Source organism: Enhygromyxa salina, from assembly GCF_002994615.1.
GTDB classification, from domain to species: Bacteria; Myxococcota_A; Polyangia; order Nannocystales; family Nannocystaceae; genus Plesiocystis; species Plesiocystis salina_A.
Window position 1 is genome coordinate 57,356 of sequence record NZ_PVNK01000005.1, and the last position, 56,498, is coordinate 113,853.

A 56,498-nucleotide genomic window follows, 5' to 3' on the forward strand; every position below is an offset into this window, starting at 1 on the left:
CCGCGATCGCCCGCGCCGAGTTGCTCGCCGCGATCAATAGATCGGCCTTGTCTTTGGGCGGGACCGTCCACGGGTCGACGCGGTGGGGCGAGACCCAGCGCCCGGCGATCGGGCTGACCGAGGCCAGCTCGACCGGCTCGCGGCGCAGCTTCGCGTTGATCTTGGCCGCCGCGACCGCGCGCTTGGCCAGCTTGTCGATCGATTTGGCGTCGAGGCGCGGGCTCGCCGCGAAGCCCCACGCGCCGTCGGCGATGACCCGCAGCCCGATCCCGTACTCGCTCGAGCGCCGGACCCCGCGGATGTGGTCGTCGCGGACCGAGACCCGCTCGCGCCGCCACGCGACCAGGCGCGCGTCGGCGTAGCTCGCGCCCGCCTTCTTGGCTGCGTCGAGAGCCCGGGCCGCGAGGAGCTCGTCGGCCAAAAGCGGGCTCGCGGCCAGGAGCGAGAGGTCGCCGCTCGACGGCGGCTTGACCGGCGCAGGCTCGCGGGCCCCGGGCGGATCGGCCCGCGCCCAACCGGGCCACAGCACGCCCGCGCCCGCGGCCACGCCCGTGGCGCGCAAGAAGCTCCGTCGGGAGGTCGACATCGGGCCATCATAGGAATTTATCCACGCCCACAGAAATCGCGCGCATCACGCACGCCTCGCACGCCGCTCACACAATCGTCTGAAACAGCGAGCTGACGACGGCGTATGGGAACCGCCATGAATCGCAAGTCCACGATCCTGCTCGCCACCCTCCTGCTCGGCACCACCGCCTGCGACAGCGCCGAGAAGACCGACAACCAGGCCAAGACCGAGGCCGCGAAGCCCGCCGACGAGGCCAAGCCCGCCGACGAGGCCAAGCCCGCCGACGAAGCCAAGCCCGAGACGCGCACCGTCGCCAGCGGCCTCGATCTCGACCAGCGCTTCGCCGCGTTCGACATCATCAACTGCGAGTCCGGCGACCAGTACTGCCAGGTCTGCAAGTTCGGCCCGAACCCCAAGATCATGGCCGTCGGTACGATCGACGACGAGGCGTTCAAGAAAGATCTCAAAGATCTCGACGCCATGGTCGCCAAATACGGCGAAGACAAGGTCAAGGCCTTCGCGGTCATCGCCGACGCCAAAGACGGCGCGCTCGTGACCCCGATCGGCAACAAGGACGATCTCCAGAGCAAGGCCAAGGCGCTCAAGGCCGAGCTGGGCATCAGCATGCCCGTGGTGATCCCGGCCCCCAAGGACGCGGGCCCAAACGGGACCTTCGAGGACCACTACCAGATCAGTCAGAGCCGGACGATCATGTTCGCGGACGGCCGCAACAACGTGAAGTACAGCGAGGTCGCGCCGAGCGACTACAGCAAGCTCGACGCAGCGATCAAGGCAGTGGTCGGAGCTTAGTCGCTCGCTGGGGCCCGGGCGCAAGAGGCGTACGGGCCGCGATCCCGCACCTGAACAGCGCTCGCCGGCCGGCTTTTGCCGCGCTCGACGCCGGGTGCTAACCCCGGGACCATGCCCGACCGCCCGGTCCCGGAGCCTCACTGTCCGCGCTGCAGGGGCCTGACGCCGCTTGGGCCCCGTCGTTCGCGCCTCGCCGAGCTCCTCGGCGTCCGCGAGCTGATGCTCGGCGCCGCCGCGCTCGGGCTGATGCTCGGGGTCACCTGGGTCGACGAGCGCTACACCTGCGAGCAGCTCGAGGATCACGCGGGCGAGCTCGCCAGCCGCGACGCCGCGCTCGACGAGTTCGTGGACGCGCGCTGCGGCGAGCTCGGCTGCGAGCAGATCGAGGTGGTCTCGGGCAAGGGCTGCCTGGCCAAGATCCGCGTCCGGGCTCCGCGCGTCGACGACTACGGCGACGAGATCGGGACCTTCGTGACGACCGAGGGCCTCGCCTACAGCCCGCTGTTTGGGCGCTGGCGCGTGCGCGAGACCCTCGACGACAAGCAGATCCTGGGCATGCCCGCGGGCTAATCGCGCGCCTGAACAAAGTCGCCGTCGCAGGCCCGGATCGCCGCGCGGATGACCTCGGGGATCGGCGCGCTGCGCTGCCCTTCGTAGTCGAGCATCACGACCACGACCTCGCCCTCGGCGACGATCGCCTGCTGCTGCTCCGACCAGACCCGACTGCGCAGCGTCAAGCTGCTGCGACCGAGCTTGGCACAGCGCGCGTTGGCCAGGATCGTGTCGGGGAAGCCGACCGGGGCCCGGTAGTCGACGCTGATCCGCGCGAGGATCGGCCCCATCGCGCCCTGGCTCTCGCGCATCAGCGCGGCGATCCCGACCCGCTCGAACCACGCGAAGCGCACGTTCTCGAGCCAGCGCAGGAACACCGTGTGGTTGACGTGGCCAAGCGCGTCGAGCTCGCCCCACGCGACCGGCTGGCGGATCGTCACGGGGCCCGCGGCGCCCTCGGGATCGGCGAAGCCCTCGGGGAATGAGTTGGGTTGGTTCATGGCGCGGCTGCTATCGGATCGGGTAAGGCGCGTAGCTCTCGATCTCGGGGGCGGGCATGAACGGGAGGCGGTAGTACTCGAGCAGCCCGCGGCCGATCATGATCGAGGCGAACAGCACCGCCGGGAGGCCCGCGACCAGCAGCCCGCGGATCAGCGAGGTCGAGTGGGTCCGCGCGAGCGCGAGCGCGAGCAGGACCGCGCCGAGCAGCGCGGCGACGCCGAGCAGCACGATCCAGATCTCCGGCTCCACCCCGACCCCCACGACCAGCAGATCGCTGATCGCGACCAGCGTCAGCGAGGGCGCCAGGGCCAGCCCGACCGCGCGCATCGTCGCGCCGATCGACCTCCGCGCGCCCCCGGTCAGCGCCATCCCCATGTGGGCCAGGACGCCGCCGAAGAAGTAGAGCATCGGCAGCCCGACCGGCACGAGCAGCAACAACCACAGGCGCAGGACGTCGGCCGTCTGAGCGCCGAGCGGAGCGTCGCCGGGGCCCGGGCTGGCCGCCGCGAGCAGCTCGACGAGGATGCTCGGTCGCTTGAGCGGACCCGGGCCGTCGGCGAGCAACCCCGCGATCCCGGCCCAGCCCAGCGCCAGCAGCCACAGCGGCAGGCGCAGCGTCGCGAGGAAGGCCAGGATCCGGGCGTGCGAGACCGGCTCCTCGACCACGCGGAAGCACGCGCTCGGCGAAGTGATCAGCCGGAGCAAGGTCTTGGCGCAGCGGATCACCCAGCTCTTGCCGATCTCGGTCTCGAGCGGCAGCGAGCGCGCGCGCGGATCGAGATGGCACGCGCGACACAGATCCGGGGCCCGCAGCTGGGCGCGGCGATCCTCGGGCCCCGCGAAGGGTTCGCCGCAGCGAGCACAAGTTGCCGGCGGCGCGGTGGCGGAGTTGCCGGGCGCTGCCCTAGACGCCGTCGCAGCCAAGGTCCGCGGAGTGTAGCCCTTCGCCCCGCGTCCGTACACGCATCCCCCTTTCCCGCGGCCCCGGGGCTGACTATGGTCGCACCGTGAGCACTGCGTCCCACCGGACCTGCGCCCCCCTCGCCCGCTTTGGGCGCGCGCAGCTGATCCTGATCGTGCTGACGGTGCTCGGGGTCAGCGCGTGCACCCGCGTCGATGGCGAGTCCGACAAGCCAGGCGACCACCACTACGACAACAAGGCCGCCGCCCTCGCCAGCTTCGAGGAGCCCGAGCGCGACGCGTGGGCGATGCCGGGTCGCGTCGTCGAGGCCCTCGGCATCAGCGCGCGGATGGACGTCGCCGACATCGGCGCGGGCTCGGGCTACTTCACCCGCCGATTCGCGACCGCCGCGGACCAGGGCACGACCTACGCCGTCGACGTCGACGCCGACTTCAAGGGCTACATCGAGCGCCACCGGGACCTGTGGGGCACGCCCAACATCGTCACGCGGCTGGCCGTCTACGAGCACCCCCTGCTCCCGAGCGACACCGTCGACCTGGTCTTCATCTCCAACACCTTCTCGTTCCTCCAGGACCGCCAGACCTACTTCACCGCCGTCTACAAGGCCCTGCGCAGCGGCGGGCGCCTCGCCGTGATCGACTGGCGCGCGGCCGCCGAGTGTCCTCGCTTCGTCGGCTGCCCCAAGCCCAACCAGCGGATCTCGAGCACGGCCGCGCTGGCCGAGCTCGAGCGCGTGGGCTTCGTGCTCCTCGAGCAGCACGAGTTTCTGCCCTACCAGTACTTCATGATCCTCGGCCGCAAGGTCGATCGCGCCGAGCCCGTGCAAGACGAGGCCGGGGCACCACCCGAAGAGGGCGCGATCGACGAAGCCCCGGCCGCCGAAGCCCCGGCCGACGAAGCCCCAGCCGACGAAGCCACGGCCGACGACGCCCCGGCCGACGCCCCCGAGGACGCCCCATGAGCAGCGCGACCGCGGCAGCCCACGCCGACTCCGAGGCGATCCCGCTCGAGCGCGAGGAGATCCTGGCCGCCTACCGCCGCGCCACCGCGGCCCTCGAAGCCGCGCAGCAGCCGAGCGGGGCGTGGGCCGGCGAGGTCGTCTGGAACCCGATGCTGATCTGCCAGTACGTGATCTGCTGCCGAATCGTCGGCCGTGAGATCCCGCCGCAGCGGGCCGCGAGGATCCGCCGCAGCCTCGAGCTGCAGCGCAAGCGCGACGGAGGCTGGGGCATGCACCCCGATCTCCCGCCGCCCGAGCTCGCCACCGATCAGCCCGAGCCCAAGCAGCCCGGCGCCGCGCCGGGTCTCGCCGGGAAGCACGACTCGTGGATGTTCCACACCGTGCTCGGCTACGTCGCCCTGCGCCTGCTGGGCGAGGACGCCGACGCCCCCCTCCCCCGCGACGCGCTGGCCTGGATCCACGCCCACGGCGGCCCCGCCCGGGCGCCGACCTGGGGCCGGATCTGGCTGGCCCTGCTCGGCCTGTACCCGTGGTCCGAGGTCCAGCCGCTGCTGCCCGAGCTGTGGCTGCTGCCCGAGAGCTCCCCGCTGCACCCGCGCCGGCTCTACTGCCACATGCGGCTGATCTACCTGGGCCTGTCGTACCTCTACGGCGCCCGGGCCCAAGCTGACGCCGCGCCGCTGATCGAGTCGCTGCGCCACGAGCTCTACCCCGACGGCTGGGATCTGGATCAGTTTCGCGCGACCCGCGACGACATCGCGCCCACCGACCTCTACGAGCCGATCGGAGCGGCGCTGTCGTGGGTGTTCTCGACCGCCCGGGTCGGCGCCCGCGCCATCCCCCGCGCCATCCGACGGCGGGCGCTCGAGCGGGCCTGGGAGCACATCGAATTCGAGTTCGACAGCACCGACTGGGTCTGCCTCAGCCCCGTCAACGGCATGCTCTTTTGCCTCGCGATGTGGGCCCGCGACCGCCGCGACCCGCGGCTCGACCGAGCCCTCGACGGCATCGAGTACTGGATGTGGGAGGACGAGGACGAGGGCCTGCGCATCTGCGGCGCGCGCTCGAACATCTGGGACACGAGCTTCGCGCTCCAGGCCCTGTCCGAGGGCCCCGAGCTCGACGAGACCGCGACGCTGGTCGAGCGCGCGGGCGCCTGGCTGAGCCGGGCCCAGATCCGCGCCGACATCCCCGGCGGCCTCGCCCACTTTCGCAGCCCCGCCCGGGGCGGGTGGGGCTTCGCCGACGAGCGCCACCCCTGGCCGGTCAGCGACTGCACGGCCGAGGCCCTCGAGGCCCTGCTCCACGCCTCCCGCCGCGGCTTCGCCCCGCCCCTGCGCACCGACCTCGCCCTCGCGGCCGTCGAGTTCGTGCTCCTGCGCCAAAACGACGACGGCGGGTTCGGCTCCTACGAGGCGCGCCGAGGCTCGATGGCCCTGCGCCGCTTCAACCCGGCCGAGATGTACGGCAACTGCATGCTCGAGTACTCCTACACGGAGTGCACGGCGAGCTGCGTGCGGGGCCTCGCGGTCGCGCGTGAGGCCCTCGGCGCGCGGATGCCCGGCGAGCTTCACGAGCGGGTCCACGACGCGATCCAAGCTGGGGTTCGCTGTCTCCTCGACGGCCAGGAGTCGAGCGGCGCGTGGCCGGGCTTTTGGGGCGTCAACTACACCTACGGGACCTTCTTCGCCGTCACCGGGCTGCTCGCGGCGGGCCTCGATCGCGAGCACGTCGCCGTGCGCCGGGCGGTCCGTTACCTGGTCCAGCAACAGCGCGCGGACGGTGGCTGGGGCGAGCGCTACGAGGGCGTGCTCGAGGGCCGCGAGCGGCCGCTCGAGCGCGAAGAGCCGAGCCGCGTGGTCCAGACCGCGTGGGCCGTGTTGACCCTCGAGGCGGCCGCGCCCGAGCGCGGGCGCCCGGCGATCGAGCGCGGGCTTCGATTCCTCCTGTCTCGCCAGCAACCCGACGGAAGCTGGCCCCACGACGCCTCGGTCGGCGTGTTTTTCAACACCGCCGTCCTCGACTATCGGCTCTATCGGCTCGTGTTTCCGACCTGGGCGCTGGCCCGCTCACTTGGCGCGGAATCGCTCGGTTCGGAGTAGCGCCTAGGCGCGATTCCGCGCCACTTTACTGCCCAGGACCGGGCCGGCTGACCTGGGTCAACCGCGCGCACGAGGCATGCTGACCCACTGGGCATTCCGGCCCCAGGGCCCGATGGACCCACGCCCGCTCAGGGTGCGCTCGAAACGCTGATCTTTGGATCACGACATTGCGATTCCGAGCCCTGGTGAGTGACTGAAGAATTTGCGTTCACAAGCGGCGATCCCGGCATGAATGTTGCTCCGGGTGCCAGCATGATTCTCGGGAGCCACGCCACTTCGTTTCCCGCCATCCAGCCCGCCGCGCGTCACGAGCTGGTCTGGAGGCAGGTCGATGGGCTCAACATCGCCAAGATCTCCGGCGGGGTGCCCCGAGGCCGCGAGTGGCGCCGGCTGCTCGACAACCTGCGCCCGACCGTTCGCCCCGTCGTGTTGTGGATGCGCGGGCGCATCTGGATCGGCTCCGAGGGGCGCGCGGAGCTGGCCGCCGCGATCGGCTCGTGTCGCGTCGCGCTGATCGTCGACGACAACATCGGCCGCGGCCTCGCAACCGCGCTGCGCTGGCTGGACGTCAAGGTCGACGCCTACTCGATGGCCGAGCTCGACCAGCTCGAGACCGACCTCGAGCTCGAGCCGGGGGCCGTCGCGGGCATGCTCGATCGGCTCGATTGAGCGTACCATGCGCGAGTGCGCTGCCGGCCGCCACTGCTCCCCTCGCTGACCCTGAGCTCGCTGCTGATCGCCTGCACCTCGACCGAGCCAGGCGCGCCCGAGAGGACCGAGGCGCCTGGCTTGGGCCCGGTCTCGGTCGAGGCCGAGCCCAACCCCGTGGAGCACCGAGACGGCCCCGAGTACTTCTTCGCCGTCGTCGGTCAGACCGGGTACGAGCGCTGCCCCGACGCCCACGGCTCGCCGACCTGGCTCGACCTCCAGACCACGCTCGGCTGGGTCCCGACCAGCGGCACGCCAAATTTCGAGCCGCTGATGGAGCAGCCCGTGCTCGCCCGCGGCCAGGCTGGCTCCGCGCCCGAGCGCCCAGCCCTCGACGTCAAGGGCGAGCCCTGTCCGGTCAGGCAGATGCGCTCCGACTGGGTCAACACCCCACGCGGGATCCGGAGCTATCGGACCGACGTCCCCGACATCGAGCACTTCCACGCGACGAGCGTGCGCCGCCTCGACGAGCTCACGGTCACGCGCGAAGACGACGAGATCGTCGTCAGCTTCACCAACCCCCTGCCCTTCGCGCTGACCGAGGTCCAGCTCGAGCTCTACTACGAGGGCTGCTACGGCAAACCTGGCTCGACGAGCCGCGCGAGCGCGGTTGTCACCCTCGCGCCCAGCCAGACGCTGAGCTGGCGCTTTTGGCTGATCGCCGAGCACGAGGACGCCGCCACCCCCAAGGCCGAGCCGAGCCGCCGTCAGCACGCCGCCTCGGCGATCGTGCTCTCGCTCGGCGAACAGGCCGGCCCCGACGGCGCGACCGTCCACGCCGACCTCGACGTCGCCCTCCGCGACCTGGGGATCGACTTCGAGTGTCCCTCGTCCTAGCAGCGACCGGCCGCTCGCGGCCCTGCGTGGCAAGGTCGCTGACGCCTGCGCGGGCCGAAGGTCACTTCGGGCAGCCCGCCACGCACTTGTTGGCCAGGGCCTCGCACTGCTTGCGACAGGTCGCCTGGTCGTCCGCGCCGCTCTTGTCTTCGCACGGCCCCAGACAGCCGCCGAGGGTCTCGACGCACGCCCGCGGACACACCGCCATGCCCGGCTCCCCGCTGCCCGCCGTCACGCTCGCCGCGCAGTTCATGTGACAGGTCGCCCGATCGGTCGGGGGCTTGGCGGCGCAGCTGTCGTAGCAGCCGAAGTAGGCGCCGACGACCGGCTGCTCGGGGCCCGCATCCGCCCCGTGCGTGGTCTTGCACTGCAGCCGACAGGTCGCGCGATTGTCGTCGGACAAAATTGCGCTCTCACACTCGGCCAGGCACCCATCGAGCGTCGTCGCCCCGGCGCTGGCCTCGCCCTCGCCCTCGCCCTCGCCCTCGCCCTCCGCGCCCTGCTTCGCAGCTGCCCCTTGCTTGGCGACCTCCCCCTTCTCCGCGCCAGCCTTCCCTGCTTCGGCGTTCGCCCCCGGATCGCAAGCGCCAACCAGCGCCAGCACAACCCAGCCCGACAACCCCAGCGCCATCCTCGTGGACCTTCGCATCCGCGCAGTCTACCCCCATCGGGCAAGTCCGACGAGGTGGCGGTCTAGCCCTCGCCGACCAGGACGTCGGAGAAGTCCTCCTAGCAGCCCGTGGTGCAATGCATCGTGTCGCCTCGCGCCGGAATGTTCGCCGAGGGCGCGAAGCCAAAACGCCGCTGTACCGGGCGTACTGCAAGTTTTGGCGACAAAGCCCTCGGCGAAAAGGCCAAGCGAGGCGGCGCGAGGCATTGCTCCACGGGCTGCTAGGGATCCGTGCAGACTCCGTCCTCGCAGGTGAAGCTCACGCCGTTGCCGTAGAAGCCGTAGCTCTCCGTCATCAGATCGAACAGCGTGAACACGTCATCGGGTTGGTTCTCCTCGCCGAAGCCAAACCCGAAGTCCGAGTTGGTCACGGTCACAGCCGCGCCCTGCTTACCGTTGAGGTAGAAGTCTCCGAGCCACATTCCGCCGCCGTTGGCGTACATGCCGGCCGCCGCGGTGTTGTTCTGGACGACCGAGTTCGTGATCGAGCAGTCGTCGACCGTCCGGCAGCCGTAGTTGATATTGAGCGCGCCACCGCCGTCCTGCTCGGCGACGTTGTCCGTGACCACGGTGTTGACGAGGTGGAACTGGCCGGCTACGTAGATCGCGCCGCCTTCGACCTCGGCCGTGTTGCCCGTGATGACCGAGTCCTCGATCGTCACGACAGGCACCGAGCCGTTGGAGCCTCCGGCGATGCACAAGGCTCCGCCGATCCAGGCCATGTTGTCGGTGAGCTCGAGGTTCGAGAGCAGCACGGATCGGGGCGTGTTGAACACAGCCTCGACAAAGATCGCGCCGCCGCAGGCGCCGTTGTAGCCCGGCGCGTCCACGCCGGTGCCGCCCGTGATGGTCAGATCGCGGACGGTCACGTCCGCGGCGTCGATGAACAGGGCGCCGCCCGTCGGCTCCCAGATGGTCTGGCCGGGCCCGGCGCCCTGAATCTCGATGTTGTCATCGACGACCACGAACTCGTCGTAGTTGCCCGGACAGATCTGGACCAGCCCGCCGTCGGGCGCGGCGAACACCGCGTCGGCGATCGTCGGGTAGCGGGCCGAGTCGTTGTTTTGCAGGGTCAGGATGACGGGATCGAGGTTCTCGCCACACTCGAAGGCCAGGTCGCCGTCGCCGTCGCCGTCGCCGTCTCCGTCGCCATCGCCGTCGCCGTCCCCGGTGGTGTCGCCGTCGCCATCGCCGTCCCCGGTGGTGTCGCCGTCGCCATCTCCGTCCCCGGTGGTGTCGCCGTCCCCATCTCCGTCCCCGGTAGTGTCGCCGTCGCCATCCCCGTCGCCGGTAGTGTCGCCGTCACCTGGGTCGCCGTCACCGTCGCCGTCACCATCGCCGGTGGTGTCGCCGTCCCCATCACCATCTCCTCCGCTGGTGTCCGTCGAGTCGGCTTCGCCCCCGCTCGAGTCACTGCACGCGAGCGGTCCGAGGGATACCAAGCAACAGGCGATGATCGGCCAGGTCCGGTTCATGAGCGGTCTATACCACCTCGCTACCCCTGCGTCGTCAGCGGGTCAGGCCTTGGCCTCCGCCTCGCTGCCCCCCGCCGCGCCCGGCTCGAGGCGATGCTCCATCTCCGCCCCAGACCCGAGCAAGACCGCGATCCACTTTAGATCATCGCTGTTCTCGAGCAGGATCTTCACCACCATCGTCAGCGGCACCGATAAGAACATCCCCAGCGGCCCCCAGATCCAGCCCCAGAACACCAACGACAAGAACACGACCAGGCTCGACAGCCCGAGCCGCTTGCCCATGACCTTGGGCTCGACGACGTTGCCCATGATCGTGTTGATGGCCAGGAACCCGATCAGGACCACGACCGAGCGCTCCCACCCGAACTGCACGAAGCTGAGCAGGACCGGCGGCAACGCGGCGATGATCGACCCGAGCGTCGGGATGTAGTTGAGGAAGAAGGCGAGCACCCCCCACAGCACCGGGTAGTCGACGCCGACGGCGAAGCACAGCAGCCAGGCCATGAGCCCGGTCACGACGCTGATCTTGGTCTTGATCGACAGGTACTCCTGGATGTCGTTGATGATCCCGCTGAAGCGCTCGATGTCGGCGTCGGGGCCACCGAGCGCGGCCTGGAGCTTGCGCGGGAGCCCCGCGGCCTCGGCCAGGATGAAGGCCGTGGTCAGGAGCACGAAGGCCGTGTCCGAGAGGAGCGAGCCGACGCTCGCGACCATGGTCCCGGCGAAGTCGGCCGCCCTGCCCGCGTCGATCTGCGCGAGCAAGGCATCCGTCGAGATGTCGATGCCCTGGCCCGCGAACCACGCCATCCAGTCGGCGGTCATCGCGACCAGCCGGGCCTCGTACTCGGGGATGTTCTCGGAGAAGCTCGCTACCGAGTTGCCGATCAGCATCGAGACGACCGTGAACCCGCCGATCACGCCGAGGAACACGATCGTGACCGCGAGCCAGTCGGGCAGACGCTTCTTTTGCAACCAGGTGACCGGCGGAATCGCGAGCACGGCCAAGAACGCCGAGAACAAGACCGGCACGATGATCGGCCCCGCCGCCCGCAGACCGGCCACGACCACACACACCGACGCGCCAGTGACCAACACCCGCAGCCCGATCGCCCGCTTCTCGACGGCCATGACCGAGATAGTAGCGTCTCTTTGTCGTCTCCCATACTCGGGCCTGGGCGGCTGTCACTGCCCCCGCATCGGCCCTTCGAGCTGGCCGAGATCGACGAAGGCGCGGTCCTTCATGACCACGAAGGGGCGCTCGTCAAAGGCGACACCGCCGCGGCCGTCGTGCTCGACGATCTGAACCTTGCCCATGCCGTAGCCGTTGGGCCCGCGGGCATAGTAGTGGACCTGGAGGTTGTAGGGGTAGCCGCTGGGCTCGCCGAGGATCGTGAAGACCTCGGGCCCGTAGCCATCGGTGACGTCGTAGTAGAGCACCCCGCCGGTCCGGAGGCCGCGGTCCTCGTAGTAGGCGTGGCTGCCGAGCACGTCGCGGACGTGGAGGTCGACGTCGTTGGCGCCCGTCTCCCAGGTCAGCACGAAGCGCAGCGAGGGCTCGGCCTCGAGCTCGGCGCCGAGCTGCTCGAGCCGACCTCGGATCTCGGCCTCGCGGTCGGGCTCGTGGGCGAGCCAGGCCGCGGCGATCAGGCCGAGGTCCTCGCGCAAGACCTTCTCGACCCCGACGAAGGCGCCCGAGAACGCGGCGCTCCAGTCCCGGCGAAGGCCGGCCTCGAGCACGTCGAAGGCCCGCTCTTCTCGGCCCGCGCGCAGCAGCGCGAAGGCCAGGAGGCGGTGGCTCGAGGGGTGGTCCGGGCGCTGCTGCCTCGCGCGGCGGTAGGTGTCGATCGCGAGCCGAGCGCCGACGCTGCCGAGGTGCTCGAGGCGCGAGCCCGCGAAGCGACGCATGTCGGCGCGGTCGGGGTACAGGTCGATGATCGAGCCGTAGGCCCGCGCCGCGGCCTCGACCTCGGCGCCGGCCTCGAGCGCCTCGCCGAGCGCGACCACGGCCATGACCTCGGTCGGCTCGGCCTCGCGCCAGCGCCACGCGACCTCCTTGGCCGCGGCCACGTCGCCCCACTCGAGCAGGTTCATGATCGTGAGCAGGTTGCCCTGGTAGGCGTCCTCGGGCGCGCGCGTCGGCGGCTGGGTGCGCGGCCGGTTGCGCTTGCGGCCCTCGAGCGGCTTGGCCCGACGCATGCGCGCGAGCTCGGCGGCCGGCGAGTCGGGCGGCGGCTCGAGCACCGGCAAGGGCGTGGGCATCGGGGTGTCGCGCTCGACGAGCTCGCCGACAGCCATGACCGCGTCGGCCTCGGCCGAGCTCAGCCCGCTCGGGCCCGACGACACGTCCTCTTGAGCCAGGAGCACCAGCTGATCGACGCCGAGGGTCGCGCGCGGGAACTCGGGCAGCCGCGCCCGCGCGAGCGGGACGTCGTCTTCGACGAGGGCGTTGGGGACCCCGCGCCGCCGGACCTGGACGCCCTCGGGCCCGGCGACCAGCACCTCGGGCAAGCGCGCGGGGTCGAGGCGCGCGCGCGCGTACTCGTCGCGGTCGCCGAGCATCGTCAGCCGGGTGTAGTCGTTGACGACCCGGTTGAGCTTCGAGTTCTGGACGATCCGGCGCCACAGCTGCTTGCGCGCGACGAGGGACTGGCCCTCGGCCTTGTCCTCGAGCGTGGTGACGAGGAACTCGACCCGCGCGTGCTCGAGCGCGAGGCCGACGAGCGGCTCTTCGACCTCGACCAGGGGCACGACCCAGCTCTGCTTGCCGTGGCTCTCGACGGTCACGCGCATGCCAGCCTCGAGGGTCTCGACGTCGGCGAACACGAGGATCTCGTCGTCGGACTGCACGCCGTCGACGACCTCGGGGTAGTACCAGCGCGCGCCCGGGACCGAGATCTTGACGTCGTCGTGGACCGTCCGCAGCAGCCGGCGGACGAGCGCTCGCGGGTTGTCGGAGGCGTCGAGGACGAGGCCGGACTCGGGCAGCTCGCGGACCAGCGCGCGCAGGGTCCAGGCGTCGCGGCGGCCGTGATCGGCGATCACGTCGATCCGATCGATGTCGGCGTCGGCGAGCTCGGCGACGGCCTCGAGCAGCCGCCCCCGCTCCGAGACGCCCGCGGTCGCCATGCCGTCGCTGATCAGGATCACGCGGTTGACGTCGGCCCGGCTCGGCGGCGGCCGGTCGAGGTCGATGTCGTTGGCCTTCGCGGTGCCGACCTTCGCGGGCTCGTGGGTCTTCGACGCCCGGACCCCCGCGTGGCGCAGGACGCTGACCAGGTTCGACGCCCCGAGCGCGTTGCGGGCCAGGAGCCGATCGAAGGCGCCGCGATCGATGTCGCCGAGCGGGCCCTCGTAGACCGTCTCGAACCCCTGGTCGAAGGCGATCAGGCGCAGCCACAGCTCGTTCCCGGTCCACGGATGGAGCGCCTCGACGAGCCCGGCGAGCTGCTCGACGCGGTGGCGGTAGCCGACCGCCCGCGAGGCGCTGGTGTCGAACAGGATCGTCAGGCCCTCGATCGGCGCGGCGTGGTCGTGGGTCAGGGGGTTGATGCGAACCGCGACCTTGCGTCCGTTGCGAACCCCGGTCCGGCGCAGGCCCGAGGTCGGGACCACGAAGTCCTCGGTCGCGGTCCAGTCGCGGCGGCGCAGCTCGAGCACCCGGCGGCCCTGCTCGTCCATGCCGAGCTGCTCGGGCAAGCGGTTGCCAGCCCAGACCTCGAGCAGCGGATCGGGCTGGCTGTGGACGACCACCCGCGCGACGAAGCGCGGGATGTCGTGGAGCCCGGCGACGCGCACCCGGTAGGGCATGTCGACATCCTCGAAGGTCTCGGTGTAGGACAAGATCAGCCGCTGGACCGAGCGCCCGGGCACGTCCGGGAGCGTGACGACGAAGTGCTGGTCGCCGTCGGGGCTTGGATCGACGGCGGGCTCGGCCGGCTCGTAGAGTGAAGGGCGCAGGGCGCCAGGCTTGCGCTCGACGACCTCGGCCTCGCGCCACGAGTCCTCGATCAGCGCGGCGAAGCGGGTCACCCGAGCCTTGGGCGGCAGGCGGACCTCGAGGGTCGCGTCGAGGGCCCGGGGCTCGGTGTTTTCGAACTCGAGGCGCAGCTCCGTGAACGCCAGCGGATCTTCGACGGTGCCGCGGACCTCGAGCGAGACCAGCGGCAGATCCGTGCCGTCGCGGCTCTGCACGCGGATCGGCCGGCGATCGAGGGCGTCGGTGTCGTCGAGCTCGAGCGCGTGGCTGAGCCGGATGTCGGGCTGCTCGACCGGCGCGGTGATGCAGGTCGCGCCCGGCAACACCATCAACAAGACGAGGGCGAGCAGCCACACCGAGGCCCCCGCCCGCGGTCGTAGCCCGGAGCCGTAGCGGGTGAGACTCGAGCGCTCACGACCTGACATGGGGATCCAACCGGCCACCCCGTGGGCAGCTTCTCACCTTGGCATCGCAAGGCGCAAGGCTCACGCCTCGCCTCACCGCGCTCACAGGCGCGCGCCGATACTCAGCGTGGCCCGACCGCTCGCGGATCGCCAACCCAAATGAGCACACGCGACCGATCGGCGCGGGGCTTCGCCGCGCGTCCAGACCAGGCGACTCGTTTCGTGGTTTTGGCCGACCAGGAATCACAGCTATTGCGAGCAGCCGACGCTGGGTCAAGCGGGGCAACGCTGGCAGCCCGGGGTGCAATGCCTCGTGCCGCCTCGCTTGGCCTTTTCGCCGAGGGCTTTGTCGCCAAAACTTGCAGTACGCCCAGTACAGCGGCGTTTTGGCTTCGCGCCCTCGGCGAAGATTCCGGCGCGAGGCGACACGAGGCATTGCACACCGGGCTGCTAGGTCAACGCCGCCAAATGGGATCCGATGCACGGGCTCAACCAATCGGCATCGTGGGCAGCAAGCGCGCGAGCACCCGATCGAGGACCGCGAGGTCGATCGGCTTGCTCAGGATCAGGTTTGTCATCTCGACCAGCCCGGGCTCCGCGTCAGCCACGAGCCCCGTCATCAGGATCCGCGGGAGGTCCGGCCAGCGGCGGCTGCACTCCTTCAGGAGCCCGGCGCCGTCGAGCACGGGCATGGCGAGGTCGGTGATCATCAAGTCGATGTCGCGGCGTTCGTCGAGACGGATCAGGGCCTCCTTGCCGTGCTCCGCGCTCACGACCTCATGGCCAAGCTGCTCGAGCATCTGCCCGAGCGAGCGGCGCACGACCGGATCGTCGTCGACCAGGAGGATCACCGACGGCCGCGCGCCGTCCATTTGGGTTACCTCGGACTCGCCGAGGTGCTCGCCGAGCGGCAGCCAGACCGTGAATTTACTGCCCTGGCCGGGTTCGCTGATGACCGAGATCTCGCCGGCGTGGCGCCCGACGATGCCGTGGCTGACCGACAGGCCCAGGCCCAAGCCCTGCCGGCCCTTGGTCGAGAAGAAGGGATCGAAGAGCCGACGCTGGCTGCTCGCGTCGATCCCCTGGCCTGTGTCTGCGACCTCGACCCACACGCGATCACCCTCGAGCCCGGTCGAGACCGAGAGCGTGCCGCCCTCGGGCATCGCGTCGAGGCCGTTGAGGATCAGGTTGACGATGACCTCGCACAGCTCGGCGCCGTTGCCGACGATCGGCAGCCGGACCTCGGACGGCGTCCAGTCGAGCTCCCACTTGCCCGCGCCGCCTGGCGGGTTCCAGCGCGGGCGGGTGAGCGCGACGGCGTTGGCGACGACGTCGGCGAGGTCGGCGGGCTCGACCGCGTCGGGATCGCGGGTCCGGGCGAAGCTCTGGATCCGGCGCACGGTCACCGCCGCGCCTCGCGAGACCCGCTCGATGACGAGCAGATCTTCGCGGGCCCAGTCGGGCAGCTCGTCGCTGCGGGCGAGGACCTGGGTGTGGGCGAGGATCGAGGTCAGCGCGTTGTTGAAGTTGTGCGCGACCCCGGCCGCGAGCTCGCCCAGCGCGCGGAGCCGCTCGGCCACGCGCTCGCGCTGCTCGAGGGTGCGCAGGGCCTCGGACGAGCGCTTCTTCTCGGTGTAGTCATGGATGCTGACCAGCAGCCGCGAGCGGCCGCCGGAGCCCGCGGACTCGAGCGGCGAGAACCCGAGGTCGACCCAGCGCAGCTCCCCACCGGCCCCGCGCAGCGACCACTTGCTGAGCGTGGTCGGGGTCGAGGCGTCTGCGATCGCGGCGGCGAGCTCGGCCGCGCGCGCGGCTGCCCCCTCGCCCGTCGGCGCGAGCAGCTCGACGAGGGCCTGGTCACGCAGATCTTCGCGGGCGCCGCCAAAGAGCTCGGCCGCGCGGCGGTTGGCGTCGAGGATCAGCCCCGAGTCGCCGTCGGCGATCAGCATCCCGTCGCTCGCGAGCTCGAACACCGCGCGGTAGCGGGCCTCGGACGCGACGACCGCGGCCTCGCTGTCGATCCGAGCCCGCAGATCTCGCACGATCGCGAGCGCCACGTCCTGGCCAAAGTAGTGGCCCTTGGTGACCGTGACCTCCTTGGGAAACTCGGTCCCGTCCTTGTGGCGGCTCCACCACGCGAACACCTGCGGCTCGCCGGCGAAGGCCTTGCGCACGTGCTCGAGGGTCGCCGCGACGTCGACGCGACCCGGCGCGCCGAGCAGCTCGGGCCCGGCGCCGATCAGCTCCTCGCGGGTGTAGCCGTGCATCTCGACCGCCGCGCGGTTGACCTCGAGGAAGCGCCCGGCGCGATCTTGGACGTAGATCGGCTCGGGCAGCGCGTCGAACAGCCCGCGCCAGGTCTCGACCGCGAGCGCCGGGTCTCGCGTCGCGGCCTCGAGTTGTCCTTCGCGTGGGTCCACGACCATCTGCGCAAGAGTAGCGCAAGAGCGGACCCCGCGGCTTCGCCCGAGTTCTCGCGCCTTGATCGCAGGATCAGCGCGGGGCACCATCCGCCCGATGACCGGCACGCCCGAAGCGCCACCACCGGGGACGGCGCTGCTGAGCACGCGCGCGCCGGCCAGCCCACTCACGCCGATGGTGACCGCGCCGATGACGGTCGAGCGCGCGCCTGTGGCCAGCGGCGGGCCGGCAGCGATGGCCGTGGGTGTCAACGACACCCTGCGCAAGGCAGGGCTGGTCCGGGGGCTGCGGCTGCTGCGACGCGCCAACCAAGACGGCGGCTTCGACTGTCCGGGCTGCGCGTGGCCCAACAGCGACCGTCCCGACACCTTCGCGGTGTGCGAGAGCGGCGTGCGAGCGATCGTCGACGGCCTCGGCCAGCGCCGGGCCGGTCCCCAGCTGTTCTCGACCTACACCATCCCCGAGCTGGCCCGGCGCAGCGACCACTGGCTCAACGCCCAGGGCCGCCTGACCCACCCGCTGATCCGCCGGCCCGACGCCAACGGCTACGTCGAGATCGGCTGGGACGAGGCGATCGAGACGATCGCGGCCGCTTTGCGCCCGGACCGGCTGAGCGATCCCGCCCGGGCCCTGTTCTACAGCTCCGCGCGGATCAGCAACGAGGCCGCGTTTTGCTGGCAGCTGCTGGCCCGCGAGACCGGGACCAACAACCTCCCGAGCAGCTCGCACCTGTGCCACGAGGCCAGCCGCGTGGCCCTGACGGAGGTCCTCGGCACGCGGCGCAGCCCCGTGACGCTCGCCGACTTCGAGGCCGCCGAGGCGATCTTCGTGTTCGGCCAAAACCCCGGCAGCAACCACCCGCGGATGCTCGAGGCCCTGCGCGCGGCCAAGCTGCGGGGCGCCAAGATCGTCGCGGTCAACCCTCTGCGCGAAGTCGGGCTGCTGCGCTACTCCGATCCCAAGCGCGTGCGCGAGTGGCTCGGCGACGGGATCGAGCTCGCCGATCTGCTCCTGCCCGTCCAGGTCGGGGGTGACCTCGCGCTGATCGAGGGGCTGACCAAGGCCGTGCTCGAGGCCGACGCCGTCGATCGGGCCTTCGTCGACGCGCACACCGAGGGCTTCGCCGCGCTCGCGGCCCAGATCCAGGCTCGCAGCTGGGCGGACATCGTCGCCCAAAGCGGCGTCGAGGAGGACCAGCTCCGCGCCGCCGCCGAGATCTACGCCCGCTCGAAGGCAACGATCGCCTGCTGGGGCGTGGGCCTGACCCAGCACCGGGCGGGGGTCGACACGATCGAGCAGCTGCTGAGCTTGTTGCTCCTGCGCGGCAACGTCGGCAAGCCCGGCGCGGGGCCGCTCGCGGTCCTCGGACACAGCAACAGCGCGGGCTGCTGGACCATGGCGGTGGATCCACGGCCCTCCGAAGCCGTGCTCGCCGGGCTCGCCCAGGCGACCGGGGTTCAGATGCCGTCCGCGCCCGGTCACGACGTCAGCGCCGCGCTCGCGGCCATGCGCGCCGGTCAGGTCGACGTGCTGCTCGGGCTCGGCGGCAACCTGCTCTCGGCCGGGCCCGACACCGAGGCGATCGCCGAGGGCCTGCGCCGCTGTCGACTGAGCGTGCACATTGCGACCAAGCTCAACCGCTCGCACCTGATCACGGGCGAGACCGGGCTGCTCTTGCCGTGCCTGACCCGACCCGAGCGCCACCTCGGCGCCGACGACCGGCCCCAGTGGTCGAGCTTCGAGGACGCGTGCGGCGGCGTTCGGGCCTCGCAGGGCACCGAGCCTCCGATCGGCGCGGGCGTGCTCGCGGAGCCCGACATCATCGCGCGGATCGCCGCCGCCGCGCGCCCGGACTCGCCGATCGCCTGGCCCTCGCTCGCCCGGGATCACGGGCGCATTCGCGCGCTGATCGCCGCGGCGCTGCCCGACTGCGAGCGGGTGTTCGCCGAGCTCGGCCCAGGCCGCGCGCAGACCGTCGACAGCCCCGCCCGCGCGCGTCGCTTCAACACCGCCACCGGCCGGGCCAGGCTGACGACCTCCGCCACGGCGAGCGCGCCCTCGCTGCCCGAGGGCGCGCTGCTGCTGACCACCGTCCGGGCCCACGACCAACACAACACCAGCGTCTACTGGCTCGGCGATCGCGAGCGCGGCGTCCACGGCTATCGGCGGCTGGTCCTGATGAACCTCGACGACATGCAGCGGCTGGAGATCGAGCCCTACGAGCAGGTCGATCTGATCAGCCACTACGAGGGCGTCGAGCGGCGGGCGCCCAAGTGGGTCGCCATCCCCCACCACGTCCGCCCGGGCTGCCTCGCGGCCTACTTCCCCGAGGCCAACGTGCTGGTCCCGGGCGACTGCGTCGATCCACGCTCGGGCACGCCGAGCTTCAAGTCGGTGGTCGTGACGATCGAGCGGACCGGGTCCATCGCGCGCGAGCGCGAGGTCAAGGAGGAGGGCCAGTGACGCTCCGGTTGGCGCTTTGTCCCCTGCTCGCGCCGCTCGGCCTCGCGCTCGCGCTCGGGTGCCAGCGCCCGCCCTCGCAGTCGGACTCGGACACCAACTCGGCCACGGCGCCTCGCTCGACGACCGACGCGACCGCGGCGAGCCAGGCCGAGAGCTGCGAGGCCGCGACGCTCCACGCCGAGCTGCGGGGCTACTGCGAGTTCGATCTGGGCATCCCCCCGATCGAGCTGGCCAAGGTCGCGTGGAACGCCGACACCTACCACCCCCTCGCTACCCGCGTGATCACCCTCGACGCAGGCGGCCTCTCGGATCCCGAGGGCGAGGGCAAGGTCTCGATCCAAGACTGGCTGCGGGATCCTCCCCGGCCGATCGCCGAGCCCGGCGCCCTGGTCCTGGCGATCGCCCACGACGTCCCGGCCTCGACCGTCGCCGAGCTCCAGCGCGGGCTGTTCGCGGCCGGGCGCCAGGAGGTCCGCGTGCTCGTGCACGTCGCTGACGAGCGACCGATCCCCCAGCCCCGCAGCGCCAAGATGCTCGCCGACATGCGCGCCGCGCTGCCCGACGACGACAACGAGCGCGTGATGTTCGTGGCCCAGGGCGTGCGCGGCTACGCCGAGACCTGCCCGGCCCTGACCGAGGCCTTCGGCCAGCTCGCCAGCGTCGCGCCCGGCGAGCGGTGTGGGAAGCTCGCCGAGCTCGCGTCCGCAGCCCTCGTCGAGTGCGAGTGCGCGCGCCTCACCGACATCATGACCCTGCTCTACGCCCTGACGATGGGCTTTGAGCCGCCGAGCGGGCGCGCGACCGCGGTCCCGATTCGGCTCGACACCTCGCGCAAGATCAACCCGCCTGCGGGCGCGACCTGGGGTGAGATCGTGGCGGCGAACTTGACCAACACCGAGCTGCATCAGCTGTGGATCGACGCCGTCGCCCCGCCCGCCCCGGCGACCGACTGAGTTCGGCTCCCGGCAGTTCCGTACGGGGCGGCTTTGCTGATGCGACCGGATCTCGCAGCGCGACCGGGCACGCGAGTCCAATCGGCCGTGGGCGCGCCATGGTCGCCCTGCTATAGTCCGCGCCATGGACCTCGGTCCCTTCCTTCGCGGACGCAGAGAGCGCTTTGGGTTCTCGACCCAGCAGGTCGCCGCGTTGGCGGGTCTCTCGCTCGAGCAGGTGGAAACGGCCGAACAACCCGGAGCGTCGCTCGGGCTGGTCATCGTTCATGCGCTCGGCGACGCGCTCGCCTTTGATCCGGCCGCCCTGCTCCGCGGTGAAGCGATCGACGATCCGCGCCGACTACCGGGGTGGTTTCGCTCGCACGAGCCCATGGATGACGAGGCCGTCTCGCCGAAAGACGCGCGCCTGTTCGCGCGCGCCGCCGAGCTCGGCCACGTCGGCGAGTTCTTGTGGCAGGAGCTCAATCGCGGCCGATCGATCCTCGAGCGACTCCGAGCGCCGAAGTCCGTGGTCGACTTCGAAGATCCCTGGCGTGAGGGCTATGGCCTGGGCGAAACGGCGAGGCTGAGCTCGAGCGCCGTCGACGGGCCGGTGGTGTCCATGCAGGCGTTCATCGAAGGCCTGGGCGTCCACGTGGCGCGCGTCGAGTTCGACTCGACCACGCGAGAAGCGGTCAGCGTCTACCGGCCTGGCGCCCTGCCGATCATCTTGCTCAACACCAACACCGCCCGCGTCCGCCACTCACTCTCGCGACGCGCGGTCCTGGGCCACGAGCTATGCCACCTCCTCCATGACAGCGGTGAGCAGCCGCTGCGCAGCAGCGACGGCACGACGACGCCCGTGCGCGAGGTCATCGAGCAGCGGGCGAACGGCTTCGCGCCGGCCTTCCTGGCGCCCCCGGGCTGGCTGCGTCGAGACTTCGAGCCAGTGACCAGCGACGACCTGGAGGCGGTCCACGAGTTGGTCCTGACGCTCGCCAGCACCTGGGGCTTCACCGGTGTCGGCGCGGTCTGGCACGCCAAGAACTGCGAGCTCATCCCCAAGTCCAGCGCTGAGCGCCTGGCCCACGATCCCCTCGTTGCCGAGCTCAACCCGCGGGGCCATGGCTTCGAACCGGAGCGCCCGAGCGCGCTGACCCGCCGGGCCGATGCCGACGAGATCGGCGTCACGAGCCTGTGCGCCGGGCTGATCGAGGATCTCGTGGTCGAGGCCCTCGACGGGGGCGCGATCACTGCCAACCGAGCGCGTGAAATCCTGAGTTGGTCGTGATCTGGCTGTTGGACTCCGGCCCCCTGGATCGGCTCGCCCAGATCGCGGAGCCGACGTGGCCGTGGCCGGGATCGCTGCTGCACGTGGCAGAGATGGTCGCCTGGGAGCAGCGCGACAACACGCGGGTCCATCGGCTCCTCTCGCATCAGACCCCCGCCAACGAGGCCTGGATCGCCAGGCACGAGCTGCCGATCGGCAGCCCGGCCGAGCGGATGTACAGCACCTATCTGCGTCCTCGGCGGGAGCGGGCGACCCGGGACGCGGGCGAGGACGCGTCCATCGCCCTGTGCGCTCTGGCGCTGACCGACGCGTGCTTCGTGGTCGCAGACGGCCGCGCCGCGCTGTGGGCGATGATTGAGCTGGGGGTCGGTCGGGTCGCGAGCGAGTTCGATTGCTGGAAGTGGCTACACGATCAGGGGCATGTCTCGCGCGACGACTTTCGCCGACTGTGCACCCGGACCCAGCGGGCGCTGAGCAGCGATCCCGAGCACCGCGCTCGCATCCCCGCTCGCTTCGTCGAGGACTGAGCTCCACCGATTGTTGATCGTCGCGCCTGTCTGGTGTGCCGCGGAGGCGACCTGGCCTCCGTACAGCGTAGCGAGCGTGTCTGCGGGCGTTTGCCGACTCGCTCCGACCACTCGCACGGCGCTAGCGACCGCTCTTCAGGCTCTGACTCGCCCGAAGACCCGCTCACGCCAGGCGCAGGCGGATCTCGAAGCGCGCCCCTCCGAGCGCCTCGCTCTCGCCGACCGAGACCTCGCCGCCGTGGTCGAGCACGATCTTCTTCACGATCGCCAGCCCCAGCCCGGTCCCGTGGGCGCGGGTGGTCTCGTAGGGCTCGAACACCAGCTCGCGGCGCTCGGCCGTGATCCCGGGGCCGTTGTCCTCGACGACCACGCACGCGAGCGGACGATCGCCGACCCGCGCCGCCGACACGTGGATCTCGGGCTCCTCGACCCCAGCCTCACGAGCCGAGAGCGCCGCGTTCTCGGCCAGGTTGACCAGGACCTGCTTGAGCAGCTGACGATCACCGAGGACCTCGATCGGCTCGGCGAGGGCCTCGACCTCGAGCGCGGCGTCGACGTGGGCGTAGGCCCGCTCGAACTCGCCGAGCACCCGGCCGAGATCGACGGGCTCGAGCTCGACCTCGGGGACCTTGGCGAACTGCGAGAAGCTCGTGACCATCCGCCGCAGGGCCTCGACCTCGTCCTCGACGATCTCGACCGAGTCACGCAGCAGGGCCGAGAAGCGCGCGTCGGTGCCGGGGTCCTTCTCGCGCAGCTGCTGGACCGCGAGCTGGATCGGCGTGAGCGGGTTTTTGATCTCGTGGGCGATGCGCCGGGCCATCTCTTGCCACGCGCCGACGCGCTGGAGGTAGGCGATGCGTCGGCGCGTGTGCTCGAGCTCGTCGAGCATGATGTTGAAGGCCGCCGCGAGCTGCCCGAGCTCGTCGGCGCCGAGCCGCGGCGCCCGGACCGAGAGCTCGCCCGAGGCGACCTGGCGCATGACCGAAGACAGATCCGAGACCTTGCGGGTGGTCCTGCGCGCGATCAGGATCCCGGCGAGGATCGCGACGAACAAGACCAGCGAGCTAGCGATGCCGAGGGCCGCGATCACGGCCTGACGGACCTCGTCGCGCTCGGCCATGCTCTGCTCGCCGCCCGCGTCCTTGACCTCGACGGCCCCGAGGCCCCGGGCGAGCTCGCCGAGGCGCCGGTGGCGAGTGCGGATCGTTGGATCGACCGCCCAGGTCACGCGGACCAGCCCGCCGGCCTCGCTCAGCGGCCACTCGATCGGGACGTGGATCCACCCGTCGAGGCTGACGCGGGCGCGCTCGTCGATGAAGGTTGCGGGATCGGGTCGCCCGACGATCACGGCCTCGACGCCCGGCCGCTCGACCACGACCTCGACGACGTTGGCCCGCGCGCGGATCCAGCGATCCAAGAAGGCCTCGAGCTCGGCGTCATCGATCGCGCCGAGCTCGTGGGGCAAGAGCTCGGTCCGGGCCAAGAAGGCGTCACGCTGGGCCGAGGCCAGCTCCTCGTAGTAGGGCTCGGCCAGGCTCAGGGTCTCGTCTTGGAGCTCGACCTGGCGCTCGCTGACCTGATCGTAGTAGCCGACGCTCAGGGCCACGAGGTAGCTCGACGCGCCGACGCAGAGGATCCCGATCGCGACCAGGGAGATCGTGATCCGGGCCTCGAGCCGGCCCCACCACGGCGGCCGCTCCTGGAGCTCGCGGCGGCGCTCGACCGCGCGAAAGCCCGCGGTCCCCCGGCGGCTCCGTCCGCCGCCTCGGCGAGAGCTGCCGCGCTCAGCCATGGGGCACATAGAAGGGGTGAGTGCGAAATTCGATGACCTTCTCGGCCTTGGGCCTGGTCCGCACGAACATCCCGACCCAGCGCGAGAACACCTCGAGGTCGCGATCTTGACCTCGCGCCGCGCCGCCGGCCCCGGAGCTCTTGGCCTCGATCGGGTTGCGCTGGGCGATGACCTGGACGAAGTGGATCTGATCTTCGCCGCGCGGGATGTCGGAGGTCTTGGCGACCGCGACCGAGAGCGTCGTCGAGGCCTTGATCGCGTCGGCCCGGAGGGCGTAGCGCCGGACCGTCGGCGACCCGGCGCCGATCGTCGTCTGGACGATGTAGTCCTGATTCCACGGATCCCACTGCACGCTGACCTCGACGTGGACCGCGGCGCTCGGCGTCCGCGAGCCCTTGGCGTAGACGGCCATGTCGTAGACCAGGCGGGTCGGGTAGCCGCCGTCGAGCATCTTCATGGCCTGCTTGTCGGTCGTGCGCAGGAGGTCGGGCACCGCCACGCGGATCTTGAGCTCGCGGCTGGTGTAGGAGAACTTGGCCTTGCGCCGCGGCAGGGCCTCGGGCACGGCCCCGAGCAGCACGACCAGCGCCGGGCTCGCGAGCGCGAGCCCGAGCATCCGCCGCCGGCCGAGCGCGCCTGGACCGGTCATAGCGGCACCCGCCGCAACACGTTGCCGACCGAGAAGTCGAAGGTCCCGATGCTGGTGTCGAGCTTGAGCCCGAAGTCGGCGTTGAGGCCGACCGGGGCGACGGGCTCACCGAGCGCCCGTCGCTCGCTGCGCTCGGCCCGGGTGCCCGTCAGCGTGAACAGCCCAGCCGAGAAGAACAGGTAGCCGCCGTAGACGAAGGAGGTCCGGGGCCGACGAAAGAGCGGGATGCCGTACTCGAGATCCACGCGCCCGCCGAGGTGAGCGAGGGCGTAGGCGTTGACCCCGGTCTTGAACGTGTCGACGGGCCAGCGGGTCGAGTACTGGAGGCCCATCGTCCGCCCGGGCGTCCAGTCGGCGAGGTCGCCGGGCAAGATCAGCTCGAAGCGCGGCGCGTCGCCGGCGATCTGCCCGCCCCACAGCGAGGGCGTCAGCCAGTGGCCCCAGGGCAGGCGGAACGAGTAGCCGCCGCCGATCAGCACGCGCAGGTACTCGTAGCTCGAGCCGATCGCCGGAGACGAGAGCTGGACGTCGAGGCGGATGTGACCGCCCTTGCCGAGCATCGCGGCCCGGTTGCGCTCGTCCCAGACCAGCGAGAATTCCGCCGAGCTCAAGTAGTGGAGCCCGTCTTGGAGGTGAAGATCGAGCTCGCGCTCCTCGCCCCCGGGCAGGGTCTGGGTTGGCGCGCCTGCGGGCTCGGCCTCGATCGCCTCGAAGCGAAAGTCGATGCCGAGGCGCAAGTCGGCGCGAAAGGGGATCGTGACGCCGACGACGCTGCCGAAGCGGTTGTAGCGGAGCGTGTCGAAGTTGCTCGGATCCGGATCGTAGTTTTGACCCGCGACGCGGTAGGGCTCGTTGGCCAGGATCGCGTAGGCGCTGCCGACGACGCCGACCGGGGTGCCGGCGATGACCGGCAGCTCCGTGTAGATCTTGTAGGCCTGCTGGCGGCGGTCGTCGGGCACGCCGCGGCCTTTGGTCCCGACCACGAACGCGGCCCCGAGGTGCACGCGGCTGCCCGCGAGGTTGCGCTCCATCAGATCGAAGCCGCCCGCGAAGGGCGTCAGCAGCGAGCTCGCCGCGCTGAGATCGCGCACGACCAACGAGCCGCGCTCGTGGAGGTCGACGACCAGCGAGGCGCGGTCGCTGTCGCGCGAGACCGGGACCAGCCGGATCGCAACCTGATCGAAGTAGCCGGTCGCCGCGAGCCGCTGGACCGCGCGATCGATCCGCGCGTCCTCGGGCCAAAACACCTGCTCGCCCTCGACGAGACCCTCGGCCTCGAGCGCCTCCGTGACCTGCTTGGCCGTGACCTGCTTGCGCCCGCGGATCTGGAGGGCGACGATCTCGACCGCCCGCTCGATCGGGCCCTCGACGAGCTCACCCTCGACGAGATCCTCCTCGTCCGGATCATCTTCGTGCTCGCTCGCCCGCGCGGGCTGAGCCGTCCGGCCTCGAACCAGCGCCGAGCCGTCGGCGTCCGGAGGCCCGGCCGCGCGCACGCCCGGAGCCGCCAGCGACAGCATGAGCGCGAGCACGGATCCGGGGCTCGCACGAAGGAGCATCTGTCGGCGACGCGCAGACCGCCACACCCGGCCAGTGTACTCGCCCTCAGGGCTCGAGTCCGAAGCCAGAGCGCGACTCGGATCGCGCATTCAACGCAGCCTCAGACGGCTAATGAACGATGTTCATGGGCGTTGCAGCGCCCGCGCGCGAGCTCCGAGCGCCCGAGCTGGGCCAATCGAGCGTCGATGTGTGCGCGAACACCCAGTACGCGGCGACTTGGTCTGCGTACACCGCGGACCCCGACGAATCTCTACAATCAGCCCGTGGACGAGCCCCGCCCGGTCCTGTGCGTCGAGGACAACGACGCAAACTTCGCCTTGATCCAGCTCGTGCTCGAGAGCACGAGCCTGTGGAAGGTGGCCCGGGCGATCGACGTCGACGACGCTCGCCTCGCCCTCGAGGAGCGCCGCCCGGACGTCATCCTGCTCGATCTCGATCTACCCGGGATCAGCGGCCTCGAGCTCGCGCGGGAGCTCAAGTCGTCACAGCGCTGGCGCGAGATTCCGATCGTGGTCGTCAGCGCCAGCGTGATGCAGCAAGAGCACGCCCAGGCCCGCGAGGCCGGCTGCGAGTTCTTCATCGAGAAGCCCTTCGACATCGAGGCCCTGCGGGCTCTGGTCGCGCGCGCGGTCGAGGCGCCGCGCTAGCAGCCCGGGCTGCTAGCCGCGAGCCCGGGCGCGAGCCTCGAGTTGGGCGAGCTGCTCGGGCGTGTTGACCCCCGCGACCTCGTCGGCGTCGACCTCGACCACCCCGACGACGCCAGCGCGAGCCCGGAGCGCGATGAGGTCGGTCAGATAGATCTCGCCCGCGGCGTTGTCGGCCCCGAGGGTCGGCAGCTCGCGGCGCAAGTGCTCGGCCCGCACGCAGTAGACGCCCGCGTTGCACTCGTCGATCGCTAGCTCGTCCGCGCTCGCGTCGCGCTGCTCGCTAATCTGGACGCAGCGCCCCTCGGCGTCGCGGATGATCCGGCCGTAGCCGGTTGGATCGGCGGCCCGAAAGCTCGCGAGGCTGAGCCCCGCCGAGCTCAAGGCGCAGGCCTCGGCCAGGGCCTCGAGCGTCGGGGCGCGCAGGAGCGGGACGTCACCGCTGAGGATCAACACGGCGCCGTCGAAGTCCTCCCCGAGCACCGGGAGCGCGCAGGCGACCGCGTGGCCCGTGCCGCGCTGCTCGGCCTGCACGGCGAAGTCGACCGCCCAGCCCTCGCTCGCGGGCAGCCGCTCACGAACCAGCGCGCGCACGTCCTCGCGCTGGTGGCCGACGACCACGATCGAGCGCTCGACGCCGAACTCGCGGGCGGCCCGGAGGGGATGAAGCAGCAGCGGCTGCCCGGCGAAGGGGTGCAAGACCTTGGCGAGCTCCGAGCGCATGCGCGTGCCCTTGCCGGCGGCGAGCAGGACGGCGACAGCGTTCTTGGTCGACTCCCGGGAGACTGTCACGAGCGCCAAGCTACGAAATTGCGCCGCCGCCACCAAGCTCGCTATTGTGAACCTGCCCATGTCCGACGCGCGCTTCTCGAGCTTCGCCGAGTTCTTCCCCTACTACCTCGGCGAGCACCGCGACCCGAGGTGTCGGGCCCTGCACTTCGTCGGCACGGCTGGGTTCTTCTCGATGATCGGGTGGGCGGCGTGGCTCGAGCCCGCGCGCTTCGGCCCGGCCCTGGCCGGAATCCTCGCGCTCGGCGTCATCGGCAACGTCGTCGAGCGCCGCCGCAACGCCGCGCCCGTGATGTTCGCGATGATCGCGCTCGGGGTCTGGGCTCAGCCGTGGTTGCTCGCGGGCGTGGTCTGGGCCTACGCCTTCGCCTGGATCGCCCACTTCAAGATCGAGCACAACAAGCCCGCAACCTTCATTTATCCGCTGTGGTCGCTGCTCGGTGACTTCAAGATGTGGAGCATGATGGTGAGCGGCAAGCTGTGGACCGGCGATCCGATTCAGGAGCTCGAGCTCAGCGTGTCGGCTCCCGACGCGTGAGCGCTCGCTGCTGGGCTCGCCATTGGGCGGGCGTGTTGCACTCGGCGAGGGCGCCTGGCGAGGGCAGCTGATCGACGGCGATCGAGCGCACGCCGGGGTCGTCGAACAAGCTCTGGAGGCGCCGGTCACCGCGGGCGAGCTGGGCCCTCGCGCGCGCGTGCATGGGGCCGACGACGACGGCCGAGGCCAGCGGGTGCGCGCGGCCGCTCGGGTCTCGGGCCACGCACGCGAGCGCCGACGGATGCGCGCGCAGCGACGCGAGCATGAACGCGACGTGCTCGGCGCTGACCGCCGCGGCGTCGCACGAGCCGAGGTAGGCCCGCTCGACGCCGCGCTCGCCGAGGCGCTCGAGGCCCGCGGCGACGCCAGCGAGCGGACCGCCGTCGTCGACCGCGTCGTCGACCCGCTCGCTCGCGTAGCCCGCGAGCTCGGGCAGCACCTGGCCCCGTCGGGCCGCGATCACGATCGGCTGACAGCAGGTGGCGAGGATCCCGACCACGTGCTCGAGCAGCGGACGCCCGTCGAGCTCCAGCCAGGCCTTGTCGCGACCCATGCGGGCCGACGACCCGCCGCTGAGGACCACAGCTCCGTCCACGGGCTCAGCTTGCCAGAGCTGCCCGGGCGCGCAAGCGCCGACGTCGACGCGCCCGAGGCTCGCTTCGTCGACGATCGGATCGAAGTCGCGCTGCCCCGCGCCGCCGCCCGGGCGTGGGCCGAGGGTGACGAGGTCGGGATCGAGGCCGAGCAAGGCGCGCTGCGGCTGTTGATCGAGAAGGACTTCCGCTACCTGAGCCCGCGCGAGGGCGAAGACGACGACGACGCGTTTCCCCATCCTGGCGCCGAGTCGGGCGCGAGCTGCTAGCAAGTGCGTGCCTGGGCCCTGGTCGGCGCTACTTGCGTCGCCTTGGGCTGTCGGCCGCGATCGAGCTCGACGCCCGCGGAGGCCGTCGCGGCCCCAGCCGTCGACCACGGCGAGCCCCTGCCCTACCACGGCACCTGGGTCGGGCCCGAGCTGACCTTCGCCGGGCCGTGGGTGCTGGTGCGGCCGACGGTCGCCGACCCGGGTGTCGTTCTGTGATCGCCTCGACGTCAGCAACAACCCGATTGATGAGGTCCACGGCGTCTGCCTCGGCCTCGAGCGCGTATCGGCGCACTTGCAGCACCTTGCCCTCGGCGTCGTAACTCGTCGTCGAACCCACCCACATCATTCGCCAGTTGTACTCCGCCGAGGGTGGTGGACTCCGCTTGTAGATTTTTTGCGCACGATGGCGCTGCATGTCCACGTTCGCGGCAGCCCGCTCGGGCGATAGTGGCTTATCCATCCGCACCGCCATGCGGTCGAGCCGTGGGCCTACCTGCGTGATGTCTTGACGTATTCGATCGATGATCTCAAAGTGGTTGTCGGTCGGCGTGAAATCGGGGATCCTGTCGTCACGGGGCATCGCGTCACTCGAATCTACTCTTCCGATCCTCCGATCAATGGCCCACGACCTCGACGCGAACCATGCCCGCGAACTCGAGGGGCAACACGAGTTGGAGGGTGTAGTCCCCTGCCCCAAGCAGCCGCGGTAGTGAGATAAATTTCTCCATCCAGGCGTCGGTAAATCCAAGCGCCCCATCTCCACAGCTCGCGCATTGCTCTAGGCGCAGCTCTGCGCCAGTGAGATCGAACGGCGGGGGCTCGGGAACAAACCCCCAGCTATACTCACCGTCAGCCAAGATACGTACCTGATACGAGAAATGATAACGGGACCCACCGGGCCCAACGGCGTTGGGGTGGGCACAGGATGCATCAATCTCGAACAGGTACTCGTCACCCGGTCCGAGCGCCACGACGGGCTCGCGACTACATTCCCAGAGTTTGGCGCGATCTTCTTGTTCGCTGCAGATGGGATAGCTCGCATAAGACGCGAGCAATTCGTCCAGCCCCACGCCGATCGTGGAGAGCGCAGCATCGTCAAACTCACCGCGTGTCGAGCCCTTCGGAGTCATGGCGCACAGGGTGAGCACCTCCTCGAGTCCGAACTCGAATACGAGAAACGAGACGAAGTGCCGAGCCCGATGATAGTCCGAGCTCACCATGATGACGCCGTCGAAGCTCACCGCCAGCACATCTTCGATTGAGCTTTGCTCGATCGAACCGGCGGCACTCGGCCACGTCCCCCGCATGTATTCGGCGAGTCCCTCGGAGAGTACGGCCACACATGGCTCGTGCGCGTGGTTGAATATTACATGGTTCAGTTCGTGCTCGTGGGGCAGTTCTCTGGCGAAGGCCGTTTCCATCCCGTCGTTGACGTGCACGCACGCATTCGCTTGTCCGCAAATCCCCTGCTCATCCCAGAGCTCCGGCGAATACCAGTGATAGGCACCGATCGTCGCTGGCGCGAGATCGAGCGGCTCGGCCAGCGCGGCCACATAGCCGTCCAGCCACTCGGGCGTGCCTCCGCAGATCTCTTGCTCGTCGCGGTCGAACCCGCGGATGACAAGCCACTCCGTTTCGACCTCGAAGTCTAGATCTCGGTCGACCGGTTCGCCCGTCACGCACGACATCGAGCTACAGATGGTAGCCCACACGACTGCGATCCCGTTTCTCGTATTCGAGTTCGGACTCGAGGAGGTGCTCACCCTGTGCGCCGTGACTCCGAAGGGCTCGACACGCGGTGAGTCCGACTCCCAGATCTGGATCTCGACCTCGGAGGGGGCGTCGTCCGGGGCCTGCTCGATGACCACCTCGAGGGGCGTTTGCAGCACGGGCTGGGCGGGGGAGTTCCAACGCAGGACCCACTTTGATTTCTTCTTCTTGCCCATCGCGCGGCGCTCGGTCTTGCCACGATATCGCACGGTGTGACGTCGGGCGACTCGATACGGCCAAGCATGCGGACGAGCATGCGACCGCCTCGATCTCGAGCGGCACCAAGATCGGGGCGAGGGCTAGCAGCCCGGGCTGCTAGGAGCTGCGACACCCACAGCGGGCTCGGGGGCGCTGTAATTACGGAGCTCGTTGCGGACTCGGGACACTAGCAGCCCGGGGTGCAATGCCTCGCGCCGCCTCGCTTGGCCTTTTCGCCGAGGGCTTTGTCGCCAAAACTTGCAGTACGCCCGGTACAGCGGCGCTTTGGCTTCGCGCCCTCGGCGAAAATTCCGGCGCGAGGCGACACGATGCATTGCACCCCGGGCTGCTAGCCGGAAGCTGCCAGCGCCCAGCTCCTCACCGCGACCACCTCGGCCTGAGGCCTCAGACCCAGTTGCCGTCGGCGTCCAGCCCCATGGGCCAGTAGGGCATGCAGGCGATGAGGGTCACCAGGTCGTCCTTGCCCGCGTCGATCAGCCACTTCAGCAGGAAGACCTCCGGGTACACCCGCTGCTCCGGCGGCAGGGCGCCGTTCACCTCTTCGCACTGCAGCCAGTACGAGCGGACGATCCACACCACCTTGGGATGCGAGGCCGCGCCGGCGGCGCGCCTGGTGAAGGCGGCCTCCAGCGCGTCGTCTTCATCCAAGCCCCGCGCCCGCTGCGCCTCGATCGTCCTCGCCCACCAGGGCTCGGCGATGTCATGGGCGGTCTGGAGGTCGCCCAGGTATTCGTCGAACAGCGCGCGATGCGCGGGGGAGACGGCGTCGTCCAGCTCGCGCGCCATCTTGCCGGGGATGCGGGCCACCACGTCGCCGGGCTGCTCCAGCAGCCGCCTCTTGCCGTCCTCGACTTCGAAGTAGGTGATCACAGCCATCAGACGGTCTCCTCGTTGGCGTCGATGCCGATGGGATTGAAGAAGAGGCCGATCACGATCTCGGCGATGTCGGGGGCGAGCTCTTCGACCTGGCTGATCAACACGTCGGCCTGATCGTGCAGCTCCTGCCGAGCGGCCTCGTTCAGCTCTTCGATCTTCAGGTAGTAGCGACGGTAGATCTCGATGAACCGCGGATGGCCGCCCAGCCCGGTCGCCCAGCGCAGCAGGACGGTGTCCTCGTCCTCCTCCGCGATCCGCTGCTCCAGCCAGGCCTCGAGCTGGGGCGCGATGGCGCGCACCTCGTCGATATAGGCCGCCTGAATCTCCTCGATGCTCTCGCTCATTCCGTCTCCGCCTCCGGTCACTCCGCGGGATGGGCGGCGAGACTCCATCTCGCGCCTGCCCGGGGACCTAGCATGACCGATGGCGATGCCGAAGACAGATCCGCTGTCCACCGCCGCGACGGGGGACCGGCTCAGGCAAGGAGGGCGACAACCCCGAGACCCGCCGCTACCCCAAGCCGGTCTGTGAGGACGCCGGGTTCATTGCGATGCTCGAGGCTCTGCCGCAGGTCAGCGAGGCCACTTCCGAGGTGTCCCCGGACACCCCAAATGTGCGGGCTTTCCGTGATTTTGCCCTGATCCACCGGCTCGAGGCTCACACCGATCCTCGATCGGGCTGTTCCCGACCGACTTCGCGCTCGACCGGGCGTTGTTCGAGGTGTCCCGGGACACCTCGAAGGTCACCCGGCCGACCTCGGGGTGTCCGAGGACACCTCGAAGTTAGTGCAAAGGACCTCGGCGCTGAGCAGGTGACGAAACCTTCGTCAGTAAAGTGACGAGCGCGTGCTCGGCTCGGAGCTGGCTCCGTCCACGGCCAGAGCTGCCCGGGCGCGCAAGCGCAGGGCCGGAGCGTGGTAGCCTCCGCGGCGTGAAGCTACGCATTCGTGGCGACTCGCTCCGCCTTCGCCTGACCCGCACCGAGGTCGACGCCCTGCGCGAGACGGGGCGTGTCAGTGAGACGATCCACTTCGGCGCCCGCGCGCTCGACTACGTGCTGTCCAGCGCCGACGTCGACGCGCCCGAGGCTCGCTTCGTCGACGATCGGATCGAGGTCGCGCTGCCTCGCGCCACCGCCCGGGCGTGGGCCGAGGGTGACGAGGTCGGGATCGAGGCCGAGCAAGGCGCGCTGCGGCTGTTGATCGAGAAGGACTTCCGCTGCCTGAGCCCGCGCGAGGGCGACGACGACGACGACGCGTTCCCCCATCCTGGCGCCGAGTCGGGCGCGAGCTGCTAGCGAGTGCGTGCCTGGGCCCTGCTCGTCGCGGCTTGCGTCGCCTTGGGCTGTCGGCCGCGATCGAGCTCGACGCCCGCGGAGGCCGTCGCGGCTCCAGCCGTCGACCACGGCGAGCCCCTGCCCTATCACGGCACCTGGGTCGGGCCCGAGCTGACGCTGACCTTCGCCGGGCCGTGGGTGCTGGTGCGGCCGACCGTCGCCGACCCGGCTCTCGCGGCTTCCGCCGCGCCTCGCCACAGCCTCCAAGAAGCTGGGGGCCCGAGCGAAGCGAGGGTCTCGGAGCCCAGGCCCGAGCCAGGAGCCGCTAAAGAAGCTGTGATCGAGCTGCGCGCGACGATCGAGCGGCGCGAGGGCGACGCCTTCGCGCTCCGGACCAGCGTCGCCGGGGTCCTGGCCGCCGACTTCCTCCGGCCGACGGACTGGACCCTGCTCGTCGAGGACGGGCAGCTGGCGATCGCCATGGGCGACGAGCCGCTGACCGCCTACGTCGCCGACGAGCTCCCGCCCCCGCTGCTCGGACCCGCGATGCTCGACGAGCTCGAGCTGCCCGAGCAGCTGGTGATGGCCGACGCCGTCGCCTGCCTCGAGCTCGCCAGCTCGAGCTGCGCCGAGCTCGAGGCCGAGGGCCCGCTCGCGGGCGGCTGTCGAGAGCTGCGCTGGGCCACTTGCGTCGCTCACCTCGGGCCCCACGCCGCCGACCCCACGGTCCGCGCGGCTCAGGCGACCGCCGAGCAGATCCACACCCACGCCCTCGCGCTTCGCTTCGCCGACGGCCTCCGACAAGGCGCGCCCGCAGCCCAACGTGACGCCGCGGAGGCGCTCCATGCCCGCGCGCTCGAGCGCGCCGCCGAGGTCCTCGACGAGCTGCGACGCGACGGACCGCTGCCCGACGACCCCAACCTCGCTGGGCTGCTCGCGGCGATCGAAGGCGCCCAAGAGGGACGATAGCGCAGCCTCCTGCGTCCAGGGCACGTGCGACGCGCGGCTTCGCTAACAACGGCGCGGCGCCGATGATCCTTGGGCCTGGGTCAACCTACCTATGACTATCCGTGGCCCCCTTCTTGCTCTACCGTTGCGCATGACTCCCCTTCCCCGCAAGCTCTCCGCCGAACTCATCGGCACCTTCTGGCTCGTGTTTGGTGGCTGCGGCAGCGCCATCTATGCCGCCGCCTTCCCGAACGTGGGCATTGGCCTGCTCGGGGTCGCCTTGGCCTTCGGCCTGACCGTGCTGACCATGGCCTACGCAATTGGCCACATCTCTGGTTGCCACCTGAACCCTGCCGTCACCTTGGGCCTGGTCGCCGGGGGCCGCCACCCCGCCAACGAGGCCCTGCCCTACATCCTCGCTCAGGTCGCGGGGGCCAGCCTCGCCGCGGGCACCTTGTACCTGATCGCCTCGGGCAACGCCGGCTTCTCGCTCGGCGATGGCCCCGGCGCCTTCGCAACCAACGGCTTTGGCGAGCGCTCGCCCGGCGGCTACTCGATGCTCGCCTGCATCGTGGCCGAGTTCGTCCTGACCTTCATGTTCTTGTTCATCATCATGGGCGCGACCGACAAGCGGGCCCCGGCCGGCTTCGCCCCGATCGCCATCGGCCTCGGCTTGACCCTGATCCACCTCATCGGCATCCCGATCACCAACTTGTCGGTCAACCCGGCGCGCTCGACCGGCCCGGCCCTGTTCGTCGGTGGCGACGCGCTGATCCAGCTGTGGATGTTCTGGCTGGTGCCGATCGTCGGTGGCGTGCTCGGCGGGATCACCTACCGCAGCCTCGCCGCCAGCAACAGCGACAGCTGATCGGCCAGCTTGGCGTACGGGCAACGCGCGCATTGCCCGTACGCCAAACCCGCTCGCCCGACCGAGGCCATGTCGCGCAGGGCGTGGAGCTCAGTCGGCGGATCCTCGTCGCCCGAGCTCCACGCGCCGAATCGCCGAAGGCCCCGCTCTGCAAGATCGCGGCGCCTTCGGCCTCGTTCACGAGCTGCTTACTGCTCTTCGCTGACGACGGGCATTTCGCCCGACCAGTCGACCGTCAAGGTGCGTCCGCCCTGCTGGACCGTGAGCACCCGATCCACCAGGCTCACGTAGGGGCCGTCGAGCACCGGCCACAGCTCCGGGTCGAACTCGGGTTGGCCCGCGCCGTTGATCTCGACCTCGGGCCGGACCAAGACCGGGATCTCTGAGTCATAGACGTAGTCGGGCGCGGCCCAGGTGGCCCGCAGCACGTCGCCCTCCGAGTCGGTGTAGCTCACGCTCAGGGTGTCCCAGTCGACTTCGAGCGAGTTCGACTCCAACTGGTCCTGGAAGGCCTCGAAGCTGCCGTGCTGCTCGATCGTGCCCAGCTCGTAGACGATCGCGTTGGTCGCCCCCTCCGAGCGGATCATGTTGAACTCGGCGAGCTCGTCGCTCATCTCGGTATCGATGACGTAGTCGCGCAGCGGGCGGATCCCGACGTAGACCTCGCCCTCACGCAGGAAGATCCACCCCTCGCTCTCGACCACCTCGTCCACCGACTTGGGATAGCGGGTGTCGGCCCGCTGGATCTGCGCCTGGAGCCGCTGGTCGGCCCAGTAGCCCAGGCCCTCCCACGGGTCGAGCTCGGGGATGCTGAACAGGCTGATCACCGTGTTCTCGTGGTGGGCGATCTCCTGGAAGGGCGAGTTCGAGGCCCCGCGCCAGGCCTCGGCCTCGGTCAGCGCGCTGCCCCAGTAGTTGTGCGAACTCTCGATATAGTTGTAGGTGTCGCTGCTCGCGTAGGCGAGCATGAAGTTCTTGAAGTTGACGTAGAAGCCGCCGGGTTGGTAGCGGAAGAAACCCGTCCCCACGGCGTAGTCCTCGGTCCGATAGACCGTACGCATGTTGTCGTGGGGCGAGCCCCCGCCCCATGCACCGAAGCGCGCGAACGAGCCGTGCGCGGTGTAGGTGGAGGTCATGCCCGTTGCGACCTTGCGGATGATGTCGGACGGGCACCATTCGATCGAGGCGTTGTAGACCACGGTCGAGTTGTGGCTGTGCGAGAGCCAGGTCTCGGCGTCGTCGGTGATGTTGGTGCCCTCGGGCCAGTACATCCAGTGCATGAACTGAACATTGGGCTGGACCCCGTGATAGTTGGCGTTGACCTGCTGGTAATTCGAGCGATTGTAGGGCGGCAGGGTGATGCCATGAAAGGTGTTCATGGCCAGGTTGGCATAATGAAAGAGCAGCGCCGCCTCGGCCGCCCGCACGATCTCCTCGTCATCGGCGAAGGCATACAGCCCCAGCAGCGGGAACAGATGCAGCATGTCGTAGGTGGTCGAGAGGTTCTCGGTGTACCCCTTGTCGTACAGGCTAGACATCACCTGCAACAAGTTGGCCCTGATCGACTCGTGCAGCTCGTCCCCCGGCACCAGCGGCCCCTGGTTGGTCAACCAGTCGTCCTCCCCAGGAAACCACTGCGTGAACAAGAAGCCCGCGAAGTTCTTCATCAACGCGTGGTTCTCGGTACCGTGGCCGTTGATCTCGTGCCACGACTTCATGCATTCCTTCATGTCCTGTCGCTGGGCCTCGGAGAAGTGGTCCCAATACAGGCCCAGGGCGTAGGTTCCGGCCGGGACCGACTGATCGTTGCCCAGGCACACCGTATACACCGCCTGCTCGAGCGCAGCCTGGTCGTCGGGATCGACGTACAGCGCGCCCAGGAGCGTCGCCCAGCCGTCGGGATTGGCGAGCGTCTCCAGGACCCAAGCGCGGCGGTCATTGAAGACCTCCTTGGGTTCGATGGGGCCGGGGTCTTCGCCCTCGCCGTCGCCGTCGCCGTCGCCGTCGCCGTCGCCGTCACCGTCGCCGTCACCGTCACCGTCACCGTCACCGTCACCGTCGCCGTCGCCGTCGCCGTCGCCGTCGCCCGTGCTCTCCCCGGTCTCGCAGGTGTCGACCTCGCTACACGAGTCGTCGGTCGATGGAGCGGTGCACCCGACCAACCATAGAAGCGAGGCACAGGTGAGGGAAAAGCGCGGATGATTTTTCATCACGCGGGCACGCTACGTTCCCGGCTCGACGCGCTCAAGCGATCTAGACAACACCGATGGGCTCCGCGAGCTTCGGTCCGCGTGAGAGGCTCCCCGCGAGGCCGGAGACGGCGAGAGCGCGAGCAGGCCGCGCGAGACGCATGACAGCAGGGCGAGTACATCGTTACCGAGGCCTTCGCGCTCCACTATCGTTGAGCGCTGCCAGGACTACGACAAAGTAATGCTCTGTCCTGAATTCATGGGGCCCCGCGAGCAGTGGTGGTTCACGCCGGTTTTGTGGAAGTCGATTCCCCAGCAAGAATACGATGGCCCCCACGAGTGGGCTCCGCTTCGCGAGCGCTTCGCTAGCGCTTCGCCGCGCCAGGGCCAGGGCCAGGGCCACTTTGACGCCCTCGATGGTTTGGTGGAGGTAGCCGTTGGACTCCAAGACCTCGCGGCCAAATACTTCGCCATGATCCTGCTCGGCGCGGCTGGCAGCGACCGCCACCTCGCGGCCGCCCGCGCCTACATCTACGAGGACCGCCTCGCCCCCAACGTCGTCGAACTGTGTGAGCCCCTCGCTGTCTGGGGCCGGCTCACCGCCGTCGAGACCATCTTGTGGGTCTACGACCGCCACTTCGGGGCCCAGTGCGCCGAGGGCATCCCCGCCTATCTCACCACCATGCTCGAGCCCGAGTTCGGGCCCGCCGCCGACTACCCGCGCGAGGACACCCTCGAGGCCTACGAGGCCGCCGTCCGCACGCTTCACCAACAGCGCGTCGCCGAGCTCGGCGACCCGAACGCCTACGTCTTGTTCGGCGAGCGCTTCGGCACCAGCCCCTACGAGCTCATGATGCAGCCGCTCATGCGCCGACGCTTCGAAGTCACGACGGGTATCGACTGCTCTCACTTCTACGTCCGCCGCGACTTCCAGCCCCTGACCGCCGCCGCCCACCTCGAAGCCTGGCTCGACAGCTCCGCCCCCGACCACTTCATCCCCGGCGAGCGCTACTTTTTTGGCCACCACATCCCGCGCGACCCATGAGCACCTTCATCACCGCCAGCGGCCTGACGACGGCGGTCGGGGTTGGGACAGCGCCGGCTTGCGCGGCCATGCGCGCGGGCCTCGACGGCTTCACTGACCTGCCCTATCTCGACGACGAGCAAGAGCCGATCACGGGCGCCCCGGTGCCGACCCTGGACTGGTCGCGCGCGGCTCCCCTGCGCGCGGCGACCTTGCTCGCGACTGCGGTCGAGGAGCTCGCCGAACGCTGCCGGCTCGTCAACCTCGATCCGCGCGGCAGCTCGAGCTTTTGCTTGCCGAACACCGACATGCCCGTCGAGTTCACCCGCGCCGACGGGAGTCGCGTCGACGCCATCGCGCACCTCGACACCCTGATCATCGACCTCCCCCGAGGGCAGCTTCGCGCAGATTGCTGCCATGACCGCAGCGGCGCAGAAGATCTTCGAGCAGCCAACTCGAGGGCGGGTCGTCGAGCGGGCTGCTAACCCTTGAAGCTGCCGACGCTCGCGTCCCACACGTGGCGCGTGACCGCCTGACCATGGCGAAGCTCGACGGCGGACACCCGCCCGTTTTCATCACGCAAGAACTCGATGCTCGCCTCCGCCTCGGCGCAGTCATAGGGCTCGACGGCGATCCGTCCCACGCCCTCGAGCAGCGCGCCGGTCGGGCGCAAGAACGACCACTCAGGCCCGCGCTCGCAGCTGCCGAGGCGCGGACCCACGGCGATCAGCGTCGGGCCGTCCACGATCGGGACCACCGCGGCAGCGAAGCTCGCGCCGTCGACGAGCTCGGAGATCTCGTGCACGCGGATCGACTCGCCATCGCTGAGCAGGACCAGAAGATCGTAGGCCCCGGCGACCGCGGGCGCGGGCAGGAGCAGGACCGCGTCGAGCCGGGCGTCATCGTTGAGATCGACGACCACGTGATCCTGGACCTCGTCAGCCCGGCGGCCGTGATCTCGCAGGGCGCGGTCGAGCGCGAGCGGCAACGAGGGATCTTCTGCGATCGTGGTCCCGTCGATCTCCCAGCGCGTCGGCGCGCCGAGCTCGGCCGGATTGACCAGGTTATCGCCGCCTTCGGGCGCGCTGGCCTCGACCGGGCCGCTCGGCTGTACGGTCGCGTCACCCTGGCCGCCGCGCCCGCACGCGAGCGAGAGCAGCGGCGCCGCGAGCAGGAACAAAGCGCGAGAGCGCATGCCGTAGGTCAACGCGTGCGGGCCTCCATGTCAAGGATCGCGCGGGGTTATCCTCGCCGCGGTGTCGACCAGGCGCGACGATCTCGACGCAGCCCTCGAGCGGCTGCACGACCTCGACCCGGCCGAGCGCCGGACCCCGATCCGGACGGCGCCCTCCAGCAGGCCTCGAGTCGCGGCCTCATTGCACCGGCGCCAGCACGCTGGGCTCAGTGTTGAGCACGGCCGTGTACTCGCCGACGACGAAGGTCGCGTCGACGAAGTGGAACGAGCCATCGAGGCCTCGGATCGCCGTGGCGTGCGTGTCGTTCCCGAATTCGGCGATCGCCGGGAGTCCGCCGTAGAGCGCCTCACCGTCGACGAGGACGGAGGCGTTGACGACGAAGCGGAGAGTCCCAGGGGCGAAGGTCACAGCCTCGCCCTCGAGAGTGCCGCTGGCGGGGCCGCCGAGGCTGATGTGGGTGTTGCGGAACTCGAAGGAGCCGGCGCTTGTGTCGACGACATCGGCCTCGAAAGCGGTCAGGGTGAAGTCCACGGACATGTCGCGGTTGAGGGTCTCACGGGTCGATACGCTGGCGTTGTGGATCGCCGCGGTGATCTGGGCGCTGGGGCCGCTGACCGTGACCGCGCCCGCGGCGATCGAACCGCCAGCCTCCTGCTCAGCCATGGAGGCCGGGATGTTGGTGGGTTCCTCGCAGGCGCCGGCCGACGGGTCGGACGCGTAGGGTTCCTCGGGATCGAGGGCGCAGCTGAGGTGGAGGGTGGCGTCCTTGATGTGGCCGAACTTGGTGGGGCTCGATGCACCGCCGCCGAGGCCGAGTTCGACGATCTCGTCGGGGTTCTCGGCCACCTGCTCCGCGCAGCGGGCGAGGTACAGGGGCGCCTCGAGCATATCGGCGTAGGCGTAGAGGTCGGCTTTGGAGATGTCGTAGGCACCCTCGAGGATGGGTTCGGGAGCCACGAGCGCGTCCGCGGAGGCGCGGATCGCTGCGATCGCAGCGTTGCAGGCGGCGAAGCCACAATCGAGCTCGCACGTCCCGACGACGCTCTCCTCGGCGGCGTCATCCGTGCAGCAAGCCGTCGGCGTGGGGATGCCGAGAGGGATCTGGTAGAGGGGGACCGACGCGCAGTCGTCCGGGGTTGGGAACTCGGGGATGTTGAGCGGGTCCTCGTAGGCGAGGCAGCTGGTGAGGGGGTTTTGTTTGCCGGCGCCGTAGACATCGGTGACGAGCCAGCCGGTACCTTCGCCCTGGCAGGTGAGCTCCGCGCCAACCTCGAACTGGTCGTGGGGGGCGCAGCCCTCGAAGCCAGGGTCCGTGCCAGCGCCGGTCTCACCGGCGATGCACTCGCCCTTGTCATCCTGAAGACAGGGGCCATCGTCGCCGCAGGCAGCCATGAAGCAGAGGATGGCGGCGGGGAGGAGGTGGTGTACCTTGTTGGTCATGTCCGCCCCGCACTGCATCCAGCGTGCCAGCTTCATGGTGCTGGCGGGTGCGATGACGGTTGGCGCTTGTGCAGAGGACATCGAGTATCGCCCGCCCATGTGTTCGGACCGTGAACCGGAGGTCGATCTCCCCGATCTTCCGCTGGTTGACTCGACGGAAAACCTCGAGATTCACGCTGACGAGGGTCTCCTCCTGTGCGCAGGGACCATCGAGCTGTACGAGACCACCTACCGACACAACAACGCCGTGCTGGGTCTCGAAGATCCCCATGATGTGCGCTTGTTCTACACCAACTCCGTCGCAGAGTACTGCCCGGAGAACGCGAGCGCCTGCAACCTACGAGACGGCACTGCGATCGCGGGCCCTGGGTGGGTGTTTCATGAACTTGGTCACGCCTCGAACTGCGAGTGGCGCGTGTCGAGTGCCCCGGCTCTCAATGAAGGCTTGGCGACGAGCTTCGAGCCTGTGGCGCAAGACCACATGACTGACCCTCGAGAGTTCATCACGGCCGAGAGTCCCTTTGACGTCCACTACGAGTCAGCCGCCCACTTTGTCCGCTGGCTCATCGAAGAGCGGGGCCTAGAGCCCTTTCGAGAGCTGTTCTTGCTCGCCCCCCACAGCGGCGGTGATGGGGTGCTCGAAGCCATCGAAGACGTCTACGGCCAGGACGCCGACGCGCTGTTCGACGAGTATCTGGAGGCTGCGCCGTACCTCTGGGTCCCCTACCGGCAATGCACGGACCTCGAGGTTCTCGAGCCCAACGGCGACACCTGGGAGTTCAACTCGATCTTCGATTGCTCGGATCCTGCGACCCTCGGTCCCTATGAACGGCAGGAGAACATCAACTGGGACCAGCTCGCCAAGACGGCGATGTACCAGAGCTTCCTGATCGAGATCGAGACTCCTGGGGTCTATCGATTCGAGAGGGACGAGCCCGAGACGTCGATCGAGATTGAGCGATGCGTGGACCAGGTTTCGCTGTCAAAGCAAGAAGCTGAGGAGCAGTGGATCGACACCGGTCTGTTCCCGACCTTGCAGGGCACGACGGACATCGAGCTGCCTGCAGGGACCTACCGTGTGGACGTTCGCCGGGAGTACACCAAACCCCACCCGGTGTGGGTACGCATCTCACCCAACCCGGACGGAAACTGACGCGTGGTGTCGACCAGGCGCGACGATCTCGACGCAGCCCTCGAGCGGCTGCACGACCTCGACCCGGCCGAGCGCCGGACCTTCGTGGCCGGCCTCGATCCGCGCTGGCGGGCCCCGCTCGATCATCTGCTCGCGGGCCCCGATCCGGACGGCGCCCTCCAGCAGGCCCTGTCCCTGCCCTCGGCCCACCGCCGCGAGTCGCCGAGCCTCACGAGCGTCGACCTGCTTCACCAGGGCAGCTACCCGGCCCGGCTGATGAGACTGCTCGAGCCCGAGCTCGTCCGCGAGCTGCTGGCCGACGAGCCCGTCCGGGAGCCGCCGCTGAGCGAGCAGCTCGAGGCCGCGCTCGCCAAGCACGATCTCGCCGAGGCGATCGCCCGGGTCAGAACGCGCAGCTACCTCGTGCTCGCGCGGCGCGAGCTCGAGCACGCGCCGCTCGAGGAGGTCGGCGCGGCGCTCTCGGACATCGCCTCGGCGTGCATCGAGGCGGCCATGCGCGGGGTCGACGAGCGCCTACTCGAGCAGGTCTGCGTGTTCGGCATGGGCAAGCTCGGCGGCCGCGAGCTCAACTTCCTCAGCGACATCGACCTCGTCTTCGTCCACACCGACGAGGCCGCGTCCGACGACGACGACGGCCGCGCCCACCGGCTCCGGACCGAGCTCCACAATCGCCTCCGCCGGGTCCTGCGCCTGGTCGAGGGCAGCGGGGTCTGGCGCCCGCTGTTTCACGTCGATCTGCGCCTGCGCCCCTTCGGCTCCCGCGGGCCCCTGTCGATCTCGCTGTCGGCGCTCGAGCGCTACTACGAGCGTCACGGTCGCAGCTGGGAGCGGCAGGCCTGGCTCCGCGCGCGGCCGGTCGCGGGCAACCTCGAGCTCGGCGCCGCGGTCCTCGACCGCCTCAACCCCTTCGTCTGGCGGCGCAGCCTCGGGCCCGAGGTCTTCGACGAGATCACGGCGATGATGAAGCGCGCCCGGGCCCAGGCCCACGAGAGCATCGGCAGCGCGAACGTCGATCTCAAGCACGACGCGGGCGGGATCCGGGAGATCGAGTTCTTCGTCCAGAGCCTCCAGCTGCTCAACGGCGGCCGCGATCCCAGCCTGCGCACGCGCTCGACCCTGGGCGCCTGCGACCGCCTGGCCGCGGCCGGGCTGCTCAGTGATCGGGAGCACGAGATCCTCGCCCGCGCCTATCGAGTCCTGCGTCGGATCGAGCACCGCGTCCAGCTCAGCGAGGGCCAGCAGACCCACCGCGTGCCCGGGCCCGAGCCCGCCCGCGAGCTCCTCGCCCGCCGGCTCGCGGTCGGAGCCCCGCCGACCTGGCTCGTCGGCGCCGAGCGCCAGCTCCCGGCCAGCCGCGCGCCCGCCCCCCCGCAGACCCTCGTCAGCTTCGACGCGGCCCTGACCGAGCTGCGCGGGCAGGTCCAGGCGATCACCCGCACGCTGACCGGTGAGTCCGAGCTCGCGGGGCCCGAGGCGGCCGCCCGCGAGGTCGCCCAGGCGGTGGTCCTCGACTCGGGCTCGTCGCCGCGCTCGCGCCTCGACGCCCTCGCTACCCTCGGGCTCTGGCCCGAGGCGGCCGAAGAGGTCTCGGCCTTGCTCGATCACCTGCTCTCGCGTCCCCAGGGCGCGCTGTCGAGCTCCGGGGCCGCGCTCGCGGGCGGCCAGCGCCTGCTGCTCGCGTGCCTCGACAGCGCCGACCCCGTCGAGGCCGTCCGCCGCCTCGTCGAGTTCTCGGCCTCGCGCCCGGCTCACCTCGGCGTGTGGCGGGTGATGGCCGAGCCCGAGCAAGAGGCGCTCGTGCGCCAGGTCGCCGATCTCTTCGGCACCAGCGAGCCGCTCAGCCGGGGCTTGATCGGCTTTGGCGGCAACGCCGGCCCGGCCCGCGACGGCGGGCTCTCGCTCCTGCTCGAGGCCAGCGCGAGCGAGCTCCCGAGCGCCGACGAGCTCCGCGAGCGCTTCGCGAGCCTGTCGCGGGGTGACGACGGCCCGCTCGGGCCGGACACGCCCCTCGACTACCGCCTGATGCTGTTCAAGCACCGCGAGCTGGTTCGGATCGGCATCTACGATCTCGGCCGTCGGCCCGACCCCCTCGCGGTCGGCCGCTGCCTGTCAGATCTCGGCGATCTCGTCGTCCGCGAGCTGCTCGCCGACATCGCCCGCGAGCAGCGCGAGGACTCGGGGTTCACGCTCGCGGTCCTGACCCTCGGCAAATTCGGCATGCAGGCGATGGACTACGGCTCGGATCTCGACTTGATGTTCGTGTTCGAGCCCGAGGCCACGGTCTCGCCGACGGTGGCGCGCGAGTCTGCCCAGCGAGCCAGCCGGCGGCTGATCGCGCGGCTCGAAGATCGCGCCCGCGGCCTCCGGCTCTACGAGGTCGACATGCGCCTGCGGCCCTCGGGTCGCCAGGGTCTGCTGGTCTCGTCGCTGAGCGGGTTTCGCCGCTATCACAGCCGAGCGCTCGAGGTCTGGGAGCGGCTCGCGCTCGTGCGCCTGCGGGCCGTCGCCGAGCAGCGCTTCGAGCCCAACGCCCCGCCCGCCCAGGCCGAGCCCGCAGACAGCGGCGTCGCGGCACCGGGTCCTCTCGCGGCTCAGATCGTCGACGAGATCGTTCCAGGCTCGGTCTGGGCCGCCGACGATCCCACCCACATCCGCGCGCAAACCCGGCGGCTCAAGCAGCGGATCGAGAGCGAGCTCGCGCGTGAGACACGCGAGCAGTGGAACATCAAGACCGGTGCCGGCGGGTGCCTCGAGCTCGAGCTGCTGGTCGCGGCGCTGCAGCTGGAGCACGATGTCCGCGCACGCGAGATCCCCGTCGCGCTCGAGCGTCTCGCCGCGCTCGGCGTCCTCGAGCCGGGCGAGGCCACCGCGCTCGACGAAGCTTACCGCTTTGAGCGGCGGCTGCTCAATCGGCTTCGCATGTCACGGGGCAGCGGGCGCGGCAGCGGGCTACGCGAGGCCGATCGCGTGACCGTGAATTCTCCCCGCCTGACCGCCCTTGCGCGTAGGATGGGCCTCGCGGATCGTGACGCCCTGGTCTCGACGCTCGAGCGCGAACGCGCGACCATCCGGGCCGCCTTCGATCGCCACCTGCCCCTCGACCACACCCATGCCGGAGATCACTGAAACCACGCTCGGCTTCTCGCTGAAGGGGACGCTGCGGCGCAGCCCGTTCCCGAAGATCGTCCGACAGCTCGCGCGCACCAAGAGCACCGGGAGCTTGTACTTGCTCCATGGCAAGACCAAGAAGGTCGTGTTCTTCAGCCGCGGTGAGCCGATCTCGGTCCGATCCAACGTCACCGCCGAGTGCCTCGGACAGGTCCTCGCGCGCGAGGGCCTGATCACCCAGGCCCAGTGCGACCAGACCCTCGAGTCGATCCGCCGAACCGGCAAGAAGCAGGGCGAGCTGCTGATCGAGATGGGCATCCTCAGCGAGGGCAACCTCCGCTACGGCCTCGAGGCCCAGCTCCGGCACAAGCTCTACGACATCTTCAGCTGGGACGACGGCCGCTACCAGTACAAGCCCGACGTCGAGGGCGACGACCACGGCCTGCGCTTCTCCAACCACGCCCAGGGCCTGATCCTCAACGCGCTGCTCGAGACCACCGAAGAGGTCCACGCCGAGCGCTCGCTCGAGCCCTATCACGAGCGCTTCCCGGTCATCGATCCCAAGCGAGAGGTCCACGTCGAGGTCACGCCGGAAGAGGACTACTTCCTGACCTGCCTCGACGGCAGCGAGAGCATCCTCGAGCTCCTGACCACGCCCAGCGACCCGGTCGTGCCTTCGGCGGCGCTGCTGCTCTACGCCTCGATCCAAGCGGGCATCACCAAGCTGGCCAAGTCGCGCCGACAAGCGCGAGAGCGCCCGGCCAAGCCCAGCGACGGCCGCGTGCTGCCCGAGCGCGAGCTCATCCCCGACTACGAGGCCCAGCTCACGATCACGGCCTACGAAGACACGCCGCTGCCCGGCCAGCTGCCCAAGCCCGACACCGAGCACCTCGACAACGACGACGAGTTCGCCGTCGACGCGCCCCAGCTCCACGTCAGCCCGCGCGAGGTCTCGTCCGCGTTGATCGCCGCCGAGCGCGACACGCCCGACGAGACCTTCGACGAAGATCTCGATCTCGGGGTCGACGACGACGACGACGACGACCTCGCCGCCAAGCTCGACGACGACGTTGACGACGACGACGACGACGCCGCCGACGCCGAGGTCGGCCAGCCGCTGGTCGCCGACCCCGCAGAGTCCGGCGTGTTCGAGCGCGTGCTGCTCGACGACGACGACGACAAGCCCTTCGAGTACGGCGAAGCGTCCGACAGCGACGACGCGCCCGGATCCGCGGCAGACGAGCCCCCGCCGATCGAGGCCGAGCCGTCCGAGCCCGCCGCGATCGAGCCCGCCGCGATCGAGCCCGCCGCGCTCGAGCCCGCCGCGATCGAGCCCGCCGCGATCGAGCCCGAGCCCGAGCCCGAGGCTGATCTCGAAGAGATCGAGGAGATCGAGGAGATCGAGGAGATCGAAGAGCTCGAGGAGATCGACTCCGAAGACGACCTCGCCCTCGGCCAAGGGGCGCCAGCGCCCGAAGTCGCCGAGCCCGTCGCGGCTGGCGCAGACGAGCTCGCGGCGCTCGCTGCCGGGCTCGAGCCCGATGACGACCTCGCCCTCGGCGACGACCTCGCCCTCGGCGACGATCTCGCCCTCGGCGACGACCTCGCCCTCGGCGACGACCTCGCCCTCGACGGCGACCTCGCCCTCGACGGCGACCTCGCCCTCGACGGCGACCTCGCCAGCGGTGGCGAGCTCGCCAGCGGTGACGAGCTCGACGACATCGACCTCAGCGCCAGCACCGAAGCGCTCGACGCTGCGCCCGACGCCTCGGGTGCGCTCGTCGCTCTCGACGAGCTCGACGACATCGATCTCGGCGGTGAGCTCAACCTCGACGACGACGACCCGCTCGCCGCCGATGGCGGGACCCTGATCGATCCCGACAGCTACGATCCCGACGCGACGGCCGAGGCCGACCCCGAGACCCTCGGCGCGCTGCAGTTCTCCGACGGAGAGTTCGCGATCGCCGAGGGCCGCTGGGATCAGGCCATCACCCACTTCGAGGCGGCCTACGAGCACGGCATCGACCTCGCCGAGCTCCACACCTACGTCGCGTGGGCGCGCTTCCAGGCCAGCGGGGGCAGCCCCGAGATGGCCGCGCACGCCCTCGAGCTCCTCGCCTACGCCGAGGAGATGAACGCCAACCTCGCCATGGTCTACGCCTACCGCAGCGCCGTGATGCTGGCTCAGGATGACCGCGCCGGGGCTCAGGACGCCGCCCAGCACGCCCTCGACATCGATCCCTACGACGAGCTCGCGATCGACGTCATGGACAAGCTCGTCTGAGTCGAGTCAGCCCGGGTCCGGGTCGGTCCACGCGAGCTCCAGGACCCGGTGGCAGCCGCGGAGCCTGACACCGTCCTCGTGAAGCTCGACGTCGACCTCGTCCGAGACCATGCCGATCGGCCTGACTTGGGTCAGCGTCAGCTCGAGCTCGGCGGTCGAGATGTCGATGATCAAGTCGGTCCGCGTGGAGCTCGACACCTCGCAGCCGCCGAACGCCACTTCGCTGCCGTACGCGTAGGTCTCGCCGAACTCCCCCAAGTCGCCGTGGAAGTCGTAGCTCACGTGGTGACCGTCGGTCACGGTCGTGCGCACGTGCATGAGCTCGCCCACGACCTCGACATCGAGCGAGGCCGGCTCGCGGCACTCGTCGGACCCGCCGCCCGCGACCGCGACCGCGAGCAGCTCGTCGCGCTCGGGGATCAGCACGCCGATCCCGATCTTGCCCGCGGCGCTGGTGCGGATGACCCGGGGCTGCTCGAGCTCACAGCGCGGGTCGCCACAGATCTGCTCACGCGCCTCGTCCTCGCTGTGCGGGATCGGCCCGGAGCCAAAGCCCGGCTGGCCCCGCGACGCGACCAGGTTCCACGCCCGGAGAAAGCTCGCGCTCGGCTCGAGGCTGCGACCGCGGGTGTCGATCGACACCTTGCACCACTCGTCGTGCTCGGTCTCGAAGTAGGCCCCGGCGTCGGACGGGGCGCTCGCCGGCGACATGCCGAGGCCGCTCGGCTCGGCGCGCTCGTCGATCGCTGGGCCTGAACCCGACGACGGCGGAAGCGACCCCGACGTCGCCCCCGCGCACGCGGACAGCCCCAGCGCGCTCAGGCAGCGAGTCAGCGTACGGCGATCCATCGTCACATCGTCAGCGCGGGAGCATGCGCCAGGGGTCAGCGTGGCAGGTCAGGCGCGAGCTTGACCAGGGCGTCCGCGAGGACCGCCCGCGCGCCACGCTCGACGATCTCGCCGTGGGCCATGATCAGGCGCTCGAAGTCCCACTCGAAGATCCGCTCGAGGCTGCGGCGGGCCGCGCTGCGATCGCGGATCAGCGCCCGGATCAGCGGGGTCTGAGCGCAGCGCTGCCAGGCCCCGCTCGCGCGCAGGTACCAGCGCGAGGCCCGTGAGCGGCTGTGATGAATGTTGAACACGAGGTCGCACACGATCAGCGTCTTGCTGCGACGGTGAAACACCACGACCTCGCTGGCCAGGGGCAAGCCCGCGAACAGCCGGGTGTCGAGGGTGTCGGCCAGCGCGGCCGGCGTCGCGTCACCGAGGACCTCGTCGAAGATCAGATCGCGGCGCTTGTCGGGCAGCCCCGGCGCGCCCCACAGCTTCGCGTCGGGCCAGCGCCGCTCGGCCCCGAGCAGATAGAGGTGATGAAAGCGGCTGGGCGCGAGCAGCTGCGTGACCGGACCGAGGGCGTCGAGCTCATCCGCGAGCGCGTCGTCGATGTCGATCGGCGAGTGCAGGATCAGCGATCCATCGGGCCGACGGATCACGGTCATGCGCGTGGCCAGCGGCATGCCAGCCACCGCGATCTCGGCCTCGGCCGTCCACAGATCTTCGGCGATCTCGCGCAGCGCCATGGTTCTCCTCATCGTCTCCTGGCCGGACTATTGCGCGTCCAGCTCAGACGCGCCACCATCCGCGCCCACATGGGCTACTTCAACGGCAAGGTCATCTGGATCACGGGAGCGTCGTCTGGCATCGGTGAGGCGCTGGCCCTCGAGCTCGCCGCGCGCGGCGCAAACCTGGTCCTGTCTGCGCGCCGCGAGACCCTGCTCGAGCGGGTCCGCGAGCGCTGCGAGCGAGCCAAGGACCACATGGTCGTGCCCCTCGATCTGAGCGCGCCCGAGACCGCCGCCGCCGCCACCGCCGAGGTCCTCGCACGTCACGGCCGGATCGACATCCTGATCAACAACGGCGGGATCAGCCAGCGCGGGACCGTGGCCGACACCGAGCTCGACGTCGATCGCCGGATCATGGAGGTCAACTACCTCGGCACGGTCGCCCTGACCAAGGCCGCGCTGCCCTCGATGCTCGAGCGCGGCGCCGGACAGATCGTCGTGGTCAGCTCGCTGATGGGCAGCATCGGCACGCCCCTGCGCTCGGCCTACGCCGCGTCCAAGCACGCCCTCCACGGCTTCTTCGACTGCCTCCGCGCCGAGGTCCACGACCAGGGCGTCCACGTCTGCGTCATCAGCCCCGGCTACGTCCGGACCGAGATCACCAAGAACGCGCTCACGGCCGACGGCTCGACCTACGACGACATGGGCGACGCCCAGAGCAAGGCCATGAGCCCCGAGGTCTTCGCCCGGCGCTGCGCCGACGCGATCGCCAGCGACGTCCGGCGCAAGATGATCGGCGGCCCCGAAGTCTGGGCCGCCCGCCTCGCGCCCTTCTTCCCCGGCGTCTACGACTTCCTGATTCGCCGGGTCAAGAGCACCTGAGGCCGCCCAGGCCGCTCAGCTCTTCGCCCAGGGATCTTCGATCCCGGCGTCCTCGAGCAAGACCCGCAGCAGGTCCGAGCGCGACCGGGCCCCGGTCCGGGCCAGGACCTGCGACACGTGATACTTGACCGTGCGCTTGGTGCAGCCGAGCAGCTCGGCGATGCGCTGATCCGGGTCGCCCCACAGCAGCCGCCACGCCGTGATCGTCTGGACCGGGCTGAGCCCCGCGATGAACTGCAGACGCGCGAGCCCGTGACGAATGTCGAAATTGATCGACTGCGTCTGGAACATCAGCATCTCTTCGTCCTCGGCGCTCGGCAGCTCGTCGCCACCCTTTTGCCCGAGCGCCACCCGCCAGGCCTGGGTCGCGCGCACGGTCGCGCCGATTCCGGCGAGCAGCGAGGCGTCTTCGACAGGCTTTTGGATGTAGCCGTGCGCGCCAGCGCTCATCAGCTGGGCGGGGACCTCCTCGTCATCCTGACCCGTGACGACCAAGGCCTTGGTCAGCGGGCGGTTGTCGAGCAGCACGGGGATGATGTCGAGCGCGGTGCCGTCGGGCAACGAGAAGTCGAGCAACGCTGCGTCGAAGTCGCGATGCGACTCGATGGCCTCGATGCCTTCGGCCTTCGTCGGGCAGCCGACGACGTCGTAGCCTGCGCCTTTGAGAGTGCGCAGATACATCTCCAAAACCACGTCCATGTCCTCGACGACGAGGATCTTGGGCTTGGCTCGCGCGACGCGACCAAGGCTGGCAGGGATGTCGGGGACCCAACGCGATGGGGACTCGGTGTCGCTCACTGGAACCTCTGTCGGCGGCTCGTGTTCGGCCGCGTAGGTCTACGTATCAAGGTGTGACCGACTGTGTCCACGCGAACACACGATCAAACTCGGTTTTCGCGCCGCTGTGTGATCCGACGACCACGGTGGCACCCAGGTTCGGACGAGAATGCTCCTCTTGGCGCGAAAACGAACATTGTTTGGTACTGCAGCGGCCTCATTCGGCCCGGTCGGCTCCGGCCGGGGCGAGATCGGCCGCGACGGCCCTCCCGCGGGCGGGCCCGCGGGAGAGACACCGCATGCCGCGCAGGTCTGCGTTGTCAGAACCGCGTCAGCTCGACGAAGGACTGATAGCGGCCTTCGATGTCCTCGCGCGACAGGCCGCGGAGCTGATCGTAGGAGAAGCCCTGGACGCAGTAGCTCGCCATCGTCGAGCCCCAGATCACCGCCTGACGAACGTAGTCGTCGGTGATCTCTCCAGTCCGCGCGAGGTGGCCCATGAACCCGCCCGCGAAGCTGTCGCCTGCGCCGGTCGGATCGACGACGTCCTCGAGCGGCATCGCCGGGGCGGCGAACAGGGCGTTGTCGGGCCCGAAGCACAGGGCCCCGTACTCGCCGCGCTTGATGACCAGGGTCTTGGGCCCGAGCTCGCGGATCTTGTTGGCTGCGCGGACGAGGTTGGTCTCGGACGTCAGCTGCAGCGCCTCTTCTTCATTGATCGCAAGCACGTCGACGCGCGCGAGGACCTCGAGCAGCTTGTCGTGGGCGATGTCGATCCACAGGTTCATCGTGTCGAGGCCGACGAGGCGCGGGCGCTTGGCCATCTGGTCGAGCACGTCGAGCTGGAGGCTGGGCTGGATGTTGGCCAGAAACAGAAACTCGCTCTCGCGGTAGCTTGGCGGCAGCCGCGGGGAGAAGTTCTCGAACACGTTGAGGTGGGTCTCGAGCGTGTCCCGCTGGTTCATGTTCTCGTGGTAGCGGCCCTTCCAGCGGAAGGTCAGGCCGTCGCTGTTGCGCTCGAGCCCGTCGAGGTCGACCCCCGCGCGCTCGAGATCACCGAGCGCCGCGGCCGGGAAGTCGTGACCGACGACGCCGACGAGCTGGACCGGGGTCAGCGGTGACGCGGCCATCGCGAAGAACACCGCGGCTCCGCCGACGCTTTCTTCACGCTCGGCCGTCGGGGTGATGACCCAGTCGACGGCGACGCTGCCGACGACCACGAGTTTGTTGCTGTTCTGATCTGACATGGTTGGATTTGGGGACAGGTTCAATGGGCGTCGAGGTAGTGACCGATGATGAGGTCGAGGCGCTCGCGGGTCACGGCGGGGATCTTGGCCGGGTCGGTGATCAGCGCGCCGACCAGCGCGCGCGGCCACGGCAGGTGCTCGCAGGTCGTCGGCAGGCGCTCGGCGAGCTCGAGCACGATCGAGCGGACGCGGGCGACGTTGGCCTGCATGATCGCGATCACGGCGTCGACGCTGACCTCTTCTTCGCTCTGGTGCCAGCAGTCGTAGTCGGTCGAGGTCGCGAGCACGGCGTAGGCGATCTCGGCCTCGCGCGCGAGCTTGGCCTCGGGCAGCGCCGTCATCCCGATCACGTCGCCGCCCCAGCTGCGGTAGAGCTCGGACTCGGCCCGGGTCGAGAACGCCGGGCCCTCCATCACGACCATCGTGCCCTTGCGATGCAGGCGCTGCTCCCCGCGGCCGACGACCTCGGCGGCGGCCTTGGTCACGAGCTCACGAAAGCCCGCGTCGAAGGGGTCGCCAAACTGAATGTGGGCCACGCAGCCGCTGCCGAAGAAGCTCGACGTGCGGTTCTTGGTCCGATCGATCAGCTGGTCGGGGACGACGACGTGACCCGGGGCGATCTCGGCCTGGAGCGAGCCGACCGCCGACGCGCTGAGCAGGTGGGTGACCCCGAGCTGCTTGAAGCCGTGGATGTTGGCCCGGTAGTCGATCTCGCCCGGCAACAGGATGTGGCCGACCCCGTGACGGGGGAGAAACACGGCGCGCAGCGGCGGCCCGGACTGGCGCGGCAACTTGCCGACGGTGTAGGCGCCCGAGGGCTCGCCAAATGGAGTCTCGAGCGAGACTCGCTCGACGTCCTCGAGCTTGTCCATGGCGTAGAGGCCCGAGCCTCCGACGACGCCGAGGACCAGCTCGTCGCGGGCTTGGGGAGAGGCGGGGTGCGGCTTGATCATGGTCATGCTCGGACGCCGAGCGCGAGTCGGCGCGGCATCGTATCTCGTCTCTTGGCCCGCCGCAGCGCGCCACCTACGCCCCGCCCCCGCGAGCGGATTCACCGCCTACCTCGTCGGCCGCCGCCGCCCTCGCCCTTGGCGAGGGGGAGCAGACGACGACCATGATCCCGCCCACGCGGCCGGCCGCGGTCTCGCCCTCGACGCTCAGCCACGCGTCGAGGGCCATCGCGGGATCGTCGCAGGGCTGTGCTAGGCTCAAAAGCTAGGCTCAAAAGCTAGGCTCAAAAGCTTGGTTCGGTGAGATCCGAGATCGGTGAACGGAGGCGTGTGATGTCAGGCCAGGAGCTCGCGCTCAGTGTCCACGGATTTGTAGTGAAGGGGTTGTTGCTGCTCGCAGGCGACAACGCGACGCGCAGCTTCGAGCTGCTCGAGACCGGGCCCGGCGTCCACGTGCTGGTGGGGGGCCACCGTCCCTTTCACCTCCTCGTGACCGAGGCCCTCGACGACGAGGGCCGCGGGCGCTTGCGCGAGCTGGTCGGCCACCGGGTCATGGTCCGCTTCGGCGAGCGGCCTCCGCTGCGTCGACGGATCGCGGCGGTCGGCGGCGCGGGGCTCGAGCAGGTCACGCCCGAGGCCCTCGATCTGACCGCGGGGCTCTACGGGGCGGCGCCGCTGTGGCTCCACGCCGACGGCACCCTCGCGAGCACCGAGCAGGGCGCGGCGCCGCGGGGGCTCGATGCCCTCGCGACCATGGTCAGCGCGGCGCGCTGGATCTCCTCGCGGCGCACGAGCTCCTTCGAGCGGCTGTTTCCGGCCAGCGCCTTTCACCCCGACGAGCCCGAGCGGACCGAGCGGCTCGACCTCGACCAAGGCCGGGCGCTGCTCGATCAGCTCGGCGATGTCCTCGAGGCCGCGCGCGTCGGTCGCGAGGCCGCGACCGCGTCGACGGTCGAGGCCGCGCAGCTTCGCAGCGCCGCGCTGACGGTGCTCTCACACCTGTGCGCGACCGTGACCAAGGATCCACAGTTTCGCCCCGTCGCCGACGCGGCCGCGGCCAAGATCTTCGAGCTGATCGCGGCCGAGCAAGGCCCGGGCTCGCGGCCCGAGCTGCGCGCCCACGCGATCAACCTGCTCAGCCTCCGCGGACCCGCGCTGAGCGAGGCCGACCGCGCCCGGGCCCAGGCCCTGCTGCGCGGGATGATCCGCCCCGCCCCCCCCTACGACGAGTACACGGGCCGCTGGCGCTTCGCGGTCGCGTCGGCCTTCGCCTTCAACGAGGGCGAGCGCGACGCCTTCGTCGAGCACCACGGGTTCAAGAAGATCCCGACCCCCGAAGGGGCCCCCGCGGCGCCCCGCGGCCGCCGCTACGAGGTCCTCGAGAGCCCCTTCCCCGGCCCCGACGGCGAGCCCTTCTTGGTGTTCACGCGCGCGGCCAGCCCCCGCGACGAGAACCAGGAGATGGCGACCCCCTTCTTCGCCGGGCTCCTGATCAGCCGCCACGCCCAGCTCGGCGCCCACGACATGACCAGCTCGCGGATCCCGGCCACCCAAGCTGGCTACAAGCTGATGATGAACGCCCAGTGCGCCGGGCTGACCACGCGCTTTGCGATCTCGCGGATGTTCCCCGAGGCCGACATCTACTCGTCGTGGGACTCGACCTACTTCCGCACCAACCGCGATCGCAAGGTCGTCGACTCCGAGGGCGTCGACTGCTTCGTCGCGCTGCTCCAGGGCCTGAGCGCGCGCGAGAGCTTCGCCGAGATCGATCGCCGCATCGGCCTGGCCCAGTGGGCGCGGCCGCTGAACAAGATCCCGGGCTTCGTCCAGTTCATCGGGCCGGCGCATCCGCAGGTCGTGGCCCGCTACGAAGACATCAACCACGACGGCAAGGCCGACTACTACGACGGGTTCTTGGACTTCACCCTGGTCGAGATCGCCGAAGACGCCCGGGCCGGGGCGACGCCCAAAGACCCCGGGGTCGCGGCCTCGCAGATCAGCGGCGCGGCGGCGCGGGGCCTGGGCTGGGCCGCCGGCAGCCTCAACCGGGTGACGCAGTACAGCGAGCTGTGGGACGAGCTCCCCGATCAGGCCGAGCGATCTCATGCGTTCAGGGCCGCGGGCTTCTTCAGCCCCACCGAGCCGCCGCGCGACGTCGATGGGGCGCCGCTCGAGGAGCTCGGGCGGATGCCTGCGGTCGTGCGCCTGATCGCCGATCCGACGGCAGAGGGCGGGGTCGCGGCCGACGTGATGTTCAACGCGTGGTTGAGCCACGCCCCGCAGGAGCTCAAGCGGCTGCTGTGCGCGGCCGAGGCGTTCTGGCGGGCGATCGACGCCAAGCTGCTGCGCGCGGCGCCGCTCGACACCCACGCGGGCCGGCGTGGGGCCCTGCTGCTGATCCTCGCTGGCTTGCTGGAGTATCCGGCGGATCAGAACCGGGTCGATGCGCTGTGGCGGGCGGCGCTGGCCATGTTGCGGATGCCGCCGATCTCGCGCTCGTTGGTGCGGCGGTGCATCAACAAAGAAGATCACGACGCGAGCAACTACTACGGGTCGCGGCGGGGGATCGCCGAGCTGATGGGCGCGGGGGATGAGCCTGGCCGGCTCGCCAAGTCGGATCCGGTCGCCCACGCGATCTTGGTGAGCGACGACGAGGACATCGGCCGAGCGGCGCCGCTCGAGCTCACGGCCGATCCGCCGCCGAGCCCGGCTGCTCCTGCTGGCGGCCGAACCAAATGAACAAGGGCGTCAACAACACCGTGGGCCCGAGCCACAGCACCACCGCGGGGATCCCCGGCGCCAGCCGAGGCCCCGTCGCCGCGGCGAAGGCCGTGAGCGAGGCGATGAACGCCGCCGCGACCCCGCGGATGTGCTCGCCCACCCACGCGTCCGCCTCGAACACGTCCAGGTTCATGAAGCGTCGAAAGTGCCAGACCGAGCCCAGGCTGATCGTCGACAACACGAGCGCAACAACGCCCATGCCCTGGCCCTCGAGCAGCGCCCACGCCCCGTAGCCGCCGAACAGCAAGAACGCCCCAGCAAAGCCAGGGTGGAGCGCACGATCGAGCGGCCCCGGCCGCCGCTTGGGAGGCTGGAGCCGGGCGAGGCGCCAGGCGACGAGGCCGTGATAGATGACCAGCAGCCCGACGCCCATCAAAAACAGGTTGCCGCCGACGAACACGACCGGCGCCGCGACGGCGATCGCCAGGCCCATGCTGAGCATGAACAGGCGCCCGGCCCACGGGTGCCCCGACGGACGCTTGGGCAAGCTCAGCGCGACCACCCCGGACAGGATGGCCACCAGGCCGATGACCCCGTGGATCGGCATCAACAGCTCGCGCAAGGTCGCGTACTCGAACATCTTGTTTTGGGGGCTCTCGGGCGCTCAGCGCAGCCGGAATTGCTCGATGAAGATGTGGAGGCCGAGGGCCAGACCGATGAGCCAGTCGTGGCGGTGCCCCGCCGCGACCGCCGGCGACAGCCGCTCCCACCGGTGGCGGACGAAGGATAGTACGTTTGGGTCGAACACGCCGAATTCGGCGATCGCCTCGCGCTCGAGGTAGCGACTGAGCAGAGCGCGACCGGTCGCGGACGCCAGCACGTAGCGCCAGCTCGGGGCCAAGAAGGGGTGCTTGGGGACCGCGCAGATCTCGGGTGGAAGCAGCCCAGCGCCCGCGCGTCGCAGCAGCAGCTTGCCCTGTCCGCTGGCGAGATCGAGCAGCTCGGTCTCCCCAGCCCGCGCTGCGAGATCGAGGATCGCGCGGTCGAGAAACACC

Annotated in this window: 50 protein-coding genes (2 of these 50 running past the window's edge); 24 read left to right on the forward strand and 26 right to left on the reverse strand. The window is 70.1% G+C overall.

Features of this window, described 5'->3' with window-relative positions; translation table 11 throughout:
* A protein-coding gene (locus ENSA5_RS00525; RefSeq protein WP_106389582.1) for a TldD/PmbA family protein crosses the window boundary here: on the reverse strand, nt 1-586 show its 5' portion. Its footprint begins 1,055 nt before the window's first position; only the first 586 of its 1,641 coding nucleotides appear in the window; the start codon lies at nt 584-586; the stop codon falls past the left edge of the window.
* A gap of 117 nt (nt 587-703) precedes the next feature.
* Here ENSA5_RS00525 and ENSA5_RS00530 point away from each other — a divergent pair, with 117 nt between their 5' ends.
* Together ENSA5_RS00530 and ENSA5_RS00535 are read left to right on the forward strand one after the other, a co-directional pair.
* Nucleotides 704-1,378 carry a hypothetical protein gene (locus ENSA5_RS00530; RefSeq protein WP_106389583.1) on the forward strand — a complete coding sequence of 225 codons (675 nt, stop codon included), beginning with the start codon at nt 704-706 and terminating at the stop codon, nt 1,376-1,378.
* 111 nt (nt 1,379-1,489) lie between these two features.
* On the forward strand, nt 1,490-1,948 hold the full coding sequence (locus tag ENSA5_RS00535; protein ID WP_106389584.1) for a hypothetical protein: 459 nt from the start codon (nt 1,490-1,492) through the stop codon (nt 1,946-1,948).
* On the opposite strand, the gene ENSA5_RS00540 is transcribed toward ENSA5_RS00535, so the two are convergent.
* Both ENSA5_RS00540 and ENSA5_RS00545 read right to left on the reverse strand, forming a co-directional pair.
* The gene (locus ENSA5_RS00540) at nt 1,945-2,430 is read right to left on the reverse strand and encodes an acyl-CoA thioesterase (protein ID WP_106389585.1); all 486 of its coding nucleotides are present in this window, start codon (nt 2,428-2,430) and stop codon (nt 1,945-1,947) included. The genes ENSA5_RS00535 and ENSA5_RS00540 overlap by 4 nt on opposite strands.
* A gap of 10 nt (nt 2,431-2,440) precedes the next feature.
* Nucleotides 2,441-3,355 (reverse strand): hypothetical protein, encoded by a 915-nt coding sequence (locus ENSA5_RS00545; protein ID WP_106389586.1) that lies wholly within the window; start codon nt 3,353-3,355, stop codon nt 2,441-2,443.
* An 83-nt stretch (nt 3,356-3,438) separates the two neighbouring features.
* Here ENSA5_RS00545 and ENSA5_RS00550 point away from each other — a divergent pair, with 83 nt between their 5' ends.
* The 4 genes from ENSA5_RS00550 to ENSA5_RS00565 all read left to right on the forward strand — a co-directional run bounded on the left by ENSA5_RS00550 (nt 3,439) and on the right by ENSA5_RS00565 (nt 7,961).
* Nucleotides 3,439-4,314, forward strand: coding sequence for a methyltransferase domain-containing protein (locus tag ENSA5_RS00550; protein ID WP_106389587.1), 876 nt, complete (start codon nt 3,439-3,441; stop codon nt 4,312-4,314).
* The gene (locus ENSA5_RS00555; RefSeq protein ID WP_106389588.1) at nt 4,311-6,416 is read left to right on the forward strand and encodes a squalene/oxidosqualene cyclase; all 2,106 of its coding nucleotides are present in this window, start codon (nt 4,311-4,313) and stop codon (nt 6,414-6,416) included. The genes ENSA5_RS00550 and ENSA5_RS00555 overlap by 4 nt, the downstream gene beginning before the upstream one ends.
* A 252-nt stretch (nt 6,417-6,668) precedes the next feature.
* On the forward strand, nt 6,669-7,085 hold the full coding sequence (locus tag ENSA5_RS00560) for a hypothetical protein (RefSeq protein WP_106389589.1): 417 nt from the start codon (nt 6,669-6,671) through the stop codon (nt 7,083-7,085).
* 15 nt (nt 7,086-7,100) lie between these two features.
* Nucleotides 7,101-7,961: a hypothetical protein gene (locus ENSA5_RS00565; RefSeq protein ID WP_106389590.1), complete on the forward strand. Its 861-nt coding sequence runs from the start codon at nt 7,101-7,103 to the stop codon at nt 7,959-7,961.
* A gap of 61 nt (nt 7,962-8,022) precedes the next feature.
* Here the strand turns inward: ENSA5_RS00565 and ENSA5_RS00570 are convergent, their stop codons facing one another.
* From ENSA5_RS00570 to ENSA5_RS00590, 5 genes are all read right to left on the reverse strand, one after another.
* Nucleotides 8,023-8,610 (reverse strand): hypothetical protein, encoded by a 588-nt coding sequence (locus ENSA5_RS00570; protein ID WP_146155164.1) that lies wholly within the window; start codon nt 8,608-8,610, stop codon nt 8,023-8,025.
* Nucleotides 8,611-8,852: 242 nt separating this feature from the next.
* Nucleotides 8,853-10,106, reverse strand: coding sequence for a right-handed parallel beta-helix repeat-containing protein (locus ENSA5_RS00575; RefSeq protein ID WP_106389592.1), 1,254 nt, complete (start codon nt 10,104-10,106; stop codon nt 8,853-8,855).
* Nucleotides 10,107-10,148: 42 nt separating this feature from the next.
* The gene (locus tag ENSA5_RS00580; protein ID WP_106389593.1) at nt 10,149-11,234 is read right to left on the reverse strand and encodes an AI-2E family transporter; all 1,086 of its coding nucleotides are present in this window, start codon (nt 11,232-11,234) and stop codon (nt 10,149-10,151) included.
* Nucleotides 11,235-11,288: 54 nt separating this feature from the next.
* Nucleotides 11,289-14,507 (reverse strand): DUF2135 domain-containing protein, encoded by a 3,219-nt coding sequence (locus ENSA5_RS00585; RefSeq protein WP_146155165.1) that lies wholly within the window; start codon nt 14,505-14,507, stop codon nt 11,289-11,291.
* A 467-nt stretch (nt 14,508-14,974) separates the two neighbouring features.
* Nucleotides 14,975-16,912, reverse strand: a complete 1,938-nt coding sequence (locus ENSA5_RS00590) for a PAS domain S-box protein (RefSeq protein ID WP_181197105.1) — start codon at nt 16,910-16,912, stop codon at nt 14,975-14,977.
* A 91-nt stretch (nt 16,913-17,003) separates the two neighbouring features.
* Between ENSA5_RS00590 and ENSA5_RS00595 the strand changes: the two genes are divergently transcribed.
* From ENSA5_RS00595 to ENSA5_RS00610, 4 genes are all read left to right on the forward strand, one after another.
* Nucleotides 17,004-19,370, forward strand: coding sequence for an FdhF/YdeP family oxidoreductase (locus ENSA5_RS00595; protein WP_106389596.1), 2,367 nt, complete (start codon nt 17,004-17,006; stop codon nt 19,368-19,370).
* On the forward strand, nt 19,367-20,323 hold the full coding sequence (locus tag ENSA5_RS00600) for a hypothetical protein (RefSeq protein WP_106389597.1): 957 nt from the start codon (nt 19,367-19,369) through the stop codon (nt 20,321-20,323). The genes ENSA5_RS00595 and ENSA5_RS00600 overlap by 4 nt, the downstream gene beginning before the upstream one ends.
* 124 nt (nt 20,324-20,447) lie before the next feature.
* Nucleotides 20,448-21,593, forward strand: coding sequence for an ImmA/IrrE family metallo-endopeptidase (locus ENSA5_RS00605; protein WP_106389598.1), 1,146 nt, complete (start codon nt 20,448-20,450; stop codon nt 21,591-21,593).
* The gene (locus ENSA5_RS00610) at nt 21,590-22,120 is read left to right on the forward strand and encodes a hypothetical protein (protein WP_146155167.1); all 531 of its coding nucleotides are present in this window, start codon (nt 21,590-21,592) and stop codon (nt 22,118-22,120) included. Before ENSA5_RS00605 ends, ENSA5_RS00610 begins: the two co-directional genes overlap by 4 nt.
* A gap of 163 nt (nt 22,121-22,283) precedes the next feature.
* Here ENSA5_RS00610 and ENSA5_RS00615 read toward each other — a convergent pair whose 3' ends face one another.
* Genes ENSA5_RS00615 through ENSA5_RS00625 form a run of 3 tightly spaced genes read right to left on the reverse strand, consistent with a single transcriptional unit; the run spans nt 22,284 to nt 26,093 of the window.
* A complete protein-coding gene (locus ENSA5_RS00615; protein WP_181197107.1) occupies nt 22,284-23,912 on the reverse strand; it encodes a sensor histidine kinase in 1,629 nt (542 codons plus the stop codon).
* Entirely contained in the window at nt 23,905-24,561 is a 657-nt protein-coding gene (locus tag ENSA5_RS00620) for a hypothetical protein (protein ID WP_106389601.1), read from the reverse strand. The genes ENSA5_RS00615 and ENSA5_RS00620 overlap by 8 nt, the downstream gene beginning before the upstream one ends.
* A complete protein-coding gene (locus ENSA5_RS00625) occupies nt 24,558-26,093 on the reverse strand; it encodes a BamA/TamA family outer membrane protein (protein WP_106389602.1) in 1,536 nt (511 codons plus the stop codon). Before ENSA5_RS00625 ends, ENSA5_RS00620 begins: the two co-directional genes overlap by 4 nt.
* A gap of 291 nt (nt 26,094-26,384) precedes the next feature.
* Here ENSA5_RS00625 and ENSA5_RS00630 point away from each other — a divergent pair, with 291 nt between their 5' ends.
* The gene (locus ENSA5_RS00630; RefSeq protein ID WP_181197108.1) at nt 26,385-26,768 is read left to right on the forward strand and encodes a response regulator; all 384 of its coding nucleotides are present in this window, start codon (nt 26,385-26,387) and stop codon (nt 26,766-26,768) included.
* A gap of 12 nt (nt 26,769-26,780) precedes the next feature.
* Here the strand turns inward: ENSA5_RS00630 and ENSA5_RS00635 are convergent, their stop codons facing one another.
* Entirely contained in the window at nt 26,781-27,557 is a 777-nt protein-coding gene (locus tag ENSA5_RS00635) for a sugar phosphate nucleotidyltransferase (RefSeq protein ID WP_181197109.1), read from the reverse strand.
* 58 nt (nt 27,558-27,615) lie between these two features.
* On the opposite strand from ENSA5_RS00635, the gene ENSA5_RS00640 reads away from it, so the two are divergent.
* A complete protein-coding gene (locus tag ENSA5_RS00640) occupies nt 27,616-28,092 on the forward strand; it encodes an Mpo1-like protein (RefSeq protein WP_181197110.1) in 477 nt (158 codons plus the stop codon).
* On the opposite strand, the gene mobA is transcribed toward ENSA5_RS00640, so the two are convergent.
* Nucleotides 28,067-28,687 (reverse strand): molybdenum cofactor guanylyltransferase, encoded by a 621-nt coding sequence (gene mobA, locus ENSA5_RS00645; RefSeq protein WP_181197112.1) that lies wholly within the window; start codon nt 28,685-28,687, stop codon nt 28,067-28,069. The two genes, ENSA5_RS00640 and mobA, sit on opposite strands and share 26 nt — an antisense overlap.
* 9 nt (nt 28,688-28,696) lie before the next feature.
* On the opposite strand from mobA, the gene ENSA5_RS36780 reads away from it, so the two are divergent.
* Both ENSA5_RS36780 and ENSA5_RS36785 read left to right on the forward strand, forming a co-directional pair.
* On the forward strand, nt 28,697-28,954 hold the full coding sequence (locus ENSA5_RS36780; RefSeq protein ID WP_181197113.1) for a DUF7009 family protein: 258 nt from the start codon (nt 28,697-28,699) through the stop codon (nt 28,952-28,954).
* Nucleotides 28,955-28,957: 3 nt separating this feature from the next.
* Nucleotides 28,958-29,170 carry a hypothetical protein gene (locus tag ENSA5_RS36785; protein ID WP_181197114.1) on the forward strand — a complete coding sequence of 71 codons (213 nt, stop codon included), beginning with the start codon at nt 28,958-28,960 and terminating at the stop codon, nt 29,168-29,170.
* A gap of 398 nt (nt 29,171-29,568) precedes the next feature.
* On the opposite strand, the gene ENSA5_RS00650 is transcribed toward ENSA5_RS36785, so the two are convergent.
* From ENSA5_RS00650 to ENSA5_RS00665, 3 genes are all read right to left on the reverse strand, one after another.
* Nucleotides 29,569-30,900 carry a hypothetical protein gene (locus tag ENSA5_RS00650; RefSeq protein WP_146155170.1) on the reverse strand — a complete coding sequence of 444 codons (1,332 nt, stop codon included), beginning with the start codon at nt 30,898-30,900 and terminating at the stop codon, nt 29,569-29,571.
* Between the two features lie 427 nt (nt 30,901-31,327).
* Nucleotides 31,328-31,819 (reverse strand): hypothetical protein, encoded by a 492-nt coding sequence (locus ENSA5_RS00660; protein WP_106389609.1) that lies wholly within the window; start codon nt 31,817-31,819, stop codon nt 31,328-31,330.
* Nucleotides 31,819-32,163 (reverse strand): hypothetical protein, encoded by a 345-nt coding sequence (locus tag ENSA5_RS00665; protein WP_106389610.1) that lies wholly within the window; start codon nt 32,161-32,163, stop codon nt 31,819-31,821. Before ENSA5_RS00665 ends, ENSA5_RS00660 begins: the two co-directional genes overlap by 1 nt.
* Before the next feature lie 586 nt (nt 32,164-32,749).
* On the opposite strand from ENSA5_RS00665, the gene ENSA5_RS00670 reads away from it, so the two are divergent.
* The 3 genes from ENSA5_RS00670 to aqpZ all read left to right on the forward strand — a co-directional run bounded on the left by ENSA5_RS00670 (nt 32,750) and on the right by aqpZ (nt 34,910).
* On the forward strand, nt 32,750-33,115 hold the full coding sequence (locus ENSA5_RS00670; RefSeq protein ID WP_106389611.1) for a DUF7009 family protein: 366 nt from the start codon (nt 32,750-32,752) through the stop codon (nt 33,113-33,115).
* 3 nt (nt 33,116-33,118) lie between these two features.
* Entirely contained in the window at nt 33,119-34,063 is a 945-nt protein-coding gene (locus tag ENSA5_RS00675) for a hypothetical protein (RefSeq protein ID WP_106389612.1), read from the forward strand.
* A 130-nt stretch (nt 34,064-34,193) separates the two neighbouring features.
* Entirely contained in the window at nt 34,194-34,910 is a 717-nt protein-coding gene (gene aqpZ / locus ENSA5_RS00680) for an aquaporin Z (RefSeq protein WP_106389613.1), read from the forward strand.
* A gap of 188 nt (nt 34,911-35,098) precedes the next feature.
* Here aqpZ and ENSA5_RS00685 read toward each other — a convergent pair whose 3' ends face one another.
* Nucleotides 35,099-37,072: a hypothetical protein gene (locus tag ENSA5_RS00685; protein WP_106389614.1), complete on the reverse strand. Its 1,974-nt coding sequence runs from the start codon at nt 37,070-37,072 to the stop codon at nt 35,099-35,101.
* Nucleotides 37,073-37,340: 268 nt separating this feature from the next.
* Here ENSA5_RS00685 and ENSA5_RS00690 point away from each other — a divergent pair, with 268 nt between their 5' ends.
* Entirely contained in the window at nt 37,341-38,144 is an 804-nt protein-coding gene (locus tag ENSA5_RS00690; protein WP_146155171.1) for a hypothetical protein, read from the forward strand.
* Nucleotides 38,141-38,608: a hypothetical protein gene (locus ENSA5_RS00695; protein ID WP_106389616.1), complete on the forward strand. Its 468-nt coding sequence runs from the start codon at nt 38,141-38,143 to the stop codon at nt 38,606-38,608. Before ENSA5_RS00690 ends, ENSA5_RS00695 begins: the two co-directional genes overlap by 4 nt.
* Here ENSA5_RS00695 and ENSA5_RS00700 read toward each other — a convergent pair.
* The gene (locus ENSA5_RS00700) at nt 38,605-39,318 is read right to left on the reverse strand and encodes a hypothetical protein (RefSeq protein ID WP_146155172.1); all 714 of its coding nucleotides are present in this window, start codon (nt 39,316-39,318) and stop codon (nt 38,605-38,607) included. The genes ENSA5_RS00695 and ENSA5_RS00700 overlap by 4 nt on opposite strands.
* 178 nt (nt 39,319-39,496) lie before the next feature.
* Nucleotides 39,497-40,711, reverse strand: a complete 1,215-nt coding sequence (locus ENSA5_RS00705; RefSeq protein WP_146155173.1) for a hypothetical protein — start codon at nt 40,709-40,711, stop codon at nt 39,497-39,499.
* Between ENSA5_RS00705 and ENSA5_RS00710 the strand changes: the two genes are divergently transcribed.
* Genes ENSA5_RS00710 through ENSA5_RS00720 form a run of 3 tightly spaced genes read left to right on the forward strand, consistent with a single transcriptional unit; the run spans nt 40,710 to nt 47,304 of the window.
* On the forward strand, nt 40,710-41,912 hold the full coding sequence (locus tag ENSA5_RS00710; RefSeq protein ID WP_146155174.1) for a gluzincin family metallopeptidase: 1,203 nt from the start codon (nt 40,710-40,712) through the stop codon (nt 41,910-41,912). The two genes, ENSA5_RS00705 and ENSA5_RS00710, sit on opposite strands and share 2 nt — an antisense overlap.
* 6 nt (nt 41,913-41,918) lie before the next feature.
* Nucleotides 41,919-45,038: a [protein-PII] uridylyltransferase family protein gene (locus tag ENSA5_RS00715; protein WP_146155175.1), complete on the forward strand. Its 3,120-nt coding sequence runs from the start codon at nt 41,919-41,921 to the stop codon at nt 45,036-45,038.
* Nucleotides 45,022-47,304 carry a DUF4388 domain-containing protein gene (locus ENSA5_RS00720; RefSeq protein ID WP_106389621.1) on the forward strand — a complete coding sequence of 761 codons (2,283 nt, stop codon included), beginning with the start codon at nt 45,022-45,024 and terminating at the stop codon, nt 47,302-47,304. Before ENSA5_RS00715 ends, ENSA5_RS00720 begins: the two co-directional genes overlap by 17 nt.
* A 6-nt stretch (nt 47,305-47,310) precedes the next feature.
* Here the strand turns inward: ENSA5_RS00720 and ENSA5_RS00725 are convergent, their stop codons facing one another.
* Both ENSA5_RS00725 and ENSA5_RS00730 read right to left on the reverse strand, forming a co-directional pair.
* Nucleotides 47,311-48,015 (reverse strand): hypothetical protein, encoded by a 705-nt coding sequence (locus tag ENSA5_RS00725; RefSeq protein WP_106389622.1) that lies wholly within the window; start codon nt 48,013-48,015, stop codon nt 47,311-47,313.
* 173 nt (nt 48,016-48,188) lie between these two features.
* Nucleotides 48,189-48,884, reverse strand: a complete 696-nt coding sequence (locus ENSA5_RS00730) for a DUF4336 domain-containing protein (protein ID WP_181197115.1) — start codon at nt 48,882-48,884, stop codon at nt 48,189-48,191.
* Nucleotides 48,885-48,953: 69 nt separating this feature from the next.
* Here ENSA5_RS00730 and ENSA5_RS00735 point away from each other — a divergent pair, with 69 nt between their 5' ends.
* On the forward strand, nt 48,954-49,748 hold the full coding sequence (locus ENSA5_RS00735; protein ID WP_106389624.1) for an SDR family oxidoreductase: 795 nt from the start codon (nt 48,954-48,956) through the stop codon (nt 49,746-49,748).
* A gap of 15 nt (nt 49,749-49,763) precedes the next feature.
* Here ENSA5_RS00735 and ENSA5_RS00740 read toward each other — a convergent pair whose 3' ends face one another.
* The 3 genes from ENSA5_RS00740 to mtnP all read right to left on the reverse strand — a co-directional run bounded on the left by ENSA5_RS00740 (nt 49,764) and on the right by mtnP (nt 52,725).
* A complete protein-coding gene (locus ENSA5_RS00740) occupies nt 49,764-50,546 on the reverse strand; it encodes a response regulator transcription factor (protein ID WP_106389625.1) in 783 nt (260 codons plus the stop codon).
* A gap of 299 nt (nt 50,547-50,845) precedes the next feature.
* Nucleotides 50,846-51,772: a PfkB family carbohydrate kinase gene (locus tag ENSA5_RS00745; protein ID WP_106389626.1), complete on the reverse strand. Its 927-nt coding sequence runs from the start codon at nt 51,770-51,772 to the stop codon at nt 50,846-50,848.
* Nucleotides 51,773-51,792: 20 nt separating this feature from the next.
* Nucleotides 51,793-52,725, reverse strand: a complete 933-nt coding sequence (mtnP, locus tag ENSA5_RS00750; RefSeq protein ID WP_106389675.1) for an S-methyl-5'-thioadenosine phosphorylase — start codon at nt 52,723-52,725, stop codon at nt 51,793-51,795.
* A gap of 372 nt (nt 52,726-53,097) precedes the next feature.
* On the opposite strand from mtnP, the gene ENSA5_RS00755 reads away from it, so the two are divergent.
* Nucleotides 53,098-55,461, forward strand: coding sequence for a hypothetical protein (locus ENSA5_RS00755; protein WP_106389627.1), 2,364 nt, complete (start codon nt 53,098-53,100; stop codon nt 55,459-55,461).
* Here the strand turns inward: ENSA5_RS00755 and ENSA5_RS00760 are convergent.
* Together ENSA5_RS00760 and asnB are read right to left on the reverse strand one after the other, a co-directional pair.
* Nucleotides 55,406-56,083: a hypothetical protein gene (locus ENSA5_RS00760; RefSeq protein WP_106389628.1), complete on the reverse strand. Its 678-nt coding sequence runs from the start codon at nt 56,081-56,083 to the stop codon at nt 55,406-55,408. The genes ENSA5_RS00755 and ENSA5_RS00760 overlap by 56 nt on opposite strands.
* Before the next feature lie 24 nt (nt 56,084-56,107).
* Nucleotides 56,108-56,498: the 3' end of an asparagine synthase (glutamine-hydrolyzing) gene (asnB, locus tag ENSA5_RS00765; protein WP_106389629.1), read on the reverse strand. 1,508 nt of this gene lie beyond the right edge of the window; the window shows 391 of its 1,899 coding nt (coding positions 1,509-1,899); its start codon lies beyond the right edge, outside the window — the gene reads right to left on this strand; its stop codon occupies nt 56,108-56,110.

Excerpts from the sequence above, each read along its gene's own strand:
- ENSA5_RS00530 (WP_106389583.1), top strand. The coding sequence starts at position 704 with ATGAATCGCAAGTCCACGATCCTGCTCGCCACCCTCCTGCTCGGCACC.
- ENSA5_RS00535 (WP_106389584.1), top strand. The coding sequence starts at position 1,490 with ATGCCCGACCGCCCGGTCCCGGAGCCTCACTGTCCGCGCTGCAGGGGC.
- ENSA5_RS00540 (WP_106389585.1), bottom strand. The coding sequence starts at position 2,430 with ATGAACCAACCCAACTCATTCCCCGAGGGCTTCGCCGATCCCGAGGGC.
- ENSA5_RS00555 (WP_106389588.1), top strand. The coding sequence starts at position 4,311 with ATGAGCAGCGCGACCGCGGCAGCCCACGCCGACTCCGAGGCGATCCCG.
- ENSA5_RS00560 (WP_106389589.1), top strand. The coding sequence starts at position 6,669 with ATGATTCTCGGGAGCCACGCCACTTCGTTTCCCGCCATCCAGCCCGCC.
- ENSA5_RS00570 (WP_146155164.1), bottom strand. The coding sequence starts at position 8,610 with ATGCGAAGGTCCACGAGGATGGCGCTGGGGTTGTCGGGCTGGGTTGTG.
- ENSA5_RS00575 (WP_106389592.1), bottom strand. The coding sequence starts at position 10,106 with ATGAACCGGACCTGGCCGATCATCGCCTGTTGCTTGGTATCCCTCGGA.
- ENSA5_RS00580 (WP_106389593.1), bottom strand. The coding sequence starts at position 11,234 with ATGGCCGTCGAGAAGCGGGCGATCGGGCTGCGGGTGTTGGTCACTGGC.
- ENSA5_RS00585 (WP_146155165.1), bottom strand. The coding sequence starts at position 14,507 with ATGTCAGGTCGTGAGCGCTCGAGTCTCACCCGCTACGGCTCCGGGCTA.
- ENSA5_RS00590 (WP_181197105.1), bottom strand. The coding sequence starts at position 16,912 with ATGGTCGTGGACCCACGCGAAGGACAACTCGAGGCCGCGACGCGAGAC.
- ENSA5_RS00595 (WP_106389596.1), top strand. The coding sequence starts at position 17,004 with ATGACCGGCACGCCCGAAGCGCCACCACCGGGGACGGCGCTGCTGAGC.
- ENSA5_RS00605 (WP_106389598.1), top strand. The coding sequence starts at position 20,448 with ATGGACCTCGGTCCCTTCCTTCGCGGACGCAGAGAGCGCTTTGGGTTC.
- ENSA5_RS00615 (WP_181197107.1), bottom strand. The coding sequence starts at position 23,912 with ATGGCTGAGCGCGGCAGCTCTCGCCGAGGCGGCGGACGGAGCCGCCGG.
- ENSA5_RS00620 (WP_106389601.1), bottom strand. The coding sequence starts at position 24,561 with ATGACCGGTCCAGGCGCGCTCGGCCGGCGGCGGATGCTCGGGCTCGCG.
- ENSA5_RS00640 (WP_181197110.1), top strand. The coding sequence starts at position 27,616 with ATGTCCGACGCGCGCTTCTCGAGCTTCGCCGAGTTCTTCCCCTACTAC.
- ENSA5_RS00650 (WP_146155170.1), bottom strand. The coding sequence starts at position 30,900 with ATGGGCAAGAAGAAGAAATCAAAGTGGGTCCTGCGTTGGAACTCCCCC.
- ENSA5_RS00660 (WP_106389609.1), bottom strand. The coding sequence starts at position 31,819 with ATGGCTGTGATCACCTACTTCGAAGTCGAGGACGGCAAGAGGCGGCTG.
- ENSA5_RS00665 (WP_106389610.1), bottom strand. The coding sequence starts at position 32,163 with ATGAGCGAGAGCATCGAGGAGATTCAGGCGGCCTATATCGACGAGGTG.
- aqpZ (WP_106389613.1), top strand. The coding sequence starts at position 34,194 with ATGACTCCCCTTCCCCGCAAGCTCTCCGCCGAACTCATCGGCACCTTC.
- ENSA5_RS00690 (WP_146155171.1), top strand. The coding sequence starts at position 37,341 with ATGCTCTGTCCTGAATTCATGGGGCCCCGCGAGCAGTGGTGGTTCACG.
- ENSA5_RS00695 (WP_106389616.1), top strand. The coding sequence starts at position 38,141 with ATGAGCACCTTCATCACCGCCAGCGGCCTGACGACGGCGGTCGGGGTT.
- ENSA5_RS00700 (WP_146155172.1), bottom strand. The coding sequence starts at position 39,318 with ATGCGCTCTCGCGCTTTGTTCCTGCTCGCGGCGCCGCTGCTCTCGCTC.
- ENSA5_RS00710 (WP_146155174.1), top strand. The coding sequence starts at position 40,710 with ATGAAGCAGAGGATGGCGGCGGGGAGGAGGTGGTGTACCTTGTTGGTC.
- ENSA5_RS00705 (WP_146155173.1), bottom strand. The coding sequence starts at position 40,711 with ATGGCTGCCTGCGGCGACGATGGCCCCTGTCTTCAGGATGACAAGGGC.
- ENSA5_RS00720 (WP_106389621.1), top strand. The coding sequence starts at position 45,022 with ATGCCGGAGATCACTGAAACCACGCTCGGCTTCTCGCTGAAGGGGACG.
- ENSA5_RS00725 (WP_106389622.1), bottom strand. The coding sequence starts at position 48,015 with ATGTCGCCGGCGAGCGCCCCGTCCGACGCCGGGGCCTACTTCGAGACC.
- ENSA5_RS00730 (WP_181197115.1), bottom strand. The coding sequence starts at position 48,884 with ATGGCGCTGCGCGAGATCGCCGAAGATCTGTGGACGGCCGAGGCCGAG.
- ENSA5_RS00735 (WP_106389624.1), top strand. The coding sequence starts at position 48,954 with ATGGGCTACTTCAACGGCAAGGTCATCTGGATCACGGGAGCGTCGTCT.
- ENSA5_RS00745 (WP_106389626.1), bottom strand. The coding sequence starts at position 51,772 with ATGTCAGATCAGAACAGCAACAAACTCGTGGTCGTCGGCAGCGTCGCC.
- mtnP (WP_106389675.1), bottom strand. The coding sequence starts at position 52,725 with ATGATCAAGCCGCACCCCGCCTCTCCCCAAGCCCGCGACGAGCTGGTC.
- ENSA5_RS00760 (WP_106389628.1), bottom strand. The coding sequence starts at position 56,083 with ATGTTCGAGTACGCGACCTTGCGCGAGCTGTTGATGCCGATCCACGGG.